43 protein-coding genes and 5 pseudogenes are annotated in these 57353 nt (G+C 69.7%); 31 read left to right on the top strand and 17 right to left on the bottom strand.

Translation table 11 applies throughout. The annotated features are described in order from the left end of the window. Window positions 1-227, bottom strand: a pseudogene (locus tag ABT063_RS43010) (hypothetical protein); the annotation flags it as partial. Between the two features lie 402 nt (window positions 228-629). Further along, window positions 630-1322, bottom strand: coding sequence for a GntR family transcriptional regulator (locus ABT063_RS43005; protein WP_351066405.1), 693 nt, complete (start codon window positions 1320-1322; stop codon window positions 630-632). A 138-nt stretch (window positions 1323-1460) separates the two neighbouring features. Here ABT063_RS43005 and ABT063_RS43000 point away from each other — a divergent pair, with 138 nt between their 5' ends. The 6 genes and pseudogenes from ABT063_RS43000 to ABT063_RS42975 all read left to right on the top strand — a co-directional run. Then, a complete protein-coding gene (locus tag ABT063_RS43000) occupies window positions 1461-2381 on the top strand; it encodes an ornithine cyclodeaminase family protein (protein WP_351066404.1) in 921 nt (306 codons plus the stop codon). Window positions 2382-2805: 424 nt separating this feature from the next. Further along, window positions 2806-3048, top strand: coding sequence for a hypothetical protein (locus ABT063_RS42995; protein ID WP_351066403.1), 243 nt, complete (start codon window positions 2806-2808; stop codon window positions 3046-3048). A gap of 2 nt (window positions 3049-3050) precedes the next feature. Beyond that, window positions 3051-3731, top strand: coding sequence for a response regulator (locus ABT063_RS42990; protein ID WP_351066402.1), 681 nt, complete (start codon window positions 3051-3053; stop codon window positions 3729-3731). A 146-nt stretch (window positions 3732-3877) separates the two neighbouring features. Further along, entirely contained in the window at window positions 3878-4576 is a 699-nt protein-coding gene (locus tag ABT063_RS42985) for a class I SAM-dependent methyltransferase (RefSeq protein WP_351066401.1), read from the top strand. 187 nt (window positions 4577-4763) lie between these two features. After that, on the top strand, window positions 4764-5927 hold the full coding sequence (locus tag ABT063_RS42980) for an alpha/beta hydrolase (RefSeq protein ID WP_351066406.1): 1164 nt from the start codon (window positions 4764-4766) through the stop codon (window positions 5925-5927). A gap of 115 nt (window positions 5928-6042) precedes the next feature. Further along, window positions 6043-6402 (top strand): annotated as a pseudogene (locus ABT063_RS42975) (acyltransferase family protein); the annotation flags it as partial. A gap of 39 nt (window positions 6403-6441) precedes the next feature. Here the strand turns inward: ABT063_RS42975 and ABT063_RS42970 are convergent. Together ABT063_RS42970 and ABT063_RS42965 are read right to left on the bottom strand one after the other, a co-directional pair. Beyond that, on the bottom strand, window positions 6442-7869 hold the full coding sequence (locus tag ABT063_RS42970) for a sensor histidine kinase (protein ID WP_351066400.1): 1428 nt from the start codon (window positions 7867-7869) through the stop codon (window positions 6442-6444). Continuing rightward, window positions 7866-8567, bottom strand: a complete 702-nt coding sequence (locus tag ABT063_RS42965) for a response regulator transcription factor (RefSeq protein ID WP_351066399.1) — start codon at window positions 8565-8567, stop codon at window positions 7866-7868. Before ABT063_RS42965 ends, ABT063_RS42970 begins: the two co-directional genes overlap by 4 nt. A 201-nt stretch (window positions 8568-8768) precedes the next feature. Here ABT063_RS42965 and ABT063_RS42960 point away from each other — a divergent pair, with 201 nt between their 5' ends. From ABT063_RS42960 to ABT063_RS42930, 7 genes and pseudogenes are all read left to right on the top strand, one after another. Continuing rightward, on the top strand, window positions 8769-9935 hold the full coding sequence (locus tag ABT063_RS42960; protein WP_351066398.1) for a DUF3500 domain-containing protein: 1167 nt from the start codon (window positions 8769-8771) through the stop codon (window positions 9933-9935). 19 nt (window positions 9936-9954) lie between these two features. Further along, window positions 9955-11289: a HupE/UreJ family protein gene (locus tag ABT063_RS42955; RefSeq protein ID WP_351066397.1), complete on the top strand. Its 1335-nt coding sequence runs from the start codon at window positions 9955-9957 to the stop codon at window positions 11287-11289. 84 nt (window positions 11290-11373) lie between these two features. After that, window positions 11374-12756, top strand: a complete 1383-nt coding sequence (locus tag ABT063_RS42950) for an alpha/beta hydrolase-fold protein (protein WP_351066396.1) — start codon at window positions 11374-11376, stop codon at window positions 12754-12756. A 341-nt stretch (window positions 12757-13097) separates the two neighbouring features. Further along, the gene (locus ABT063_RS42945) at window positions 13098-14531 is read left to right on the top strand and encodes a glycoside hydrolase family 43 protein (protein WP_351066395.1); all 1434 of its coding nucleotides are present in this window, start codon (window positions 13098-13100) and stop codon (window positions 14529-14531) included. A gap of 169 nt (window positions 14532-14700) precedes the next feature. Beyond that, window positions 14701-15933, top strand: coding sequence for a sensor histidine kinase (locus ABT063_RS42940; RefSeq protein ID WP_351066394.1), 1233 nt, complete (start codon window positions 14701-14703; stop codon window positions 15931-15933). Window positions 15934-16308: 375 nt separating this feature from the next. Further along, window positions 16309-17712 carry a glycosyltransferase family 39 protein gene (locus ABT063_RS42935; protein WP_502991002.1) on the top strand — a complete coding sequence of 468 codons (1404 nt, stop codon included), beginning with the start codon at window positions 16309-16311 and terminating at the stop codon, window positions 17710-17712. Between the two features lie 170 nt (window positions 17713-17882). Further along, a pseudogene (locus tag ABT063_RS42930) lies at window positions 17883-18154 on the top strand (IS701 family transposase); the annotation flags it as partial. Window positions 18155-18389: 235 nt separating this feature from the next. Here ABT063_RS42930 and ABT063_RS42925 read toward each other — a convergent pair. After that, on the bottom strand, window positions 18390-19178 hold the full coding sequence (locus tag ABT063_RS42925) for a tetratricopeptide repeat protein (protein WP_351066392.1): 789 nt from the start codon (window positions 19176-19178) through the stop codon (window positions 18390-18392). Window positions 19179-19235: 57 nt separating this feature from the next. Next, window positions 19236-20249 (bottom strand): carboxylesterase family protein, encoded by a 1014-nt coding sequence (locus tag ABT063_RS42920; protein ID WP_351066391.1) that lies wholly within the window; start codon window positions 20247-20249, stop codon window positions 19236-19238. An 834-nt stretch (window positions 20250-21083) separates the two neighbouring features. On the opposite strand from ABT063_RS42920, the pseudogene ABT063_RS52450 reads away from it, so the two are divergent. Beyond that, window positions 21084-21451, top strand: a pseudogene (locus ABT063_RS52450) (hypothetical protein); the annotation flags it as partial. Window positions 21452-21602: 151 nt separating this feature from the next. Further along, window positions 21603-24578, top strand: coding sequence for a GH59 galactosidase (locus ABT063_RS42910; protein WP_351066390.1), 2976 nt, complete (start codon window positions 21603-21605; stop codon window positions 24576-24578). Between the two features lie 364 nt (window positions 24579-24942). Here the strand turns inward: ABT063_RS42910 and ABT063_RS42905 are convergent. Continuing rightward, window positions 24943-26204 (bottom strand): annotated as a pseudogene (locus tag ABT063_RS42905) (IS1380 family transposase); the annotation flags it as partial. A 368-nt stretch (window positions 26205-26572) separates the two neighbouring features. On the opposite strand from ABT063_RS42905, the gene ABT063_RS42900 reads away from it, so the two are divergent. The 4 genes from ABT063_RS42900 to ABT063_RS42885 all read left to right on the top strand — a co-directional run bounded on the left by ABT063_RS42900 (window position 26573) and on the right by ABT063_RS42885 (window position 30713). Then, complete coding sequence (locus ABT063_RS42900; RefSeq protein ID WP_351066389.1) at window positions 26573-26950, top strand: hypothetical protein; 378 nt, start codon at window positions 26573-26575, stop codon at window positions 26948-26950. A 69-nt stretch (window positions 26951-27019) separates the two neighbouring features. After that, complete coding sequence (locus tag ABT063_RS42895) at window positions 27020-27988, top strand: ATP-binding cassette domain-containing protein (protein WP_351066388.1); 969 nt, start codon at window positions 27020-27022, stop codon at window positions 27986-27988. Further along, the gene (locus ABT063_RS42890; protein WP_351066387.1) at window positions 27985-28773 is read left to right on the top strand and encodes an ABC transporter permease; all 789 of its coding nucleotides are present in this window, start codon (window positions 27985-27987) and stop codon (window positions 28771-28773) included. Before ABT063_RS42895 ends, ABT063_RS42890 begins: the two co-directional genes overlap by 4 nt. A gap of 440 nt (window positions 28774-29213) precedes the next feature. Further along, complete coding sequence (locus tag ABT063_RS42885; protein ID WP_351066386.1) at window positions 29214-30713, top strand: alginate lyase family protein; 1500 nt, start codon at window positions 29214-29216, stop codon at window positions 30711-30713. A 591-nt stretch (window positions 30714-31304) separates the two neighbouring features. On the opposite strand, the gene ABT063_RS42880 is transcribed toward ABT063_RS42885, so the two are convergent. The 7 genes from ABT063_RS42880 to ABT063_RS42850 all read right to left on the bottom strand — a co-directional run bounded on the left by ABT063_RS42880 (window position 31305) and on the right by ABT063_RS42850 (window position 38778). After that, on the bottom strand, window positions 31305-31952 hold the full coding sequence (locus tag ABT063_RS42880; protein ID WP_351066385.1) for an MBL fold metallo-hydrolase: 648 nt from the start codon (window positions 31950-31952) through the stop codon (window positions 31305-31307). After that, window positions 31949-33037: an S-(hydroxymethyl)mycothiol dehydrogenase gene (locus ABT063_RS42875; protein ID WP_351066384.1), complete on the bottom strand. Its 1089-nt coding sequence runs from the start codon at window positions 33035-33037 to the stop codon at window positions 31949-31951. The genes ABT063_RS42880 and ABT063_RS42875 overlap by 4 nt, the downstream gene beginning before the upstream one ends. A gap of 55 nt (window positions 33038-33092) precedes the next feature. Beyond that, window positions 33093-34334, bottom strand: coding sequence for a potassium channel family protein (locus ABT063_RS42870; protein WP_351066383.1), 1242 nt, complete (start codon window positions 34332-34334; stop codon window positions 33093-33095). 274 nt (window positions 34335-34608) lie between these two features. Continuing rightward, window positions 34609-35292, bottom strand: coding sequence for a GntR family transcriptional regulator (locus ABT063_RS42865; protein ID WP_351066382.1), 684 nt, complete (start codon window positions 35290-35292; stop codon window positions 34609-34611). Beyond that, entirely contained in the window at window positions 35289-36410 is a 1122-nt protein-coding gene (locus ABT063_RS42860; RefSeq protein WP_351066381.1) for an FAD-dependent oxidoreductase, read from the bottom strand. The genes ABT063_RS42865 and ABT063_RS42860 overlap by 4 nt, the downstream gene beginning before the upstream one ends. 1 nt (window position 36411) lies before the next feature. Next, on the bottom strand, window positions 36412-37323 hold the full coding sequence (locus ABT063_RS42855) for a proline dehydrogenase family protein (protein ID WP_351066380.1): 912 nt from the start codon (window positions 37321-37323) through the stop codon (window positions 36412-36414). A 762-nt stretch (window positions 37324-38085) separates the two neighbouring features. Next, window positions 38086-38778, bottom strand: a complete 693-nt coding sequence (locus ABT063_RS42850) for a GntR family transcriptional regulator (protein ID WP_351066379.1) — start codon at window positions 38776-38778, stop codon at window positions 38086-38088. Between the two features lie 126 nt (window positions 38779-38904). Here ABT063_RS42850 and pruA point away from each other — a divergent pair, with 126 nt between their 5' ends. The 4 genes from pruA to ABT063_RS42830 all read left to right on the top strand — a co-directional run bounded on the left by pruA (window position 38905) and on the right by ABT063_RS42830 (window position 43282). Continuing rightward, complete coding sequence (gene pruA / locus ABT063_RS42845) at window positions 38905-40539, top strand: L-glutamate gamma-semialdehyde dehydrogenase (protein WP_502991001.1); 1635 nt, start codon at window positions 38905-38907, stop codon at window positions 40537-40539. Between the two features lie 13 nt (window positions 40540-40552). Continuing rightward, the gene (locus tag ABT063_RS42840; protein WP_351066377.1) at window positions 40553-41914 is read left to right on the top strand and encodes an MFS transporter; all 1362 of its coding nucleotides are present in this window, start codon (window positions 40553-40555) and stop codon (window positions 41912-41914) included. A 292-nt stretch (window positions 41915-42206) separates the two neighbouring features. Further along, on the top strand, window positions 42207-42929 hold the full coding sequence (locus ABT063_RS42835; RefSeq protein ID WP_351066376.1) for a hypothetical protein: 723 nt from the start codon (window positions 42207-42209) through the stop codon (window positions 42927-42929). After that, a complete protein-coding gene (locus tag ABT063_RS42830; protein WP_351066375.1) occupies window positions 42887-43282 on the top strand; it encodes a hypothetical protein in 396 nt (131 codons plus the stop codon). The genes ABT063_RS42835 and ABT063_RS42830 overlap by 43 nt, the downstream gene beginning before the upstream one ends. Before the next feature lie 608 nt (window positions 43283-43890). On the opposite strand, the gene ABT063_RS42825 is transcribed toward ABT063_RS42830, so the two are convergent. The 3 genes from ABT063_RS42825 to ABT063_RS42815 all read right to left on the bottom strand — a co-directional run bounded on the left by ABT063_RS42825 (window position 43891) and on the right by ABT063_RS42815 (window position 48058). Further along, on the bottom strand, window positions 43891-45450 hold the full coding sequence (locus ABT063_RS42825) for a sigma-70 family RNA polymerase sigma factor (RefSeq protein WP_351066374.1): 1560 nt from the start codon (window positions 45448-45450) through the stop codon (window positions 43891-43893). 391 nt (window positions 45451-45841) lie between these two features. Then, entirely contained in the window at window positions 45842-46879 is a 1038-nt protein-coding gene (locus tag ABT063_RS42820) for a LacI family DNA-binding transcriptional regulator (RefSeq protein WP_351066373.1), read from the bottom strand. 159 nt (window positions 46880-47038) lie between these two features. Next, a complete protein-coding gene (locus ABT063_RS42815; protein WP_351066372.1) occupies window positions 47039-48058 on the bottom strand; it encodes a LacI family DNA-binding transcriptional regulator in 1020 nt (339 codons plus the stop codon). 368 nt (window positions 48059-48426) lie between these two features. Between ABT063_RS42815 and ABT063_RS42810 the strand changes: the two genes are divergently transcribed. The 8 genes from ABT063_RS42810 to ABT063_RS42775 all read left to right on the top strand — a co-directional run bounded on the left by ABT063_RS42810 (window position 48427) and on the right by ABT063_RS42775 (window position 57190). Further along, a complete protein-coding gene (locus ABT063_RS42810) occupies window positions 48427-49623 on the top strand; it encodes an extracellular solute-binding protein (RefSeq protein ID WP_351066371.1) in 1197 nt (398 codons plus the stop codon). Further along, window positions 49620-50729, top strand: coding sequence for an ABC transporter ATP-binding protein (locus ABT063_RS42805; RefSeq protein ID WP_351066370.1), 1110 nt, complete (start codon window positions 49620-49622; stop codon window positions 50727-50729). The genes ABT063_RS42810 and ABT063_RS42805 overlap by 4 nt, the downstream gene beginning before the upstream one ends. Then, window positions 50726-51649 (top strand): ABC transporter permease, encoded by a 924-nt coding sequence (locus ABT063_RS42800; RefSeq protein ID WP_351066369.1) that lies wholly within the window; start codon window positions 50726-50728, stop codon window positions 51647-51649. The genes ABT063_RS42805 and ABT063_RS42800 overlap by 4 nt, the downstream gene beginning before the upstream one ends. Continuing rightward, window positions 51646-52482 carry an ABC transporter permease gene (locus ABT063_RS42795; RefSeq protein WP_351066368.1) on the top strand — a complete coding sequence of 279 codons (837 nt, stop codon included), beginning with the start codon at window positions 51646-51648 and terminating at the stop codon, window positions 52480-52482. Before ABT063_RS42800 ends, ABT063_RS42795 begins: the two co-directional genes overlap by 4 nt. A gap of 12 nt (window positions 52483-52494) precedes the next feature. After that, window positions 52495-53622 (top strand): Gfo/Idh/MocA family protein, encoded by a 1128-nt coding sequence (locus ABT063_RS42790; protein ID WP_351066367.1) that lies wholly within the window; start codon window positions 52495-52497, stop codon window positions 53620-53622. After that, window positions 53619-54554: a DUF6807 domain-containing protein gene (locus ABT063_RS42785; RefSeq protein ID WP_351066366.1), complete on the top strand. Its 936-nt coding sequence runs from the start codon at window positions 53619-53621 to the stop codon at window positions 54552-54554. The genes ABT063_RS42790 and ABT063_RS42785 overlap by 4 nt, the downstream gene beginning before the upstream one ends. Then, on the top strand, window positions 54548-55252 hold the full coding sequence (locus tag ABT063_RS42780; RefSeq protein WP_351066365.1) for a cupin domain-containing protein: 705 nt from the start codon (window positions 54548-54550) through the stop codon (window positions 55250-55252). Before ABT063_RS42785 ends, ABT063_RS42780 begins: the two co-directional genes overlap by 7 nt. Window positions 55253-55429: 177 nt before the next feature. Beyond that, entirely contained in the window at window positions 55430-57190 is a 1761-nt protein-coding gene (locus ABT063_RS42775) for a hypothetical protein (protein WP_351066364.1), read from the top strand. The last annotated feature ends 163 nt before the right edge of the window (window positions 57191-57353 follow it).

Below are 57353 nucleotides of genomic sequence, written 5' to 3'. Positions count from 1 at the left end.
GACCCGAGCAGCGACTCCGCCATCAGCAGCGGGACCGCCCAGACCAGGTTGGCGAGCACAACGGCGATGATGAACACACCGCCACCACCCGCTCCGACGTCGCGGGGGAATCGCCAAATGTTGCCGGTACCCACCGCCATCCCGATGGCGGCGGCCACGAACGCGAAGCGGCTGGAAAACACCTCTCGCTTCGCGCCGAATGTCTGACGCGCCATGATCAGGTTCACTCCGTTCAGCCGGTGGTTGGGGACGACCGCGCCCTGGCAGGACTGCGCCGCACCTCGCCGTCACCCTCCCCCGCGACGCCGGGAACAGGTCGTGTTCCTTAACGCGTGGCAGGTAATGTATTACACCTCACCCGCTGCGGCGCAAGGGGCGTGCCGGGAACTTCTCCGGCTGCCGGAGCCCGTCCCGGTTCACGTCGGAGTGGGGCCGGGAGGCCGCCCGTCCCCGGACGGCACGGCGGGTTCCCCACGTAAGTGTCCTGTCCACCGCCGCCCCCGCGGCGCGCGGCGACTCCCCGTCACCGGCCACTTCACCGAGGAGGCCGCAGCCCCCTGGGCCACCACAGCAAGGGTCCGCATCCGGTTGGCCGACGCGTGGGATGCCACGGCCGATTCCCGGCGGTGTCAGGCGTTGCCTTCCGTCCGGCCGGCCCAGATGCCGCGGCTGTGGGTGAGGTGCTTTCGCATGAGTTCCGCGGTCAGCTCCGCGTCGCCCGAGGCGATGGCGTCCACGATGGCGAGGTGCTCCTCGCCGGACTGGGTCAGCTCACCCTGGTCCGCCAGCTTCTGCAGGCCCTCCATGCGCGCCTGGTCGCGCAGCTGGCCGACCATCGCCACGAGACGGCGGTTGCCCAGCAGTTCCAGCAGGCCGAGATGGAACTGCCGGTCCAGGTCCAGGAAAGGGACGAGATCCCCCTGGCGTGCGGTGTCGGTGAGCTGCTCGGCGAGTTGCCGGAACCCGGCCACGGGCTCCCGGTCCGCGCGCTCGGCGAGCTCGACCATGGCCGGGACCTCCAGCATCGTGCGCAGCCGGAAGATCTCCTCGAGATCGTGGTCGGTGAGTACCGGAACCCGGAAACCCCGGTTGCGGATGATCTCTACCATGCCGAGATTGGCCAGATCCATGACGGCCTCGCGGACCGGCGTGATGGAGACTCCCAGCTCCGAGGCCACGTTGATGACGCTCTCCACCTGGCCGGGCTCGATCTGCCCCAGGACGATCCGGGTGCGCAGCGCCTCCCGCGCCTGCTGCCGGAGGCTGACCGACTGGAGCTGCGTGCCGCGCGCGAGCGCCGCCACCGGCCGAGAAGTAGTCATGCCCTATGCATAACACGGAACACCCGAGCCATACGACCGTCACCTCCTTGTCGTGAGACGTAAGGTGTAATACCTTACTGAGACTTTCCTTCCCTACGAGGCGGTGGAGGAAAACGCCCAACGAGGAACTGGGGTGCCATGAAGGCGATAACCGTCGGTGAGCGCGAGCTCCGTGAGGCCGTGACGATGAAGGAGGCGATCGATGCCGTACGGCGGGGCTTCGTGGATCTCGCCGGCGGGGAGTTCGAGATGCCCACCCGCACCGCGTTGCGGGACGGGCAGTTCCTGGTGATGTCGGCTCATCACCGCTCGACCGCGTCCGCCATGTTCAAGACGCTGAGCGTGAACTTCGAGCGCAAGCCCGCCATCACGGGCACCGTGGTCTGGAGCGAGACCGGCCGCCTCGACCACCTGGTCGCCGATGCCGGAGCGGTGACGGCCCTGCGCACCGGTGCGGTCGTCGGTGTCGCCACCGACCTCCTCGCCCCGCCCGATGCCGGGCGACTCACCCTGATCGGCGCCGGCGGACAGGCCCCCGACCAGGTCCGCGCCGTCCACGCGGTCCGGCCTCTGCGTCAGCTGACCGTGGTGGACGCCGACCGGAGCCGCGCACAGGCCCTCATCGGGGCACTGGAACCCGAACTGCCGGGGGTGGAACTCCTCACGGCCACCGACGCGGTGTCTGCGGTACGGCGGGCCGAGATCGTCTGCTGCGCAACCAACGCGACCAGCCCGCTCTTCCCCGAGTCGGCGCTGCCCGCCCAGGTGCACGTCAACGCCATCGGCGCGTACCGCCCCACCATGCGGGAACTGCCCGACGAACTGCTCGCCTCCAGCACCGTCGTCGTCGACGAACTGGATGCGGTCCTGGAGGAGTCCGGCGAGATCATCCACGCCCTCGAAGCCGGCGCCATCACCAAAGACGCCCTCACGGAGCTCGGCACCGCACTGACCGCCCCCACCGCCGAGTACGGCAAGCGGACCGTGTTCAAGTCCGTCGGCGTCGCCGTACAGGACTGGGCCATCGCCCGCCTCCTGGCCGACAAGTTCCTCGCCTGACCCGGCACGACCCGGTCCGCGATCCGCGATCCGCGGGAAGGACAACCTGCTGGTCGCGAGCGGGCACAGCATGCTCGGGGTCACCCTGGCGCCGGTGACCGCGGACATCATCTCCGCGGAGGTCACCGGAGGCCGGCAACGAGCCGACACGGCCCGCACGGCTCTCCCCTTCTCTCCGCAGCGCTTCGTCTCACGGCGTGGCCGGACTACGCCAGACGTTCCCTGAGCCGGTCGGCCGCGCACCGCTGAGTCCCGTTCCGCAACGCCCCCTTCTCCGCCGTTCGGCCGAGGCAGCGCCGGACCGGCCGCGCAGTCATGGCCGTTCGGCCGAGGCGGCTCTTCCTGTCGCGAGCGAAGACTGAGGCCCGACCTCCGTGAAGGTACGCGGAGTGACGGACCGAGCGAGACGGTGAGGGAGTCGGGCATGGCGAGTGTGGCGGACGCCGGGAGCCGGAGCGGTGCGGGCACGTGCGGACCGCCGCTGCGCGGCGCACGGACGAACGTACATCTGGCGTGGGTCACCGTCGTGGCCGTGGCCGTCCTGATCGCGACGCAGTGTGTCGCCTGCCAGGCGACGGCCGCTTCCGAGAGCCACGGAACGGCCCACACGGTCAGCGGCGCAGATCGCCTCACCGACGGGTCCCGCCACACCGAACGGGAGAAGTGAACGTGACCATCCGGGTGGTCGTCGTGGACGACCAGGACATGGTGCGCTCGGGGTTCGCCGCGCTGCTGTCCGCACAGAGTGACATCGACGTCGTGGGGGACGCACCCAACGGCAGGCTCGGCGTCGAGGTCGGCCGCAGCACGCACCCCGACGTGGTGCTGATGGACGTACGGATGCCCGAGATGGACGGGCTGGAGGCGACGCGGCGGCTGCTCGATCCGCCGCCCGGTGTGACACACCGGCCCAAGGTGCTGATGCTGACCACCTTCGACATCGACGACTACGTCTACGAGGCCCTGCACGCCGGAGCGAGCGGCTTCCTGCTCAAGGACGCGCCCGTCGCCGAACTCGTGCAGGCGGTCCGCGTGATCGCCGCTGGCGACGCCCTGCTCGCCCCCTCGGTCACACGCCGCCTCATCGAGGACGTGGCCCGGCGCCGCCCCGTTCCGCGCCGGGACGCCCGCCTGCGGCTGAACGGGCTCACCCCACGGGAGACGGAGGTCCTGCTGCTGGTCGCACGGGGCCTGTCGAACACCGAGATCGCCGCTCGGCTGGTGGTAGCCGAGCAGACCGTCAAAACCCACATGACCCGCCTGCTCGCCAAGCTCGGCGCCCGCGACCGCGCCCAACTCGTCGTCCACGCCTACGAGTCGGGAATCGTCGTACCCGGAACGCCCGCCTGATCGGCCGAACGGTGCGGCCCTCGCCCCGGCGCCGTCATACCCAGGTGTGACACCCGAGTTGGCACCCGGGTGTGATGTGCGGCCCCCTACCCACGCCCCAGCATCACCGGGCCCGACCACGGACCGGTACCGCAGGAGCGTGACACATGCACCAGCCCATCGACCTCGACCACATCCGCCACCTCTACCGCACCTACACCGACGACCTCGACCGGGCCCGCGAGCAGCAGCGCGCGCTCCTCGCGCCGCCCACCTCGATGAAGGCCCAACTCGACGACATCGAGGCGGAGATCACCTATCTGCTGCTGCGCGAGGCCCGCCCGCAGACGGTGGTGGAGATCGGCACCTTCCACGGCTGGTCCACCACCTGGATCCTGCGCGCCCTGCGCGACAACAAGACCGGGCACCTGTACTCGTACGACATCGTCGACCACGTCGTCCGGGAGGTTCCGGGCGAACTCTCCGAGGGCCGCTGGACCTTCACACAGGGGGACGCGCGGGAGAACCTGGAGAAGATCCCCGACACCGCGGACTTCCTCTTCATCGACGCGGCGCACTCCGCCGGCTTCGCCCGCTGGTACATCCGCGACCTGTTCCCGCGCATGCGGCCGGGCATCCCGGTGTGCGTCCACGACGTCTTCCACGGCCGCAGGCCGCTGCCGTTCACCGAGGGCGCGGTCGTCCTGCGCTGGCTGGCCGAGCGGGAGAACGCCTGGTTCACCGCTTCCCCGGCCCGTGCTCCCGAGATCCACGACCGGCTGGCGCACATCAAGCGGTCCCTCGCCCTGGGCCACCCCCTCCGGGACAGCCGCGACAACCCGATGCTCTTCTTCACGCTGCGGTGACGCCCCTCCACCACCCCCTACCAGGGTCGTACGCGGAGGTTGGCTCCCTCGTGTGATGCCGGGCAGCGCCCCCTCTCCCTAGCTTCCGCCCACCAGGCCGCCACGGAAGCGGCCGCCGGACGCAACGGAAGCGGGGAGACACACCGTGGGGCGCTTCAAACGCATTCTGACCGCCTGCGCGCTCGTGATGACGATGGCCGTGGGGACGGTGGGCTGGGCGTGGGGCGAGGTGCAGACCGCCGTCACCGGCCCGCCTCCGGGTACGGCGACGTGGACGGCCGACCGGGTGCTCGGCAGACAACTGCCCGACCCGGCGTCGGCGGCCCCGGCGCACGTCGCCCGCTTCTTCGCCGGGCTGACGGCGGATCGGCGCGCGCTGCTGGTCACCCGTCATCCACTCGTCGTGGGCAACCTCGACGGCGCCCCGCCCGAGCTGCGCTACGCCGCCAACACCCGGGCGCTCGCCGCCGAACGCGACCGTGCGCGGGCCCGCGCCGCCGACCCGGAGCTGTCCGCGGGCACCCGGCGCGAGGCCCGTGCGCAGGCGGCGACGTACGGCGGGCTCCTCGCGCCGGGCCGCCGCGTCCTCGCCTTCGACCCGAGGGGCCGCGGACAGGTCGCCGAGGTGTACGGGGACCTGCGGGCCGCCCGCCGGGTGGCGGTCGTCGTACCGGGGTCCGACACGGATCTGGGCTCGTACGACGCCACCGCCCGCATGGCTCGGAACCTGCGCGCCGAAATGGCCAGGCTCTCGCCCGGTGACCGCCCCGCGGTCATCGCCTGGGCCGGCTACACCACGCCGGTCGGCGTCGGCTACGACGCCGCCACCGGACGCCTCGCGGAGCTGGGGGCGCCCCGGCTCGTACGGTTCCTCGACGGCCTGGCCGCCACGACCCGTCCCGTGGCCCCGCCCGCCGTGTTCTGCCACAGCTACGGCTCGGTCCTGTGCGGCACCGCCGCCCACCGGCTGACCGGGCGGCAACTCTCCGACCTCGTGGTCGCGGCCTCACCCGGCATGCGCCTCGACCAGGCCGACCAGGTGCCCGTCGGCACGCGGCTGTGGGCGACGGCCCGGGACGCGACCGACTGGGTCCGGCGCGTCCCCGCCGTCGAACTCTTCGGCCTCGGCCACGGCACCGACCCGGCCGACCCCGGCTTCGGCGCCCGCATCGTCTCCTCAGCCCGCGCCGAGGGCCACACCGGCTACTTCGCGCCCGGCACCGCGTCCCTGCACAACTTCGCCGACATCGCGCTCGGCCACTACCGGGCCGTCACCTGCGCCCACGCCGCCTCGGACCCCGCAAAGGACTGCCGCCATGACCTTGTCCGACCTCCCCGCCCGATCCGCTGACGCGCGCGTCCCGCTGCCGCCGGCCGCGCACGCACCGCGGGCCACGACCCGTGAGCGGCTGCGGCGCGCGACGGCCGGGGCGGCCGCCCGTATCGAGGCCCGTACCCCCGCGCACCGCGACCGCGCCGTCGACGCACTGCTACGGCGGCGGCAGGCGCTGTGGGCGGCGGTCGTGACCGTCAACCTCTCCGCGATGACGATCTTCTGCTGGCACCAGACTGCCCTGCTCGCGCTGGCGGTGCCCGGCTCCCTCCTCGGCATCCCCGTCCCCGGGCTCACCACGACCCCGGACACCGCCGTCTGGCTCCTCGCCCGGATCGCCTGGCTGCCGCTCATCGCCGCCACCCTGCTCGGCATCGGCCGCCTCACCCACCGCTTCGAAGCGCCCTGGACCGGCATCGGGAGAGCCGGCCGCGCGACGGCCGCCGTGCTGGCCGCGGGCTTCGCGTGCTTCGCGCTGACATGCGTCGTGTGACCGGTCGGGGTGACGCGGCTGCTCACGTCGAGCACCGCTTCACAGGCGCTCGTCCAGCGGCTCTGCGGAGTCCGGTGCACCGCCCGGCAGCAGCCGGGAACTGCTCACGGTGAACCCGACCGCGGCCCCGCCGCCGGGTCGGGTTCCCGCGAAGACGGTGCCGCCGTGGGTCTCGGCGACATCGCGGACGATGGCCAGGCCGAGTCCGGACCCGGGCAGACCGCGAGCGGTGTCGGCACGGTAGAAACGGTCGAACACACGGGCCGCGTCGGCGGCGGCGATGCCCGGTCCGCGGTCGGAGACGGTGATCGTGCCTTTGCGGATGTGCACCGTGATGGGCTCCGCCGCGTCGCTGTCGAACTTGGCGGCGTTCCCCAGCAGGTTGCCCACGGCGCGTTCGAGGCCGTGCCGGCGGCCGTGGACGACCGAGTCATCGGCGTCGATGTGCACCAGCCGGCCGGCGCGCCGGTACACGCGGCGTGCGGCGCGGTGCGCCACCGAGGCCAGCTCGACGGACTCTTCGGCTTCGTCGCGGTCGCGGGAGAGGGCGAGTTCGACGAGCTCGTCGACCAGGTGGCTCAGCTCGCGTGTCTCGCCCTCGACGTCGTCGAGGAGCCGTTCGCGAGCGTGCGGGGAGAGTTCGCCGACGCGGCGCAGCACGCCCGCGTTGGTGCTCAGGCTGGTCAGCGGGGTCCGCAGCTCGTGGGCGGCGTCCTGCACCAGCCTCTCCTGTGCCTCGCGGGCGGCGGCGAGCCGACCGATCATCCTGTTGAACGACGCCGCGAGCCGGCCGACTTCGTCGCGTCCGTCCACCGAGACTTCCCAGGCGACGTGGCAGTCACCGCTGACTTCTTCGGCAGCCGCGGCCAGCCGTACGAGGCGCCGTGTGATGCATCGTGCGAGCAGCCAGCCCGCAATGGCCGCGGCGAGCACGACCGCGAGTGCACCCCCTGCGATCTGCTTGGCCATGCTGTTCAGCCCGTCGCGTGTCGGGCCGATCGGGATGGCCGCCTGCAGGGCCCCGCGGTCCCTGCCCAGCGCGACGATCCGCTGACAGTAGACGTCGCCGTCCACGACGATCTCGGTGGTCTCCTCCCCCTGCCCGGGCACACCGGAGGCGGCGAGGGCGCGTACGGAGTCGGACACCGGCAGCGCCACGTCCGGGCCGCCGAGATGGGTGACCGTGCCGTCACGGGCCACGACCTGCACGATCGCCTGCTCCGCCTCGCCGACCGTGCCGAGCCGGTCAGGAGCCGGGGCGAGGGCCTGGCCCCGCGTGTCCGCGTCGCTGAGGGCCTGGTGCGTGCTCTGCTCGTGCGCCATGGCCGTCGTCACCAGCCACAGCGTCCGATTGGCCTGCGCGACGACATGCTCGGAGGCGGCCCGGTAGTTGAGCACACCGACGAAAGCCGCCACCAGGACGCCGGCCACGGTGAAGGAGAGCGTGAACCGCGAGCGCAGACTCATGGCCGCCGCACCGCGTAGCCGACACCACGCACTGTGTGGATCAGTTCGGGCGCGCCGGCGGCGGCGAGTTTGCGCCGAAGATAGCTGACGTAGCACGCCAGGTTGTTCGTGTGCGGCCCGCAGTCGTAGCCCCATATGCGGTCGTAGATCGTCGAGTGGTCCAGCACGATCCCCTCGTTGCGCACCATCAGCTCCAGCAGGTCGAACTCGGTCTTCGACAGCGCCAGTTCCTCGTCGGCCCACCAGGCGCGCCGGGCGTACGGCTCGATGCGCAGCGACGCGATCCACAGAACGGCACCGGTCGGCTCGGCCCGCTGGTCCGTCGGTGACAGCGCGGCCCGTCGCTGCAACGCCCGCAGGCGAGCGATCAGTTCGGGGACCAGGAAAGGCTTGGGCAGATAGTCGTCGGCGCCCGCGTCCAGGCCGGCGACCCGATCCGGAGTCTCGGCCCGGGCGGTGAGCAGCAATACGGGGGTCCGGTCACCGTCGGCGCGCAGCACGCGGCACACGGCCATGCCGTCGACATGGGGCATCACGACATCGACCACCAGTGCGCTGAAGGTGCCCCGACGGGCTCGGCTCAGCGCCTCCACCCCGTCGACGGCGGTGACGACGTCGTAACCCTCCAGCTCCAGTGCCCGCGCCAGTGATTCGCGGATCGCACGGTCGTCGTCGGCTATGAGGACAGAGTTGGGCACGCCCACATGATGGCCCAGCACTCACACCGATCCCACACGAACTTGCGAGTAACGATTATCGGTTCGGCTTTCCGACCTGCACCTCTCGGCTCCCACCGACACACAGGCCCGGACTTTGCCGAACTTCCATGGTTCTCCGATGGACGTCACAGGCGCTTCGCCCACGATGAGGGCTCCCACCTGAACCGTTCCAGGAGATCCATGTCCACCGTCCCCCTTTCCCTGGCCGCTTCCACCACCCGCGTATCGCCGGCAGGCCGAGAGGGCAGGAAGCGGACCCACGTGCGCCGGGCCATCGCCCTGGTCACGTGCCTCGGCCTCGGCCTCGCCGGCTGCGCTTCCGGCGACTCCGGGTCCTCCTCGTCGGAGACCACGGCCGCCGGCCAGAGCACGCCCACGAGCACCGGCGCCGGAAAGGCGAACACCGCCGAGGTCGTGGCCGCCGGCAACGCGTTCCTCAAGACGCTCTCCGACGACGAGAAGGACACCGCGCTCTACGACTTCGACGACGACGCCAAGACGACGGGCTGGTCGAACTTCCCGACGACGGGCGTCAAGCGCAACGGCATCGAGTTCGCCGACCTCGACGACGACCAGAAGGCCGCCGCGCTGAAGGTCATGGAGGCCGCCCTCAGCGAGCAGGGCTACAAGGAGCTTCAGGACATCCGCGCCGCGGACGACTACCTCGCCGAGGCTCAGGCGTCCGGCGGCGGGCGCGGGCCCGGCGGCGGCGACGAGTACAGCGCGGACAAGTACTACCTGGCGTTCTTCGGCGAGCCCAGCGAGACCGAGCAGTTCATGGTCGAGTTCGGCGGTCACCACGCGGCGTACAACATCACCTACTACAAGGACGACGTCAGCCTCTCGCCCACGCTGACCGCCATCGAGCCGCAGACGTTCGATCTGAACGGCACGTCGTACGCCCCGCTCAAGGACAAGCGGGACACCACGATGGCGGCCATCGGCTCGCTCGGCGACAGCGAGCTGGAGAAGGCCGAGATCAGCGGCAGCTTCGACGACCTGCTGCTCGGTCCCGGCAACGACGGCCCCTTCCCGGACCCCAAGGGCGTCGTCGTCGGCGACCTCAGCCAGGAGCAGCAGGACAAGGTCACGGCGATGATCCGCACCTGGGTGGACGACCTGGACGAGGAGGCCTCCGAAGCGCTCCTCGCCCGGTACGTCTCCGCGTACGACGAGACGTACCTCGGCTGGAGCGGTGCGACGGACATCGACGACGACCAGACGTACGTCCGGGTCGACGGCCCGGCCGTCTGGATCGAGTTCTCCAACCAGGGCGGCATCGTGCTCGACGGCGTCCACCAGCACACCATCTTCCGCGACCAGACCGCCGACTACGGCTGGAACTGACAGGGCGGGAACTGCTCCAGTGCGCCGTCTCCTGCTCGCCCTCCTTTTCGCGGTACTCGTTGTGGCCGGCGGTCCTGTGCCGCAGGCCGGCGCCCACCCGATGAGTACCTCGGCCGTTCTCCTCGACCTCCGCGACGACCGGGTCGAGGGGGAGGTACAGCTGCCCGTAGACCGTCTCGCCGTCGCCGTGCACCGCGACCTCACCCGTGACAGCGTCCTGGGCACCGACCGTACATTTCTCAGGCGCTACACGGCCCGGCACATCGGCGCGGTGGGCAAGGACGAACGCTCCTGGCAGGTCACGCTCGGCACGGGGACGGTCCGGACGATCGACGGGACGGCGCACCTCGTCTACCCGCTCACGATGCGACCGCCCGACGGGAACGTCACCGACTTCGTCCTGCGCTACGACGTCATCGTCGAGGAACTCCTCACCCATAAGGTCATCGCCACCGTCCGGTACGACTTCGACCGCGGCATCCTCAGGACCGACGACGCCGAGACCCTCGGGGTCTTCGACTTCTCGGCGAAGAGCCTTGAGGTGCCCGCGGGTGAGGGCTCATGGCTGCGGGGCTTCGCCACCACCGCGGGCCTCGGTGTCGGGCACGTCGGTGAGGGCGCCGACCACCTGCTGTTCCTGCTCATGCTGCTCATCCCGGCCCCGCTGGTGGCGGTCGGCGGCCGATGGCGCGCCGCCCCGTCGGCACGCCGCAGCGTCGTCCGCGTCGTGCACGTCGTCACGGCGTTCGCCGCCGGCCACTCGCTCACGCTCGCACTCGCGGCAGCCGGAGTGATCAACCTGCCGACAAGGCCGGTCGAAACACTGATCGCCCTCTCGATCGCGGTTTCCGCCGTCCACGCCATCCGGCCGCTGGTGGCCCGCGGCGAGGTGCTCATCGCCGCCGGGTTCGGACTCGTCCACGGGCTGGCGTTCGCCTCACTCATCGGCGAACTCGGCCTCGACCGGGGGGCGCTGGTGTCCACGCTGCTGGGCTTCAACCTGGGCATCGAGCTGACACAGCTGCTCGTCGTCGCGCTGATGATGCCGTCGCTGGTCGCGCTGGCCCGAACGGCCGTCTATCCCGCGTTCCGCATCGGCGTGGCGCTCGTCGGGCTGGTGTTCTCGGTGTCCTGGATGCTCGAACGCGCCACGCTCACGTCCCTCGACCCCTTCGAGGGCATCCAGATCTGGCTGGTGGGGCATCCGCTGCTCGTCGCCGCCACGGTCGCCGCGCTGGCCGTCGTCGCCCACCGGGTCACACCACTGACACCGCAGGCCGAGCGCACAGCCGGCGACCGGGTGCAGGGCACGGGCGGTCCCCCAGGCGCGGGTGCGGGTCAAGGCGTCGCCTGACAAAGCGTCACCCAAGAAGCTCGCAGCCGATTTTCCTCGGCTGTGTACCGAAAATCACTGATCGACTCAGGAGGTCGAAGGACAATGGACAGGCGGGCATTCATAGCGAGTTCGGCAGGGGCCGCGCTGGCCGTCGTCGGAGGCGTGGCGGCGTACGGGTCCGCTTCGGCGTCGGAGGAGTCGGCGGACAGCGGGCACATCAAGAGTGCCACCGCGATCACCGAGGTCTTCGGCGACGGCCTGAAGCTCACCGCCGTCGCGCTGGAGTACGACGCGCCCATCAAGAACGCGAAGCTGTCCAAGACGACGTTCTCGGTCGCCGACCGCACCATCACCAAGGTGTACGCCACCACCGCACCCACCCCGGCGAGGAAGGGCTGCAACGGCCGGTACGTCATCGTCGAGATGTCCCCCGACGACGAGGCCGCCTCCCTGCTGGAGAGCAGCGGCCCCAGCGGCGGCGGGACCCCGCCCAGCGGCGCCCCGAGCGGCGCGCCCAGCGGGGCTCCGAGCGGCGGCCCCGGCGGTGGCGGGCAGCAGGGCTCGAAGGTCAAGGAGGCGGTGGCGACCGTAGTGCAGGCGGCCGACATCGTCACCGCCCGCGGCACGGTCTATCCGGCGAGCTCCACCGGCGTCACCACAACCGCCGTGAAGAACCTGATCGTCGACGACTTCAAGCAGCTGTCCTTCACGGACCCCGCGACCGGCAACACGCTGACGTACAACCTCTACATCCCCAAGGGCTACGACAAGAAGAAGTCGTACCCGCTGGTGCTGTTCATGCACGACGCCGCCGTGCTCAGCACCGAGACCACCACCACCCTCGTCCAGGGCAACGGCGCCATCTGCTGGGCCAGCCCCGAAGACCAGGCCAAGCGCCCGGCCTTCGTCCTCGCACCCCAGTACTCCACCGCCGTCGTCGACGACCACGGCGGCTACACCGTCACCAGCTGGCTCGAGACCACCGTCAACCTGCTCAACAACATCACCGACACCTACAGCATCGACAAAAAGCGCCTCTACACCACCGGCCAGTCCATGGGCGCCATCATGTCGATCGTCATGGACATCGAGTACCCCGACCTGTTCGCCGCCTCCTACATCGTCGCCGGCCAGTGGGACACCAGCCAGGTCTCCCCCATGGCCAACGACAAACTGTGGATCACCGTGTCCCAGGGCGACGAAAGCGCCTACCCCGGCCAGAACGCCATCACCGCCGCCCTGGAAGAAAAGGGAGCCACGGTCACCCGCGCAGTATGGGACGGCACCTCCACCCCCAAGGAGTTCGCCACCGACGTCAAGAAGATGGTCGCCCAGAAGACCTCCATCAACTACGTCGCCTTCCAGAAGGGCACCGTCGTGCCCAGCGGCGTCACGGACAACGCCCTCAACAACCACCTCTACACCTGGAAGATCGCCTACAACATCGAAGGCATCCGCGAGTGGATCTTCCGCCAGCACCAGTGAGCACGATGGGCAGCCGATCAGGGGCCTGAGGCAAGTCGACGCCTCTGTCAGGTGCCCAGAGGTCCGCGCGACCCCGGGAGGGCTCTCGCGGACCTCCGTCACGTCACGTAGTCCGGGACTACTGGCCCTGCGTTCGGGATTGACGGCCGGTCACCGGATTCCTGAGCCCGGGTATCGGCCGACTCATTGACGTACCCATCATCTCCACCTACCTTCTGGCCGAAGTTGCGCACAATGTTCGACATTCCGAACCCTATGGCCGTACGAAACAGCGCCCCTGCGCTTCCCCCTCGCTCCCACACCCGCCAGGTCGTGGCACCCGCCAAAGACAGGAGATGTACGTGTCCGCGCTTCTCTCACGGCTGGCGGCGATATTGGTCGCCGCCTGCCTGCTGCTCACAGCCCAAACCCTGACCACACCTCAGCGCGCCGCCGCCGCCGACCCGGGCTACCTGATGACGCACTTCATCGGGGAGGGGTCCACCGGTCAGCAGATCTACTTCTCGCACAGCTCGGACGGCCTGCACTGGACCGACCTCAACGGTGGAGGGGCAGCTCTGCGCTCAACGGTGGGCACGCGCGGGGTGCGCGACCCCTCCCTGGTCCGCTCTCCGGGCGGCGACCGGTACTGGATCATCGCGACCGACCTGTGCATCGGCTGCGGGCAGTCATGGGGGGACGCCATGTCCAACGGCAGCCGCAACCTCGTGGTGTGGGAGTCGACGGACCTGGTCAACTGGTCGGCGCCGCGGCTGCTCAACGTCGCCGGCGCCATCCCCGACGGGCGCAACGCGTGGGCGCCAGAGGCGATCTGGAACCCCGAGACCAACGACTACGTCCTCTACTGGGCGACGAACGCGACGCTGGGCGGCGTGCTGAAGCACCGCATCTACTACGCCCGCACCAAGGACTTCCGCACCATCACCACCCCGCAGCTCTACATCGACCGCGCCGGCACACAGGGCATCATCGACACCCAGATCGTCGAGCTGCCGGCAGGCGTCGGCAACTACCGTTACGTACGGGCCTCCGGTGACGGCCAGATCACGCTCGAAGGCAGCAACTCGATCCTCGGAACGTGGACCAACCTCGGAAACCTCTCCGGCATCGGCCTCACCGGCTCACAGGTCGAAGGCCCGATGTGGATGAAGTTCAGAGACCGGGGCGAGTGGGCCCTGTACCTCGACCAGTACGCCTCGGGACGCGGCTACATGCCGGTCACGACGACCAACCCGTCCGCCTCCGGCACCTACCAGCTTCCGGCGTCGGGAAGCTACAACATGGGCGGCACCAAGAAGCGCCACGGCTCGATCCTGAACCTGACGGCCGCCGAGGAGAGCCGCGTGCTCGCACGCTGGCCCAACACCGCGATCAACCGGCTCCAGTCGTACAACTTCCAGGACCGGTACGTGCGGCACACCGGCTTCGACGTGCGCATCGACCCGAACGTCAGCCCCGCCCAGGACGCCCAGTTCCGGCTGAGGACCGGCCTGGCAGGCTCCGGGACCGTCTCCTTCGAGTCGGTGAACTTCCCCGGCTACTTCCTGCGGCACGTCAACTTCGACTTCCAGCTGGCCTACAACGACGGCACCAACCAGTTCGCCGAGGACGCCACCTTCCGCCAGGCCGCTGGGCTCGCCGACTCGGGACAGTCGTCGTTCCAGTCGTACAACCACCCTGACCGGTACATCCGCCACTACGGGTTCCAACTGCGGCTCGACCCGATCACCACCGCGACGGGGCGCAGCGACGCCACGTTCCGTGTGACGAGCTGAATCCGACAGAGATGCCGGCTCCCTCACGGCCACGTCCCACCGGCCCCGCCCTCCAGCGGGGAGGGTGCCCGGCGTCCCACAGGAAGGTGCCGGCATCCCTTCCGTCGCCCGCCGCGGAACTGTCCTTTCGGCCGATCCGGCCCTTCCGTCCCCTTCCTAGACTGACGCCGTGCACCCCGCCCACGTGATCGACGAACCGTCCGCACCACCGCCCAACCGCAGGCCAGGCTGCCTGCGGTTGCTCGGCATCGCCCTGCTGCTCCTGGCGGCCGTCCCGGACGTGCTGGTGTCGGGCATGGACGGCAATCCGCCCTGGCTCCAAGCCGTCGTGGTACTGCCGGCCGGCCTGGCGGCGCTCCTCTGGCCCGCCGGGGCGGGGACCCCTCCGCTGTCCTCGAGGCAGCGGGGGGAGCCCGCGTGGCTCGGAACGACCGTGCGCGCCACTGTGCCCGCGGTTCTTTCCCTGGCTCTGACGGTGGCCGGTGCCCTGTCCGGCTGGACGGTCACCTACGTTGTCGGCGAGACCGTCATCCTGCTGTGCCTGCTGCTGGTCGCCGTGCGCACCTGCCCCGCACCGTGGGCAGCGGTGTGCGGCACGCTGAACGGCCTGGCGGTCCTCGCCCTGCCCACCCGAGACAGCGACGAGGGCTACTACTTGACGTTCGCCGTGCTGGTCGGTGCCGCCGCCGGCCTCGGCGGCCATCTGCGCTCCCTGGACCACCGCCGTACCGTCGCGGTCACCGAGACCCGCCGCGCCGAACGCCTCGCCATGGCCGCCGACCTGCACGACTTCGTCGCTCACCACGTCACCGGGATCCTGGTGCAGGCCCAGCTCGCCGGAATGCTGGCCACCACCGAGCCGGACCGCCTGGCCCCGATCATGAAGGACATCGAACGAGCCTCCACCGAGGCCCTCGCCTCCATGCGCCGCACCGTCGGCCTCCTGCGCGAAACCCCGAACGACGACACCGCCGGACCGGCACCCGCCGAACGCCGGCCGAGCGGTGATCTGTCGGCGCTCGCCGCACTGGTGGAGGGCTTCGGCGGACCCGCCGGGCCCAAGGCCGTCCTGCGCCGCGAGCCCTCCGCACCCGACGACCTGCCACATGAGGTGCAGGCCGCCGCATACCGCGTGGTCCAGGAGGCCCTCACCAACGTCCGCCGTCATGCTGCCGACGCCACCGAGGTGACCGTCGACCTGACGTACGAGGACCGCGCCCTGCGGGTGACCGTGCGCGACGACGGGCGCGGCGGCACCCGGATCCCCCACGCCGCCCGGGGCGGCGGCTTCGGCCTCGTCGGCCTCACCGAACGCGTCACCGCACTCGGCGGCGAACTGCGCACCGGTCCCCGTCCCGGTCAGGGCTGGGAGGTCACAGCGGTGCTGCCGACCGTGGCGTGACGCGTCCTCACGACACGCCCAGCGACGGTCGCGGGTGCCCGTCCGGCGCCAGGTGCCCACGGATCCTGCTCGGAACGGATCCTGCTCGGAAATGGCCGATCGGACGATGCGGACGCGTCCCGGGCCGGGGAGAAGTGGCCATTCGTCCGAGGCGGTCGTCACCTCTCGGGCGAGAGGGTCAGGGACGGTGACCGGCCCAAAGGCCGGCCGCCGTCCCCGAGTCCGGCCGGCCAGCAGTACGCCGGCTCTTCCCTCCCGGAGGCCGCGATCACCACCACACAGTCGCAGGTGCGCCGACGCCTGCAGTCCGCCCGTCCTTCGTCCGCACTCCGCCGGTCCGCCTTCCGCCCAGCGCTGACGGCCGTCCTGCCGCCGATGGCGCTGACGCTGGCCCTGGGCCTGTGGGGCATACGCCGGCAGAACAGCATGTGGGGCGACGAGGCCGTCACTTACGAACTCGCGCAGCGCAGCGTGCTGCACATCTGGCGCACCGCGCAGCACATAGACCTGGTGCACGCCCTCTACTACACCCTCATGCACGGGCTCTTCGGCCTCTTCGGCGAAGGACTGCTCACCCTGCGGCTGCCGTCCGTGCTCGCGATGTCCGTCGCGGCGGCGGGCGTCGCTGTGCTGGGGCTCCGCCTGGCCGGCCTCCGGGCGGGCCTACTGGCCGGGACGGTCTTCCCGCTGATACCCCAGGTGCAGCAGTACACCCAGGAGGGGCGCTCCTACGCCATGGTCTGCGCCCTGGCCACCTGGTCCACGCTCCTGCTGCTCGCGGCCGCCTCCGGCCGTTCCCGGCGGTGGTGGGCCGGTTATGCCGTGGTGATGCTGACCGCCTGTCTGCTCCATGAGTTCGCTGTCCTGCTCCTGCCGGCCCACGGTGTCACCCTGGTCGTGTCCCGCGTCGAGCGCCGCGTGCTGCGGGGGTGGACCAAGGCCGCCGGCTGCGTGCTGGGCGGGACGCTGCCGCTGGTGGCGCACAGCGCCCGGCAGTCGGGGCAGGTGGCCTGGATCGGCTTTCCCGACCCGGTGCAGCTGCTCGGCCTGGCCGCCATGGCCCTGGTGGGCGTGTGGTGCGCCCGGCACCTTCTCCAGGGCGGACGCGGAACGGTCCCGCTGCCCACCCTCGCGCTGCCGATCCTGCTCCTGCCCGGCCTGCTGCTGCTCCTGCTCTCGCCGGTCAAGCCGCTGTTCGTCGACCGGTACGTCCTGTACAGCACAGTCGGGTTCGCCTTGCTGCTGGGCGCCGGGCTCGACCGGGCCTGGGGCCCGAGGACACCCACCTGGCCCAGGTGGCCCGCGTGGCTCGCGGTGACGGCGGTGGTGGCCGCACTGGTTCCGGTGAGCGTCCACCTGCGCACGCCCGAGAGCCGCCGTGACGACGTCATCGCCATCGGCCGCGCGGTACGGCAGGCGGCCGAGCCCGGCGACGGACTGCTGTACCTCCCCGGGCGCCGCCGGGTGTGGACCCAGGCCCGCCCCCGGGACACCCGGAACCTGACCGACCTCGCGCTGGCGCAGGACCCCGTCGCCTCCGACACCCTGTCGGGCACCGAACTCCCCGCCCGTGACATCACCGCCCGGATGCGTGCCTTCGCGCGGATCGTCGTGGTGCACGACCGCGAGGGCGAGCCGCTGGACATGAGCCCCGAGGGACGCGCGAAACGCCGGACGCTCGACCGCTACTTCCACGAGTGCGGCACCACCACCGTCGAGGGCGCGCGCATCACCGTCCATGCGCGCGGCAGGACCCCTTGCTCCCCGTTCACCGGCTAGTACTCCCGCAGCGGCCGCTATCTGGCCTGGTCAGAGCCGTCGCCAGGAGTGGAACTGACTGATGGCGTATCAGGGGCGGTCTTGGCCGACCACCCCTCCAACGAGTGGCCCGAGAACTGTCTGGGCTGCCATCCGGGCAGCCTCCCGGCGTGATCGACGACCTTGCGGACGTGACCTGGGATCGTGAACTCGACGAATCTTCCTCCGCATCGGCCACTGCTTCGGCCGCGCCGACCTGCGCCGCCGGATGCGTGACCATGTCCGCGCCCTGCTCGGCCCGGTCGGCCGCAAGAAGGGCCGGCAGCTGGCCGAATACGCCGGCCACCGCACCCCCGACGGCCCGCAGCGACTGCTGAACGGGGCAACCTGGAATGCCGACGACGTCCGCGACGACCTGCAGGCATACGTCGCCGAGAAGCTCGGCAAGGACGATGGGGCGTTGGGCAGTTGCGTGGGGGCCGTCTCGGAGGGCAAGAGCCTTGTCCTTTCGTCGGCTTCGCCGCCACCGCCGCCGTTCGGGACGAACTCGCGTCCCTGGGCTTCGGTGACCTGCGCATGTCCCACGGCTACGTGTTCCAGCGCCTCATCGACGCCCAGCCACCATCAGCGACCTCGCGGAAAAGCTCGCCATGACCCAGCAGAGCGCCTCCAAGGCTCCTCTGTCATGGGAGCGGCCATCACTGTTCCGCCGCGAGGACCCGGTCGAGGTCGGCCTGGGCACTGGTGTCTCCGGCGGCAATGGCCTTGCGGTACCACTCTTCGGCGGTGGCGAGGTTCTTGGTGACGCCGAGGCCCTTCTCGTACATGCGGGCGATGGCCGTCATCGCGGGCGCTCCGACGTGGTCGGCGCGCTGCGCGGCCTGCTTGTACAGAGCGAGGGCCTTGGCGTAGTCCTGGGTGACGCCGGAGCCGGCCACGTAGAGATCCCCCAGGGCGACCATGCTGCTGATGTCGCCGCGGTCCACGCCGGTCTGGTAGTACTCGGCGCCCTTGGCCGCGTCCTTCGACACGCCCAGGCCCTCGGTGTAGATCTGCCCGAGGTAGCGGGGTGCCTTCATGTCACCGGCGGAGGTGGCCTTCGTCAGAAGGGCCAGCGCCTGGGCGTAGCCCTTGCCGGTGCACTGTCCGTCAAGGTAGAGGATGCCGAGAATCCTCTGACCGTGGGAATCACCGCCGTCCGCGGCCACCTTGGCCCACACCAGGGCGGTGGCGAAGTCGCCACTGCCCCAGGCCCCCTCGGCACGCATGCCCGCGTCGGCGGCGGAGGCGCCGCTGGTGTCCACGGCCGCAGCGGTGCTGCACGTCGTGGGGCTCGCCGACGGTGACGTGCTCGCACTCGCCGAGGCGGCGGCCGTCCCGCCGGTGGCCGTGCTCGCTGTGGTGGATGTCGACGCGCAGCCGCTCAGACCGAGGGTGAGGCACAGCACGGTGCTCACCAGGCCGGCTCGCATGAGCTTTCTTCTCATCAGTGTTCTCCTTCGGGCCGAGGACCTGGGCACGCCGGCTGCGGTCTCTGCGGGGTGTCAGGCACTCTGCTGGAACAGCCAGTCGCGCAGTGCGGTGATCTTGTATGCCGGCTCGAAGGAGGCCATGTGCTCGCCGCCCACCGGGGCGGACGACGCCGAGGACGTCTTCAGCACGGTTCCCGTCTTGAACGTGGCGAAGTTGACGCTGTCGCCGGCGGCGAACAGCTTCTTCGCGGCGGCCGAGAACTGCGCCTCGGACCAGGTCGCGTCCCAGGTAGCGGCCTGGTAGGAGACGCCCGCGCTCTTGAGCATCTTCTCCACCTCGGTCTGCCCGGCCGACGCCTTCTCGTCACCGCCGGCGGCAATGTAGAAGAAATTCTCCTTCGCCAGGTTGCCGAGCTCGCTGATGTCCCACTGCCCGGAGACGAACAGCTCGGCGGCGAACAGGCCGGGGTGCTTGGCGGCCAGGTACATGACCGTCATGCACCCCATCGACTGCCCGGTGCCGTAGATCCGCTTGGCGTTCACGCTGTACTTGCCGGTGACCGAGCTGAGCAGGCGGGGCGTCATCTCGACGTAGTCGGTCGTGGTGTAGCTGCCGTGGTCGTCGATGATCACCGACGGGTACTCCGGAACCAGGACGATGCTCTCGTGCTTGGCCTGCTCGCTTGCGCCGGCCCAGATCAACGCGCCGTACTGCGACAGCGGCGCCGTCACGTCCTGGCCGACGAGGCTGGAGTCGGCGATGTAGAGAACCAAGGGGTAGGACTTGGAGGCGTCGTAGTCAGCGGGGACGTACAGGTTGTAGGGCAGGGACTGGCCGGTCTTCGCGTCCTTGTAGGTGTACTGCTTGAACTTGCCCTTCACCTCCGACGTGAGGCTTTCGAGGCTGGGCGTCTGCTCGCTGCCGCTCGCGGCGGCGGCCGCAGTGCTGGTGGACGCGGCGGAGCCGGTCGAGGCGTTCGACGTGTTCGACGTGTTCGACGAGCTTCCGCAGGCGGTGGCGCCGAACAGGGCGAGGCCGAGCGTCCCGGCGAGGAAGCCGCGGCGGGGAAGAGGTGAGTTCTGCATGCCCAGGACGGTATGGGCGCGACCTCTCCGCCCGCTGTGATCAACCTGTGCGCCTCCTGTAAGGCTGGCGCTGCACACCTGGGCTCCACCGCCGCGGATACGTTCGACGAGCAGTGGCCTGCCGGTGGCGGCTGTCCGGCGCACCCCCGGACGTCTTGGGCCGGAGCCCTTCGGGTCGGCGATCACCGTGCGCCGCATGGGCATGGACCATGTGCCGCCGGTGTACCCGATGGGTGTTCACGATCTTTCGCACCGTGCTGAGCGACCATCCTGGCGACGACATCGTGCTGATGCCGGATCGCACAGCTTCGACGCCGGAAAGGTACCTGGCAGCTGCCGCGGGACCAACCGCAACAGTGGCAAGGCTCTCAACGTGTACAACCTCGACACCGGCGACGGCGCGCACCACCCAGTGGTCGCGCAACAACCAGGCCCAGCAGCAGTGGCAGTGGGCACATTCGAACCTGAAGTCGCCGGTCGCGGGCCTGGCATGAGCGGCGGGTGGGGTGCCCGGTCGGCACCCCGATCGTTTTGAGGTGATCTGCCGCCAGGCCGCCCGCGGGTCGCCGGAACCGGTGACGCGCCGGGTAGTCATTCCCCTACGAGCCGAAAGGGCGGCTGGACACCGGGCCGGGAAAGGGAATTGGAGGGTGCCTGATGTGCTGGTGCGGACAATAGGGCGCCGGGTGGTTCTGGAGGAGCGGGCCGCGGAGCTGTGCCGAGGAACTCACCGGTGACCAGTGACTTCTCCGGAAACACGGGCCAAATGGCGGTGCGGCGTACAGCGGCGGACTCCTTGCCAGCGCCCTTGATCCGGCACGGGTTGCGGCTGATCAGGTCGTCATCGGTGCCGACACCCGGCTGGTCGTCGGGGTCGGCCGCCATTACCCGGCAACCTAAACGACTCCAAGGCGTGGGAGCGGTCCGGGGCGAAGGCCGCCGTCGGCCGCACGACGGTGATCGCCGACGGCGGCTACCGGGGTACCGGCCTGGTCATCCCGCACCGCCGCGAACGCGGAGAGGCCGAATCCGCGGCCGGGCCGACTCCCGTGCGTAGTGACGAAGTGCGAGGAGTACCGAGGGCTCTGCCCGGCTGGACCTTGTGCCCCTTGTGCGATTCAGGTGTTTCCGTCCCGCTCCCTCCGAGTGCGGCAGTGTCCCGCGACGGCCGCCTCGGCGTCCAGGCGTTTTCCAGCCGGTGAGGACGCCAAGGGGACCTCAATTGGCATGACGTGCACGGGGATTGACGTAGAAATCGCTTACCACCTACGGTCCTTCCGGAATCGCGGACACCTTTCGGAATCTCGAACGTCTGGCGTCGTACGCCCTACGAGAACAAGGAGTCGAAGCGGAATGGGCACACAGCGAAGACTCGGCTGGATGTCGCTTGCCGCGGCAACCACCATGGCACTCGCGGCCGGAGTGATCACCGCCCCCGCCGCCCACACCGCGGACGATCCCGTGGAGGTCGTGGTCGACGGGGACGACGTTCGCGCCGACAACGTGAACGGTTTGACCTACAAGGGCCTCGGCGTGCTCAGCTGCAACAGCACCAGCAACCTGCTGATGGACTACAAGGCGGAGCACCCCGGCCGGTACTGGGAGCTCATCCGCGTGCTGTTCGGTGGGAAGAACCCCCTGATCAACCATGTCAAGGTCGAGATGGGTTCGGACACGAACACGTCGACCGGTTCCGACCCGGCGACCATGCGCACAGCGGACGAACTCGCCGACGCGTCGCGCTCCCCGGGTTTCCAACTGGCAGCGGACGCCAAGACGGTCAACCCGAAGCTCAAGGTCTCGATTCTCCGTTGGGTCATGCCCCGATGGGTTCAGAACGAATGGAACAAGGGCACCGGCTCCGACGAGATGTACAAGTGGTACAAGGAGACGATCCTCGACGCCTATGAGAAATACGGGTACATGGTCGACTACGTCGACCCGGACACGAACGAGACGCGGGATCCGGACGAGGCCTTCATCAAGTGGTACAAGAAGGCGATTCTGTCCGACACGGACTTCGCTGACCCCCGCTACGGCATCCCGGCGAAAAAGCGGGAGAAGGCCGAGAAGGCCTACCACAGCATCAAGATCATCGCCGCCGACGAGAACACCACTCTCAATATCGGGCCGTCGATGCTCAGCGACGCGGAACTCTTCGGCATGGTCGACGCGGTCGGCTACCACTACACCACCGAGGACCGGCACGACGGGCCCGCCGGCAGCGACACCAATCTGCCGTACACCAGGCTGGCGACCGGTGAGAACAAGTACAACGAGGACAAGGAAGTCTGGTACAGCGAGGGAGTCGCCTCCTTCGGCTACACCGACTACCGCGTCAACAACACCGAGGGCCCGAACGGGACGAGCACCGGCATCGGCGGCGTCCAAAGCGCACTCGACCTCGCGAACCGCTCTGTGAAGAGCTATGCCAACTCCAAGCGGACGCACTACATCTTCCAGCCGGCGATCGGCTCCTTCTACGAAGGCGCCCAGTACAGCCACAAGGAACTCGTCAGCGCCCGCGACCCGTGGTCGGGCTACCTCCACTACGACGCGGCCATCTACGTGATGCAGCACCTCACCCAGTTCGCGAAGACCGGCTGGGAGAACGACACGAACACGGCGGGCATCTGGCGCACCGTGCCGGAGGCCAGTTACAGCGGGGTGAGCGGCACCGTCGACCTCGACGGCTCCAACGGGGCCCCCAGCTATATGACGCTCGCGGATCCCCGTAAGAAGGACTTCTCCACGATCGTCGTCAACGACAGCGCCCAGCCCAAGACCTACCGGATCAAAGCCGAGAACATGCGACTCGGATCCGACCCGACCATGGAGATCTGGGAAACCCGCGGACCGGACGCGGGCCGGCCCTACGACGCGAACTTCAAGCACCTCGTCGACGAGATCCGGCCCGGCAGCGATGGGTACTACACCCACACGGTCAAGCCGAGGTCGATCGTGACCCTGACGACGCTCGACAAGAGCCACGACAAGGCGACGAAGCAACGCCTGCCCGAGTCCCGGGACCGCACAGTGCTGGACACCGACGCGACCGGCAAGAAGCACAACACCCGCGACAACGCCCTGTACGCCGACGACTTCGGGTACGAGGAGGAGGGCAGGGTCCAGGTCGGCACCGGCAACGGCGCGGACAAGACGTCCCAGCCCTACCTGAGGTCGCGCGGCAATCAGCCTCGCTACATGGTCGACCAGACCGGCGCCTGGGAGGTCGGTGAGGACGCGAGCGGCAACAACGTTCTGTACCAGTACATGGACCAGTCCATGAAGGACACCGGCGCCTGGAACCGCCACACCCCGAACACGACGGTCGGCGACTTCCGCTGGGAGAACTACCGGGCCACCGTCGACGTCTCGTTCCCTGACCCGGACGGCGGACTCGCCGCCCTGGGCGTCCGTCAGCAGAAGGGCATGGCGATCAGCGACGCCGCCTACAACGTGCGCATCGGGCCGACCGGCGCCTGGACGTTCTACGAATACGGCACGGCCGTCAAGTCGGGAACGGTCGCGGCATCCGACGGCTACCGCCTCGCCATCGAGGCGAAGGGCGCGACGATCACGACGTACATCGACGGCAAAGCCGTCTCCACGTACCAGGACCCGACTCCGCAGACCGAAGGCCGCGTCAAGCTCGGATCCGACTTCCACAAGACGGCGTTCGACAACCTGAAGGTCGAGAAGATCGACGGGTACACGCCCTACGCCCGCGCACAGCTCGACAACATGGACAGCTCGGTCACCTACGACGGCACGTGGAGCAGGAAAGCCTCCTTCGGCGACGCGATGGACTGGTACCGGTCGACGTCGACCGGCACGACCGCCGGCTCGTCGTTCACCGTCCCGTTCACCGGCACGGGCATCGACGTCATCGGCGGCAACGACGGCACCGCCGTCCTCGACGTCTACGTCGACGGAAAGCTGATCGCACGGGACGCGAAGACGGCCGCGACCGACAAGCGCCTCGCGACGTACGCGCTCCGCGGTCTGCCCGACGGCGCGCACACGGCGAGGTTCGTCCTCAAGTCCGGAAAGATCGTTCTCGACGCGTTCAACGCCATCTCCGGGGACGTGGACAGCACTGTGGACACGACACCGATCCGGGGCGCCCTGGAGAAGATCGGACGTCCGGCGCAGGCGGACTACACGGCCGACTCCTGGGCCCTGTTCGCCTCCGCGTCGTCCGCGGCGAAGGCCGCCGTGGCGGGACGGCAGAAGGGCCTTGACGCCATCGGCGTCGAGCAGATCACGGACAGGCTCGAAGAGGCTCACGACCGGCTGGTGCGCAAGGACGGCACCGCCGCCCAGTAGGTGCCCCGGGCCTGCGGGCCCCGCGCGTTCGCCGTAAACGATCAAGGGGCCGTATCGGATTCCTCCGATACGGCCCCTTGTACGGGGGCGAGCCGCCGTCCGCAGGGCTCGGCGAGCCGCGCGCCCGCACATTCGACACTGCCGAAAATGGCGTTCCACTCAAAGGCTGCGTATACCGGCTGAAACGGGTGGATCCCCTCTAACCTCGATCTTGCATGACGGTCCGTCGGTTTCTCCGGCGGGCCGTTTCGCTGTTGCGGGCTGGTTGTGGGAATGGTGGTGGCCCGGCTGTCGCGTCGGGTGGGCGCCGGGTTCCACTGCTCCGGTGGGGTGATGTTGTTCCGCAGGGACTCGAAGGTGCTGGTCAGCCGGGGTCCGGCAGGGCTTGGAGCTGATCGGCCGCTGCGGTGATCACGTCGGTCCAGGGCCAGTGCGCCGCGAGGCAGAGGTAGCGGCGGCGGCCGGTGGTGACGAGTTGCGCGGCGGCTGAGAACAGGCGGAAGCGAAGCTTGGGTTCCCAGCGGCGGATCTTGCCGGTCAGGGCGAGCATCGGCATCCAGGCCAGCAGGTCCAGGGTGAGCTGGACTATCTCCAGCCAGATCTGGTTCTGGGCGAGGCCGTGGAAGGGAAGATTGCGCAGGCCGGTGGAGCGGGCGTCTCGGATGCGATCCTCGCGGCGGGCGCGCTGGCGGTGGCGCAGTTCGAACCCGGCGATGGCCTCGCCGGGAGTGTTGGTGGCGAAGCAGGTCAGGCGCATGCCGTCGGCGTCGGTGAAGCGAAGTTGGGCTCCGGGGTGCGGCGCTCCTTGCGGACGATCAGCCGCATCCCCTTCGGCCACCCCTTCAGGCGGTCCCCGCCGATCTCGACCACCCAGGCGCCGTCGCGGTCCTCCCCGCCGGGCTCGACGGCCGGGGTCCAGGCCGAAGCCGGGACCTTCATCACGGTCTGGTGAATGGTGTCGGTGATGGTCATGCCGACCGAGTACGACAGCCACCGGCCCCGTGCCTCGAGCCAGTTGACGAACTCGTGGGTGTCGCCGCCGGAGTCGGTGCGGATCAGAGTGCGGCGCCCGCGCCGGAACCTCTTCGGGAGCTGGACCAGGGCCAGTTGGGTGGCGGTGGTGTGGTCGGCGGCCGTGTTGCTCCCCGCGTTCCCCGCTCTGAGCAGGTCCGCCACCGGCTCACCAGCGCCGCCCGCCCCGTGGCCGACGAACCCCGTGATCGGATGGTGGCCGAACGTCCGCTTCCAGGTCGCTGCGGTGTCCTGCTTGTCCGAGTGCGCGATCACCAGCATCCCGTCCAGGTCCACGATCACCTGTCCGCCCTGGTCGGGGGCGGCTTCCCCGGCCAACGCCCAGACATGTTCGCGGACCTGGGCGCGGGCCCGGCGGATCGCGGCCAGCGCGCGCTTCCCGCTGCCGGCAAGCCTGTCGATCAGGCGGGAGTTGGTCGGGTCGGAGGCCACTGGCCCGAACACCGCCGGCTCGGCCCGCAGCATGGCGACATGGGACAGACAGTCCCCGCCCAGCGCCACCGCGAGCGCCACGTCCAGCAGGATCTTGCCCGGATCGTGCACCGCCCGCTGCTTGCGCCATGGCGCCAACGCCGCTGATATCGCGCTGTCCACAAGTCCCATCGCCCCAGGTCAGATACACTCCTCGCTTATTTGATCAAGCGCCGGACATTCGCAGTCGCGAAAGCGCGGGGCTAGCACGAGATACGCATCGCCGAAGGTCGTGAGCCCAAACCGTCGGCCGGGATCATCGACTCGCAAAGCGTCAAGGCCGCCGACAGCATCGGCACAGAGACTTTCGCGGCTGCGACCTCGGCAAGAAAACGGGCTGTCCGCGATCTTGTGGGTGAACCCGGGGCGGGTCGGCCGAAAGGATGACCCGGACGTCGCGGCCTACGGGGACCGTGGCCTTTTGGTCGAGGCGGTGGAGGGGTGCAGGCGGCGAGAGTTGTGCCCGTTCCCATCCCGGCCTGGAGGTCAGCATGAAAGCAAAGGCAATTGTCGCCGTCGCGGTACCGGTGGCCCTCGTCGGCGCTGTCGCGGCAGGCACGTTCGCCCTCACGGGCATGAATGTGCAGAAAAACACCGCCGATCCCGCCAGCGGCGGGTACGCGGAGGTGCAGGACCAGCCGGGCCTCAGTGGCGATCTCGTGGCGACGCACATCGAGACCTGGTATCACCCCCTGCCGTGGATCGGAAAGGAGATCGACGGCGTGTCGTGCCCGGACCTCGCGGCGGTGCAGAACGCGAAGATCACCTGCACGGCGAAGTCCGGCAGCACCCAGGTCTCTGTGCCGGTGAGCGTGGTCGAGGTCGCCGGAGACGCGGCTCCACGCGTCACCTGGAAGTTCGAGCGCTGACATGCACGCGCTTCTGACCGGGCCCGACACGGCCCGAACCGACGACAGCACGACGGCAGGAGAGAGAGCATGATCGAAGCCACGGGCCTGCACAAGCGCTACGGCGCCACGGTCGCCGTTCATGACCTCTCGTTCGAGGTCCGCCCGGGCCGGGTGACGGGGTTCCTCGGCCCGAACGGGGCCGGCAAGTCGACCACGATCCGGCTCATGCTCGGCCTGGACGCCGGAAGTGGGCGGACGTTGTTCAGCGGCAAGCCGTATCGGGAGCTTCGCCACCCGATGCGCGAGGTGGGCACCCTGCTGGACGCGAAGGCCTTCCACCCGACCCGCAAGGCGCGCAGCCACCTCCGGATGCTCGCCGCGGCCGCGGGCGTGCCGGACGCGCGGGTCGACGAGGTACTCCACATGGTCGGGCTGGAGCCGGTGGCGAAGAAGCAGCCGAAGGGTTTCTCCCTCGGCATGGGCCAACGGCTGGGGCTGGCGGCCGCGTTGCTCGGCGACCCTCACACGCTGATCCTCGACGAGCCGGCCAACGGGCTCGACCCACAGGGCATCAACTGGCTACGCGGCTTCCTCAAGTCCTTCGCCGCATCCGGCCGGTCCGTTTTCGTCAGCAGTCACCTGCTCGCCGAGATGGCCCTGATGGCCGACCACCTGGTGGTGATCGGCAAGGGCCGGACGATCGCGAACGAATCGGTCGCCGACTTCGTGACGAAGAGCTCTCGCAGTCTCGTCGTGGTCCAGAGCCCGCACACCGACCAGCTGGCCGAACTGCTCCTGGCCGAAGGCGCCGGGATCGAACGTATGGACAGCACCTCGATCGCGGTCAGCGGCGCCGACCGGGCGAGTATCGGGGAGCTCGCGTACGCCAACCAGATCATGCTGCATGAGCTCACGGACCGGGCGGCCACGCTGGAGGAGGCGTTCCTGGAGGCGACCGCCGACGCCGAGCAGTTCGTCGCTTCCTCCGTGGCACCTCGATCGATGAGGGTGGCCGCTGCGGCGAGCAACCCAGACACCCCGGAGGGAACGCGATGACCAGCGCGCTGCGCTACGAATGGGTTCGGCTCACCACCGTGCGGTCCACGTGGTGGCTGATCGGGCTGTCCGCTGTCGCCCAGGGGCTGTTGGCGCTCGTGCTCACCCTTGACGGCAAGAGCCACGGCGGGCCGATCGCCGGCGACTCGGCCGCGCTGGCGCTCAGCGGCGGTACCGGCATGATCCCGCTGATCTTTGTCTTCATGGGGTTGATCGGCGTTTTCGCCACGGGGCACGAGTACCGGTACGGGACGATCCGCGCCTCGCTGACGGCGTTCCCGCGCCGCATGCACCTGTGGGCCGCCAAGGCCCTGGTCGTTGCCGCGGTGGTCGCCGTGGTCGGGGTGCTCCTGGCCGCCGAGAGCCTGGGGATCGGCCTGCTGGTGGGCGGACCGAGCGCCGAGGAGGTGTTCACCGCGCCCCCGATGGGCCGGGTGGCCGCCGGTTACGTGGTGTTCCTCGTGGTCTGCGCGCTGTTCGGGCTCACGCTCGCCGGCATCGCCCGCAACGTCCCGGCGGCCGTCGTACTGCTCATCACCGTGCCCGTGATCATTGAAGGCCTGATCTCGCTGATCCTCGGGATGGACGCCTTCGGGTCGGCCCAATCCCTGTCCGCCTACCTGCCGTTCACAGCGGGCGAGCGGATGATGGCCGTGACCTCGCAGACGCCCCTCGACGGCGGCCCGGCGCCGCTCCGGCCCCTCGCGGGCGGTCTGGTCTTCACCGCCTACGGCGCCGCCCTGCTCGCCCTGTGGGGGACCCTGTTCATCAAGCGGGACGCCTGAGCCGGCCGACGTCGGCAGCGGCACACACGAGTTCGAAGGCCATCGCGGAGCGACGCCGAAGGCAGCCCTTGACCGGCTGGGACGGCCCGCACATTCCACCAGCGACACCGCCCCGTCCTGGGAGACCACGACCGGCCGCCGCCCTCAACGCGGACATGCGGGTACGACCCGATACGCTTCTTCACCTGAGAAGTGCTTCTTTCCACGGAACGATCTGGACTCTCGACAAGTCCTATCGTTGCAAGTCAGAGGCACTTCTCGGGTTTGTGATCAAGGCTTGGGCAGCCCACGGTGTGAAAGTCCGAGGCTAAGGGCTTGCAGGACCTCGGGCCGGCAGCCGCAGCTGGAAGCGCACCGGGCCGCGGACTGTTTTTTGTTATACGCCGGTGCGGCGCGCGTCTCCTTGGTACAGGACCGGAGAAGAACCAGGAGACAGTTCGATGGAGCAGGCCACCACAGACCGTTCGCTCAGCCGTCGCGGAATGCTGAAGCTCGCCGGCGCGGCCGGTGCCGGCGCCGGTGCGATCGGGGCGGCCACGGGGACCGCGTCAGCCGTGCCGACGGCCCCGAAGGGCGGGTTCGCCCACCCGGCGCTGCTGCACACGCAGGCCGACTTCGACCGGATGGCCGAGAAGGTCAAGGCGGGTGCGCAGCCCTGGACGGACGGCTGGAAGCGGCTGCTGAGCAGCCGGGACTCGGCGACCGACTACCGGCCGCGGCCCGTCGCGACCGTCATCCGCGGTGGCGAGGGCGCGAACGTCCACCTGCTCTTCCGGGACACCGCCGCGGCCTACCAGAACGCCCTGCGCTGGAAGATCACCGGGGACGCCGGGCACGGGGACAAGGCGCGGGACATCCTCAACGCCTGGTCGGCCACCCTCAAGGAGCTCGGCGGGAACGCCGACCGGTACCTGCTGGCGGGCATCCAGGGGTATCAGCTGGCCAACGCCGGCGAGATCATGCGCGACTACGACGGATTCGACCTCGGCCGGTTCCAGTCCATGCTGGTCGACATCTTCTACCCGATGAACGACTACTTCCTGGCCAACCACAACGACGCCGTCCCCAGCAACTACCGGGCCAACTGGGAACTGTGCACCCTGGCGTCCATCATCGCCATCGGCGGGCTCACCGAGGACCAGGCCAAGATCGACCGGGCGGTGGAGTACTTCAAGGACGGCGACGGCAACGGCTGTGTCAAACGGGCCATCCCCGTCCTGCACGAGGAGGCGGACGGCGTCGTCCTCGGGCAGTGGGAGGAGAGCGGCCGGGACCAGGAGCACACCATGGCCGGTGTCGGCTGGATGGGCGCGCTCTGCGAGATGGCCTGGAACCTGGGCGAGGATCTGTACGGGTACGACGACAACCGGTTCATGAAGGGCGCTGAGTACGTCGCCCGCTACAACCTCGGCAAGGACGTTCCGTACACCTCGTACTCGCGCCGCATGGGCCGGCGTCGGCCGGGCCAGCTCGGAGTCCTGCACACCGAACCGGAGATCAGCGAGCAGGGCCGGGGCAGCACCCGTCCCATCTGGGCCCTGATCCACAACCACTACGCGGTGCGCCGGGGGCTGGACGTACCGAACATCACGGCCTACAAGGACAAGCTCATGCCCGAGGACGGCGGCGGGCTCCGCGGCGGGGCCGGCTGGAGCTACGACCACCTCGGCTACGGCACGCTGACCTACACCCGGGACCCGGAGGACGTCGGCGCGTCCGCGCCGGGCGCCGCACGCGAAACCAGGACGGCGGACGACGCCTCGGGCAGCGCGGCAGGCGGCGGGACGCGCCCGCAGGGCGGCACCCCCCACGATCTGGCCGCCACCGGGGCGGACGGCGTCCTGGCCTGGTCCGCCGCCGGGGCCTCGGCCCTCCTCGGGGGTCTGCTCCTGCTCCGCCGTCGCGGGCGCGGAGCGAACACGCCCGGATCCTACGCGTGATCCGCGGCGCCTGAGCCAGGCTGGGCGGACGGCCTCGGCGGCCTCGCCCACGCCTACGGAGTCGACGTCGAATGACAGCGGGAGGCCGGCGCACGCACGCATCCGCAATCACGCATCTCCGGCGATGCGCGAGGCACATGGATGCGGACACCTCCGAAGGTCCGTCGGCTACTCCCCGACCGCTTACTCCGACGTCGTGCCCCCACAGCGTGCCCGTAAGGGCGGTCAACCACGGTCAACAGCGGTGCGATCCAACCCGCGCAACTCGTTCGGAAGCAAGGCACCTGCGCACGTCAGAGCCACATCGGGCGCACAAGCGCCGTCGCTGCCCAAGCTGAGAGAGCGAGTTGGATTCTCGTCCCGCTGCATGACGAAGAACCAGGTCAGAGACCATGTCACCTCGCAAGCGCTGTCGCTTCCCAAGCTGGAGCCGAAAAAGGTATCGGCCTGGGTGCAGCGGTTTGCAAAGGTTGCGGCGCCGCCGAGCTCACTCCTCAGGATGCCGGTGAAGGCCCGACGGGCGGCAGCTGCTGTGAGGTGAGGTCGTCGCGCAAGTAGCCCTGGGCGGGGGTGACTTCTTGGTCCAGCAGGTCAGTGACCTCGATCGATCCATTTCTGCAGATCGTTGGCCTCGGCTCCGATGGTGGTGGAGGTGCCGTGGCCGGGGTGGACGACGGTGTCCGGGGGAAGCGTGAGCAGTTGGTCGCGGATGGAGCGGATGATGGTGGGGAAGTCCGAGAACGAGCGGCCGGTGGCGCCGGGGCCTCCTTGGAAGAGGGTGTCGCCGGTGAAGACGGTGCCCAGTTCGGGGGCGTGCAGGCTGATCGCTCCGGGGGCGTGTCCGGGAGTGTGAAGGACGGTGAGTTCCGTGCCGGCCACGGTGAGGCGGCGGTCGTGGGACAGGTAGCCGTCCGGGGCCCGGTCCGGGTGGGTCTGCCGCCACAGCAGGCGGTCGTCGAGGTGGAGCAGTACGGGGGCTCCGGTCCGGTCGGCCAGGGCGGGGGCGGCGTTGATGTGGTCGTTGTGGGCGTGGGTGCACACGATGGCGACGACTCTGCGGTTACCGATGGCGTCGGCGATTTTCGCGTCATCGTGTGCGGGGTCGATCACGATGACTTCGTCGGCGTCGCCGACGAGCCAGACGTTGTTGTCGACGTCCCATGTGCCGCCGTCCAGGGAGAAGGTTCCGGAGGTGACGACGCGTTCGATGCCTTCGTGTCGGTGCGGCTCGGAGGTCACAGGACCACCACCGAGCGCAGAACGTCTCCGCGGTGCATCTTCTCGAAGGCCGTTTCGACACTGCCGATGCCGATCTCCTCGGTGACGAACTTCTCCAGGGGGAGGCGTCCTTGCAGGTGCAGGTCGACCAGGGTGGGGAAGTCTCGGGAGGGCAGGCAGTCGCCGTACCAGGACGACTTGAGTGCGCCGCCGCGGCCGAAGTATTCGAGAAGGGGTATCTCGGGGGCGGTCATGTCCGGGGTCGGTACTCCGACCAGGACGACGGTGCCCGCGAGGTCTCGGGAGAAGAACGCCTGCTCCCAGGTTTCGGGGCGCCCGACGGCGTCGATCACGAGGTCGGCGCCGAAGCCGTCGGTGACGTCGCGGATGGCCTCCACCGGGTTGGCCCGTCGGGCGTCGACGACGTGGGTGGCGCCGAACTCCCGGGCCTTGTCGAGTTTCCGCGCGTCGCGGTCCACCGCGATGATGGTCGCCGCTCCGGCGAGTCGTGCGCCGGCGATGGCGGCATCGCCGACGCCGCCGCAGCCGATGACCGCGACCGAGTCCCCGCGGCTCACCTGGCCGGTGTTGATCGCGGCGCCGATCCCGGCCATCACGCCGCAGCCGAGCAGACCGGCCACTTGGGGCGCGATGGCGGGGTTGACCTTGGTGCACTGTCCGGCGGCGACGAGGGTCTTCTCGGCGAACGCGCCGATGCCCAGGGCCGGAGTGAGTTCCCGCCCCGAGAGGAGCGTCATCTTCTGCGTCGCGTTGTGGGTGTTGAAGCAGTACTGGGGCTTGCCCTTGCGGCAGGCGCGGCACTGTCCGCAGACGGCGCGCCAGTTCAGGATGACGAAGTCGCCCGGCGTGACCTCGGTGACTCCGTCGCCGACGGACTCGACGATGCCTGCTGCTTCATGCCCGAGGAGGAAGGGGAAGTCGTCGTTGATTCCGCCTTCGCGGTAGTGCAGGTCGGTGTGACAGACCCCGCAGGCTTGTATGCGGACCACGGCCTCGCCAGGGCCGGGGTCCGGCACCAGGACGGTCTCGACGGTGACGGGTTCCTTGGCGGCGTGCGCGACGACAGCGCGTACTTCCTGCGGCATGCGCGGGTTCTCCTTGATGCGTTGAGGTGCGAGCGGTTGAGGTGCGAGCTGCTGGTCAGTCGGTCAGGGCGACGTCCACGTGGGAGCATCCCTGGCGCGCCGCGAGCGGCCAGGGCGCGAACGTGTCTGCGGGCAGTTCCACGAACATGTGGTGCCGGTGTGCGATGACACCGGTGGCCGGGGTGTCCAGCAGCCGGGCCAGCACGTAGGCCGCGGAGAGGCTGGTGACGTCGCGGATGGTGCCCAGGGGCAGCAGGGAACGGGTTTCGGCCATCGCCTCGTGTTCCCCTGCCCGCAGCACGATGCGGGTTCTGGGAGAGACTCCGTGCGCGGCGATGGCCACGGCGATGTTGTCGAGGTCGTCGGAGCCGACGGCGGCCAGCGCCCGGGCCTGATGGAGGTGCAGTTTCTCCAGGACGGCCCGGTCTCCGCCGTGGCCGGTCAGGACGGGGATGCCCAGGGTCCGGGCCAGGCGCACGCCTGGCGCCTCGGGGTCTCGTTCCACACCGACGACGGGGATGCCCAGGCGCCGCAGTTCGCCGCACAGGCGCAGGCCGACCTGGCCGATGCCCACGACGATCACGTGACCGGAGCGGGGAAGTGTGCGGGGTCCGATCAGCCCGACCAGTCGGGGGCTGAGCATGCGTTCGATGATGCCGGCGGTGAACATGGCACTGAAGACGATCGTGCTGAGCATGGCCACGCTGGCCAGCACCAGGTACGCGGTGGAGTGGGTGGGGGCAGTTGCCGGGCCGACGGTGGCGACGACGCGCGCGGCGTCGAAGAGTGCCTGGGCGGGGTGGTGGCCGTGAGCGAGCAGCCAGGTCAGGTCACCGAGGAGGGCGGCGAGCATGCCCAGCAGGCCCGTGAGCATGATCCTTGTTCCTGCGTCGTGCGGACGCAGCTGTCCCGCCAGCCGGCCGAACCGCGAACGCCAGTGAGGCCGCTCCGGTTTCCACAGCTGGGCGATCGGAGACTCCCCGTCGACGACCCGGATGGCGTGCGTGCGCCCGTCCTTTCGCCGCATCGCCACGATGGCGGCGTCGGCGCACGGCCCGGCCAGGGCCGGAGCCGCCAGATCGGCCGGGGACGTCACATGACACTGCGGCAGGAGTCGCAACAGCTCGTCGGCCACCGTCCGGTCGAAGATCGTCACAGTGATCGGGACGTGGGCGGACATGTGGGCGACGGCCAGCGCGTAGCGCAGCGCGGCTACGTCGTCGTGCAGCAGGACTGCTACGGCATCAGGTGAGGGTGTCATCGCCGCGCGCAGTTCGTCGTCGCGGGGCTCGGTCAAGTGCTGGACGGTGTGCGCACCCTCTCTCAGGGATGCGCACACGCGGCGGGCCAGGTTGGTTTCGCCTATGACGACGAACGAGCGGTCACCGGACGGGGCAGGGGCGTGGGTCATGGCGTTGGTTCAGTCCCGGTACTACCGCAGTCGTCGGAGCGATACGGGTCGCACCTGAGACACCGCGGGTCGCCGCAGGTGATGCAGCGGGCCAGTTCCTGTCCGCAGTGACACGTCGGGGCCGTCGTTTGTCCGGGGGCTGGTTCGTGCGACGGTGCGGTCATGGCGTTTCGGCTTCGTCGTGGAACATGGTCTGGATCCGGGAGCGGGCGCTGAGCAGTGACTGTCGGGTGAGATCGGTCGCCGCGTCGGGATCGCGCCGGCGGGCGGCTTCGACCAGCAACGGCTGGTAGGACCACAGGGACGAGTCGGGTCCGTGGTCGGCTGCGATGGCTCCCAGGACCTTGTAGGCGCGACACTGCTGCCACAGCGACCGGATCGTGTCCTTCAGGACCGGATTGCCGCTCGCGGTGTACAGCGTGGTGAGGAGGGCCTCGTCGTGGTCGAGTGCGTCGAGGATGCGGCCTTCCGTGGCAGCGGTGCGCATGGCTGTGCATTCCTCGGCCATCTTCTCGACCAGCGCTTCGGACAGCCGTTGGACGCCTTGCCGGGCTGCTTCGGCCTCCAGCAGGAGGCGTACGTCGTATACATGGATGAGTTCCTGTGGGGTGAACCCTTTGAGCACAGCGCCTTTGTGGGGCTCGCGGACGGCCAGTCCGATCCCTTCCAGACGGCGGATGGCCTCGCGTTCGGGCGTCACACTGGTGCCCATCTGGGCGGCGACGTCAGGCACACGCAGCCGGGTTCCCGTTGGCGTGGCGTCGTTGATGATCGACTGGTGCAGTACGGCGTAGAGCTGGTCGGCCGGCAGGGACGGCTGCACGGACGGGGCCGGCCCGCTCACCGGTCTACCCTCGACAGGTCGCGGCTGAGTGCGAAGCGCGGATGCGTATCGGCCCGTCCGAGGGCGAGGTCGCTGATCATCTCGCCCAGCAGCGGGGCGAACTTCGCGCCGTGGCCAGAACAGGGGGACGCGACAACGACGGGGCCCCGGCGGTCGAGGACGAAGTCCTCGTCATCGGTCATCGTGTACAGGCACGTGCCCTCGGCCACCGGTTCCGGGTCGAGCCCGGGGAGCCATTGACCGACGTAGTCCGTAATGAGCCGGCGGCCGTCCGGGTCGATGGTGCCGCTTCGGGTGCCGGCCGTGGTGGGTGTGCCCCCGTCGTGCTGAGCGACCTTCATCGCGGGCTCGGGGCCGCCGTCGGCTCCGGAGGGAAGCCCGAAGATCTGGTGGCGGTCCTTGTGCACCAGGACGGGGAACACCGCCTGCGGGTCGCGCTGGCGGAAGTGGAATACCTGCTTCTGCGTGACCTGGAGACGCGGCAGCGGGATGTCGAGGTCGCAGACCGCGACGAGTTCCGGTAGCCACCCGCCGGCGGCCAGGACGACACGGCGCGCCCGTACGGTCTGACCGGCGTGCACCACGACGTGGTCGTCGAGGACCTCGATCGCCTCCACCGGGGTGTGCTGTACGAGGCGTGCCCCCTTACGCCGTGCCACCTCCAGGAAGGCGCTGATGCTCGCGTCCGCGTTGACGACCCCTGCGTCGGGCTGGAAGAGCACCGGACCGTCGAAGACCATGCCCGGCCAGCGCTGTTCGGCTTCGGGCGCCGACAGCAGTTCATGTGCGAGGTTGTGCTCGGCAGCGACGGCGGCAAGGGCCTGGGGATCGCGGCTTCGGCCATGGTCGATGCCGCCTCGCACTTGGAGCAGGGTCGTACCGCTCTCCGATTCCAGTTCCCGCCAGCCCTCTTGTGCGCGGCCGGTCATCCCGACGTAAAGGGCGTCCGGGTAGATACGGCGGAAGATTCGGGAGGTTCCGTGTGAACTGCCCTTGTCATGTCCGAAGCCGTGGGCGTCGAACACGGCGACCGAGTGGCCCGCGCGGCTCAGGGCCCAGGCGGTGGCCGCGCCGGTCAGCCCGGCTCCCACAACGGCAACGTCGAGTTCCGGTGCCATGTCAGCGGCCCACCACGGAACGGAGGAAGAACAGGAGGTTGGCCGGGCGCTCGGCCATGCGCCGCATCAGGTACGGGTACCACTGGGTGCCGAAGGGCACGTAGACCCGGACGCGGTAGCCCTCACGCACCAGCTGCCGCTGCACATCGCGCCTGACCCCGTAGAGCATCTGGAACTCGAAATCGCGCTTGCCGACCCCGGCGGCTGCCGCGGCCTTCTTGGCGTGCTCGATGCACACGTCGTCGTGTGTGCCGAAAGCCGGATCCGGACAGTGGGCCAGGACCCAGTCCGCCAGGAACAGGTACTGAGCGGTGATCTCCTTGCGGTCACGCAGCGCCCTGCTCAGCGGCTCGTCATAGGCGCCCTTGACCAGCCTCAGCCGGGGCTTGATGTCGGTGAAGGACTCCAGGTCCTCCGGGGTGCGGCGCATGGCGGCCTGGATGGCCACGCGGGTGTTCGGGTGGCGGGGCAGGGCCTCGCGGAAGGTCTCCAGCGTGGGCCGACCCACGGAGCTGTGCTCCATGTCGACCTCCACCAGGACACCGACCTCCTCGGCGGCCTCCAGGAGACGGTCGAGGTTCTTGGCACACGCCTGCGGATCCACGGCGATGCCCAGCTGGGACAGTTTCACGGACACCGTCGACCCGGGGGCCTGCTCAGCGATCGCGTGCACCGTCTCGATGTACTGGTCGGTCGCGACGGACGACTCGGCGAGATCCTCGACCTGTTCCCCCAGCAGGTCGAGACTCACATCGATGCCCTCGCTCTTCATCTGCCGCGCCACACGGATTGCTTCCTCGCAGCTCACGCCGGCGACGTAGCGGCTCACCAAGCCCCGGGTCAGCGGGTGCCCGCTGACGAGGTTTTCCAGCTTCTTGTTCTGAGCTGCGCGCAGCAGCAGGTGACTGATCACATCGATCCCCTGATCACGGAGGGCCGGCGGAAAGGGTGGGGTTGCGGGGAACAGCAGTTGTTCGAGGGAGTCCAGCCGCGCGGATGGCGGGGGGAGGAACCGTTGAGGGCCACGGTCGGCGGGCACCTGGAGGCGAGCCCGAGCGCACAGTCGGCGTGGGCGTTGAATCAGGACCCTATGATGTGATCACAGATCACACAACCCTTCGTGTCACGTAATCCGAAATTTTCAATCGCAATCTCGGCCTGCACATGGCACGCTCCGCGCGAACCCCGCCCCGGCGTGCGGAGGTGGATCCGGCAAGCTGCAGCAGTTGATTCCGTCTCGCAGGATAACTATTCTGAAATTTTAGTTCAATGCTTCAAGCGCTCGGGAGAAGCCGTGAAGCCGACAGACCCCCTCACCGAAAGCCCTCTCCGGGAGGATGCGGCAGTCGAACTGCTGGCCGCTGCACTGTTCTGCACGGCAGTGCGCCCGGAGCACCGACCCACGTCTGACGTCGTGCGCCGCAGTGTGTGCCGACGCCTGGGGCCTGGCCGTACGGAGGCCAGAGCGTGTCTTGCTGTGGCGGCCGGGGCGACGGCCCGCCCCGGCCCGGCCGACTCCCGGATGGCCTGGTGCCGACGCGTCGTGGCCGATGCGTTCCCCGCCGGCCTGGTCATTCCCGCGCCCCGCGCGAAAATGGACTGACCACCACCCTGACACACACGCAAAAAAGGCGGGCGGGCCCGCGGCCCGTCCGCCTCCATCACCGGCCGCGCACTACAGCAGCGATCGCACCTCCGCGGAGAATCCGAGCAAGTGGCTCTGCGCGGCCTTTCTCGCGGCCTCGGGCTTGCGTGCGCAGATCGCGGCGACGACCTCATCCTGGGCGCAGGAGCGCGGCGTGCGCGGACGCATCCGCTGGATGCCGTAGTGCCAGATGCGCAGCGCGAGGTTGGCGTACTGGTTCAAGCTGCTTTCCAAGTACGGGTTGTGGGACGCGGCGTAGATGGCCCGGTGGATCTCGGCATCGACGGAGATGTAGTCCAGGGACAGATCCGAAGCGTCTTCGAGCGTGCCCGCGAGCCGGCTCAGCGCGGCGCACTCCTCGTCGGTGGCGCGCTCCGCGGCGAGCGCCGCAGCCAGGCCCTCGAGTTCGATCCGCACCTCGGTCAGCCAGCGCTCGTCGCTGATGTTGATGTCCGTGACGAACGTGCCCCGACGCGGGTAGATGACCGCGAGCCGCTCCAACGTGAGGCGCTTGAGCGCGTCCCGCACGGGCGTCAGGCCCAGCTCGAGCCGCTGGCTCAGGACCTTCTCGTCCAGGGGGTCGCCCGGCTGCAGTTGCACCGTGACGATCTCGTCCCGGATTCGCAGGTACGCCTGATCGGCCAGGCGCAGCCCGCCGTTCGTCCCCTGCCTGGCCACGGCGGCTCCGCCGGCAGTCTCGTTCAGCTCAGTCGCTTGACGCATGTGTTCAGTGTAAGTACCGTCGCTCTGAAATTTCAGTACAACTTTTATCCAGCCGTCCTGTAGGTCGGATCAGCGACCCGCCTCCCAGATCGATTGAGGTAAGCAATGGCAAATTCGAACGCCAGCATCGCGGGCAGCGTCCGCGTGCCGACGCCCGCGAACGAGCCCGTGCGTGATTTCGCGCCCGGTTCTCCGGAAGCGGTCCGGCTGCGGGCCGAGATCGACCGGATCGGCGGGCAGGTCCGCGAGCTGCCCCACGTGATCAACGGCGAGCGCTTGTTCGCCGGGCAGCAGGAGGCGGTGGTCTCGCCGCACGAGCACGCGCATGTGCTGGGCCACATCACGCCTGCGGAGGAGAAGCAGGTGCAGGCGGCCATCGACGCCTCTCTCGCCGCGCGCCGCGACTGGTCGATGACCCCTTGGTGGGAGCGGGCGGCGATCTTCCTGCGGGCCGCCGACCTGGTGACCGGGAAGTACCGCGACGAGCTGCTGGCCACCACCATGCTCGGTCAGTCCAAGACCTACCACCAGGCCGAGATCGACGCGGCGTGCGAGCTCGCGGACTTCTTCCGTTACAACGCCCATTCCGCGGCCGCGATCTACGACCAGCAGCCCGCCTCGGACCCGGGCCAGTGGAACATCATGGACCACCGGGGCCTTGAGGGGTTCGTCCTGGCGATCACGCCGTTCAACTTCACAGCCATCGCCGGCAACCTGCCCTCAACACCCGCCCTCATGGGCAACACGGTGGTCTGGAAGCCCTCCGAGAAGTCGGCCCTGAGCAGCGACGTCGTCATGCGGGTCTTCGAGGAGGCCGGCCTGCCGCCCGGCGTCATCAACCTCGTCCACGGCAACGGGCAGTCCATCGCCTCCCAGGCCCTGGCCAGCGAACACCTCGCCGGCGTCAGCTTCACCGGCTCCACCTCCGTCTTCCGCAGCCTGTGGAAGGCCACGGCGCAGCACCTGGACACCTACCGCAGCTACCCCCGCCTGGTCGGCGAGACCGGCGGAAAGAACGCGGTCATCGCCCACCATTCGGCCGACCCCGAGGCCCTCCTGGTCGCCCTGGTCCGCAGCGCCTTCGAGTACCAGGGCCAGAAGTGCTCCGCCGCCTCCCGCGCCTACATCCCCCGCAGCCTGTGGCGGAAGCTGGAGGGCCCCCTCGCGGACACCGTCGCGAGCCTGCGCGTCGGAGACGTCACCGAGCACGAGACGTTCGTCGGCGCGGTGATCGACGCAGCGTCCTGCACCCGCCTGGAGCAGGCCATCGACCGGGCCAAGAGCCTCGACAGCCACCGCCTGCTGGCCGGCGGGAACGTCCGCCGCGAGACCGGCTGGTTCGTCGACCCCACGGTGTTCGTCACCGACGACCCCACGGCCTTCACCATGACACAGGAGTTCTTCGGCCCGCTCCTGACCGTCCACGTCTACGACGACGCCGACTGGACGAACATCCTCACCCTCGCCGACACCACCAGCCCCTACGCCCTGACCTGCTCCGTCTGGGCCACCGAGCGGACGGCGATCTCCCAGGCCCTCAGCGTCCTGCGCGACGCGGCCGGGATGACGTACGTCAACGACAAGCCCACCGGGGCACTCATGGGCAAGCAGTCCTTCGGCGGCGGCCGGGCGTCGGGCACCAACGACAAGACCGGCTCCCCCCTCGCCCTCCAGCGCTGGGTCAGCGGCCGCTACATCAAGGAGAACATGAACCCCGACCTGGACTGGACCTACCCGTACATGGGTCAGACCGGACGCTGACCTGGAGGACGAGATGAGCCCCCACGCACTCGACGACGCGCCCCTGTCGCGCTTCCACAAGAAGCTGGCCCTGTACTCCTCCGGGGGCCCGTTCCTCGACGGGTACGTCCTGAGCATTATCGGCGTCGCCATGACGCAGATCTCCCCGCAGATGGAGCTGTCCGACTCGGCCGAGGGCCTGATCGGCGCGTCCGCGCTGATCGGGATCTTCCTCGGCGCGTTCGTGGGCGGCTGGCTGACCGACAGGTTCGGCCGGCAGCTCCTGTACACCATCGATCTGATCGCCATCATCGTCTGCTCCGTCGCACAGTTCTGGGCCACGGACCCGGTGTGGCTGTTCATTCTGCGGCTGCTGATCGGCATGGCGGTGGGCGCGGACTACCCGATCGCCACCTCGCTGCTGGCCGAGTTCACCCCCCGCCGCTACCGGGGGCCGTTGCTGGGCGGCCTGGTCGTCATGTGGTTCGTGGGCGCCGCGACGGCGTACATCGTCGGCGAGATCATGCTGTCGTCGCTCGGGGATGACGCATGGCGGTGGATGCTCGCCAGCGCCACGCTGCCCGCCACGGTCATCGTGCTGCTGCGCCATGGCACGCCCGAGTCCCCGCGCTGGCTGGCGAACAAGGGCCGCACCGAAGAGGCCGAGGCCGTCCTCAAACAGGTCTACGGCCCCGACGTGACGATCGCCGACCTGCCGGATGAGGCCGAGGAGCGCGAGAACGTCGACCTCAAGGCGATCATGCGCTCCGGCTACGGCGGACGGATGCTCTACATCACCGTCTTCTGGACCTGCTCCATCGTCCCGCTCTTCGCCATCTACGCCTTCGGCCCGAAGATCCTGGACGCGCTCCAGCTCGACGGCGGCCTCGCCAACATCGGCGAGGCCATGATCACCGTCATGTTCCTCATCGGCTGTGCGACCGCCCTGCTGTGTGTGAACCGCATGGGCCGGCGTCCCCTGGTCATCCACAGCTTCGTCTGGTCGGGCCTGGCCCTGCTGCTGCTCGGCATCTTCCCCGACGCCCCGTCGGGCGTGATCATGACCCTGTTCGCCCTGTACGCGGTCATCATCGGCGGCACCCAGATCCTGCAGTGGGTCTACCCCAACGAACTGTTCCCGACCGAGGTCCGCGGCTCCGCCGTCGGCCTGGCCTCCTCCGCCAGCCGGATCGGCGCCGCCGTCGGCACCTACCTCGTCCCCATGGCCCTGACCGGCTGGGGCGTCGGCGGCACCATGCTCGCAGCCGCCGCCATCAGCCTCCTCGGCGCCGTCGTCTCCGTCGTGTGGGCCCCCGAAACACGCGGCATGGCACTACACGAAGCCGCCGCACTAACACCCTCCAAGTCCGACACGGCCCGCACTGTCGAAGTGTGACGCACCCCCTGGCCGCCCCTCTGCCCCATCGCGGCCAAGCCCCACTCGGCAGTACATCTCGCAGGCTCCCGCCCGGTTCACGCGCCGTTGCCCGGGCGGGACCGGCCTTTGGGAGACGCCCAGACACCCCTTGAGCGGCGTGTCCCGAAGGCCGGATCACTCATGGGAGCGCTGCACCGCCGTGCGACACATCGGCCTGATGGCCAGGATGGCCCGAATCGAATGTCGTCAATCGCCGCGGCCGTCCTCCCCCCTGGAGCGGCAACACTGAAAGAGCTCGTGACTCATCGTGATGTCGCTGTCGAGCCGCGCGCTGCTGCTGCCCTCGTCGCCCCCTCCCCTGGGCGTCGGCCAACAGGCCAACCCGCGCCGCACCCGCATGATCCGCCTCGCCCTGTTCCTCGCGGCCCTGGGCTACATCCTGCTGACCACGATCGAACATGGTCTGAGCGGCCGTCGGCTGGTGATGCTTCTGCTGCTGTTCTACGCCGCGTACTGGATGTTCGGCCCCTGGGTGGTGGACCGGCTCGGCCGTGTGGCGGGTCGGCTCGCCAGGCGCCCCGCGACCCTGCTGGCCGCGCGCCGGCTCAGCGACGACCCGCGCGGCGCCTGGCGCACCGTCAGCGGACTGGTGCCGGCCGGATTCGTCGCCGGGTTCTTCTCCGTCAACGCGCTGGCCCTCGAAGGCCCGGACTGCAACGACCAGGTCGCGATCGCCACGATGAGCACCGCCGACGCCCGGCACACCGCCGGCCAGGCCCGCACGCTCTTGCGACAGGCGGGCGTCACGGCGACCGTCACCACCACGCGCGAGGACGACCACGACAACCTGCTGTACGGCGAGCCGGGCGTGATCGCCCATGTGCCGGGCGGCACCGACCAGTTGGACGCTGCCGTCACCGCCCTCACGCCCGCCGCACCGGGTACGTTCCCCTCACCCAGGACTACACCTCCGCCGGAGACCGTATGTTCATGGACCGTCTCACCGCGGTCAGTACCACCACTCTGGGCCTGAGTTTCCTCGTCGCGGCGGCTTCCGCCGGGCTGACCGCCGCCGCGAACGTCCCCGACCGGCGCCGGGTCTACGGCCTGCTGCGGCTGGTCGGCACACCGCTGAAGGTCCTGGACCGCGCCAGGACGCGCGAGACGGCCCTCCCGCTGTTGGTCCTGGCCGGCGGCACCATCGCCGCGGGCGTCTACGGTGCCTACCAGCTCAACCAGCTGGCAGACGTCTCCTTCAACACCTCCGGCGCCATCCAACTCGCCGCCTGCGTGACCGGCGGTGCGCTCGCCATGTTCGCCGCGATCGGCGGCAGCCGACCACCGCTGCGAAAGGTGACGGCCGCCCCCGAACAGACCGCGGACTGACGCCGGCGCTGCCGCGCCGGGCTACCCGCTCCTCGCGGCGCCCGGCCTGGCATCATCCCAACTCCTTTGCTGTTCGGCCGAGGTAGCTCTGTACGCCACATCGGTTCCGGCCGGTCGGCGCGAGAGCCGCGAACTGTCCGGGCACACCGCACCCGCCGTTGGTCGACCGGGGGCGCGTTCACCACCACTGGGAGCGGATGTCCTCCCGTCTCCTGTCCGGCAGCGACGTCTTTCTGGACACCGTCACGCGACCACGGCACAAGCGAGGCGCGCCTGCGCCGCCGCATCCGCCCGGCGCCGACGGTGTAGACGTCGGCCGCGCCTGCGGAGTGGAAGCGAACGACCCTGCACGTGACCGACTGGTGAGTGGAGTACTGGTCGGGCGTCGGTCACTACCCGCACGAGGAACAACCCGAGCGCGCAGTGCGGCTGATCCGGGAGTGGGCGGACACCGCCTGAAGGCACCCAGGCGGATTGAGCTGCACCGGTTTTCGTGGTGCGGCCGCTACGAAACTCTGGACAACGCGACGGGACCGGTGGGCCAAGTCCCTGAACCGGCCGCCGGAGTGGGTGACCGTCGTCCGGTGACTTCCCGCCTGCTGTGCGTGTCAGGCCTGGGGGCCGACTACGAGGAAGGAGCGGCTGGCTCGGTATGCGGCGGTGTTCTTGGCGGGGTCGAGCCAGAGTTGGAGGTTGTCCCGGTGGCGGAGGTAGCGGCCGGGGTAGTTGTACGACTCCAGGGAAAGCGACCCGGTGGCGGAGCCGGAGCGGGGGCAGAAGGTGGCGTCCTTCTGGAAGAGGGCGGATCCGTCGTTGGTGTCCAGCCGGATGCGGAAGGCGTAGTGCCGCAGGTACCGGCCCGTGGCGTCCCTGAGTGAGTAGCAGTCGGGGTCGGCGAGACCAGGGACGAACGTGAACGTGGCAGCCTGTCGGGTGACTGCGGAGCTGGCGGCGTCGACTGGATTCAGGACGCCGAGGCCGGCGGACTGGCTCATGTAGTGACCGGGGACGTCAACCGATCGCAGGGCATGGCGCCCTGAGAACCGCGCCGCGGCCGTCGGGGTCGGGGTTGGCGAGACCGACGCCGTCGGTGCCGGTGTCGGTGAGGCGGACACGCTTGGGGTCGGCGATGCCGACGGGGCAGCAGGGGACAGCGGGGCCGCTGCGGCGGGTCGCGGGGCCGGCTCGTGTGATCGCGTGCCGGCATACCAGGCCACTCCGGCGGCTGTGAGAACCACCGCACCCGCGGTCGCCGCAGCCACCGGCTTGGCAGCCAGCCTGCCGAGGATGCGCGTCACCCGCCCCGCGCCGCTCGCCGCATGCGCGCCCGCGCCAGCCGTCGCCCCGGTCGAGCCTCCCTCCAGTGCCATGCCCAACACCATCCCGGCCAGGCCGATCGGCACGGGCACCAGCGCGAAGCCGCCCAGCAGCCCCTCCGCCGGTATCAGGTCGGAGCCGCTGAACAGGCACTGCGGGCAGTCGCGGACGTGGCGTGCAAGCCGCTTGCGCCACAGTGCGGACGGCCGTCCGTCCCACGAGGTGAGCACGGCGGCCAGTTCCGTGCAGCGTGGCGAGGTGGCCACGGCGCGTACCACGGCGCGGGCGGTCTCCAGCCGCTCCTTGACCCGCTGGACGCGCACCGCGGCATGCTGGGGTGTGAGGCCGCAGGCCGCCGCCAGTTCGCTGCGGGTCAGTTCACCGGCGGCCTCCATCCACCACAGCGCGAGCACCTCGCGTTCCTCGTCCTCCAGCCAGCGGGTCGCCTCCACCGCTTCGCGTCGCTGGCCCGCCAGCGCTAGCCGCAGAATCGCCAGATCGGCGAAGTCGGCCTGCGGATCCGCCTCATGGACGGTCTCCTCCAGTGGCGCCGCGGTCGGCCGGGTCTGTCGGCTGCGCCACCGGTCGCGGACCTGCCGTACGGCGATGGCGACCAGCCACGAGCGGAACCGATCCGGCTGCTCCAGCCCGGGCAGCCCGTCCAGGACGCGCAGCATCGTCTCTTGGACCACGTCGTCGACGTCACTGTGCCCTTCCAGCGCTCGCCCGACGATGTTGTAGACGAGCGGCAGACAGTCCCGTATCAGCTGTTCCGACGCCTGCCGGTCCCCGGCCCGCGCCGCCAAGACGACGGCGACGTCCGGCCGTTCCTGCACGTCCTGCGAGCGCACCGCCCCACCTATCCCGTTACCGCGTCGATGTGTCGAGGGGCGACAGTGTGCCAGGAGCGAAGCCGGAGGACTCACGTGGATCGAGGCACGCGGTTGATTTCAGTTCCGCGCGTTCCGTTAAACGCGGTCCGCCCCCTACGACTCCTGTACGTACGACCCGATCGAACACAAGCCAACCATTGTCAGTGAGCATCACGGATTACTGCCCGGCAAGCCGGGCTGGGGCTTCCGATAGGGCGTCCCCGACCGTGACTTCCGGGGCCGCGACGCGCTGGCCGCCGCCAAGGGGGAGCCGCGGTGGAGCGCTGGTTTGCCGGAAGGCGAACATTGTCTGAGTGTGCTGCCGTGATCGCTGGTCGAACCGTTGCTGGTCTGACCAGTGGACGGGTACCTACGTGGACGGTTCGGTCGGCGGACGGGCGGACGGCGCGCGAGGGGTGCTCTCCCGGACGTGCACGGTCGTCGGGATGCGCATCGGGGGGGCCTCGTCGTCGGACAGCGCGAGCCGCACCGCTTCGATCCCGGCTTCTCTGAGTGGCACCGCGACGGTGGTCAGCGCGGGTACGACGTCGATCGCCGAGCTGATGTCGTCGAAACCGGCCACCGCGACGTCACGGCCTGGCTCCAGGCCCGCGTCGCGCAGCGCGGTCATCACGCCGATCGCCATGGTGTCGCTGACCGCGAAGATCAACTCGATGTCGCCCAGGCCGCGTTCGACCAGTTCGCGAGCCGCGTCGTAGCCTCCGCTACGGGTGAACTGGGTGCGGATGAGCACTTGGTCGTCGGACTCGATCCCGGATGCGCGCAGGCCCGTGGTGAACCCCCTCCACCGGTCGAGCGAGGTCTTGATCCGGTCGGGGCCACAGATGATCGCGTACCGCCGATAGCCGGCCTGCGCCATGGTCCGGGCCAGCGTTTCGGCGCCGTGCGTGTTGTCGACGGTGACGGTGGGGAAGGGCAGGCCCGGCTGGCTGATCAGCACCACGCGGCCTCCGGTGTCCCGGTACTGCGCGAGTTCGTCGATGAGCTCCTGCTCGGTCTCGCTGTCGTCGATCCGGCTGCCGGCGAGGACGATGATCTGCGGGCGGTGACCCCGCAGTCCTCTGACGAGTTCCAGTTCGCGACGGGGAGAGCGGTCGGCGACGGTCATGGTGACGACGAGCCCGTTCGCCTCCGCCGCGTCGGTGATCCCGGCGGCGATGGCGGAGTAGTAGGGGTCGGCCACGTCGCTGACCACCAGTGCCACGGTCTGGGTCGATCCCTTGGCGGTGGCCTGCGCCGAGGCGTTGGGCACATAGCCGAGCCTGGCCGCGGCGGCGCGCACGCGCGCGAGGTTCTCCGACCGGACGCCACGACTGCCGCCGTTGAGGGCTCGGGACGCCGTGGCGAGGGAGACCCGCGCTTCCGCGGCGACGTCCTGCAGGGTCACCGAGGCGGGTTCCGGGCCGGCCGCCCGCGTGCGACGTGGCGTTGCGCCGGATTCGGACCTGCTGTCCAGTGCGGGCATCGTGCGCGTTTCACCGCCAGTAACTGTCGACATCTAGGATGGCAATCGTTTTCCAAAGTGTGGCCGCAGGGTGGCGCACAGTCAAGGTCGCGGCGCTCGCGTGCCCCTCGGCATGGTGCTGTCACGGACGACCAGGTGACCCTGGACCGTCAGGGTCGTCGGTTCGTGACGGTCGGCCAACGCCATCCGGATGGCGGTCGCCCCCATATCGGTCAGCGGCAGCGCGACCGTGGTCAATTGAGGCGTCACGTCGACCGCGAGCTGGATGTCGTCGATTCCCGTCACCGACACATCGTGGGGCACCCTGACGCCGGCGGCGCGGAGTGCGGACATCGCGCCGATGGCGACCGCGTCGTTCACGGCGAGGACGGCGTCAATCGCCGTCAGCCCCTGGTCGGCCAGCCCGCGGGCGGCCTCGAAGCCGCCCTGGCGGTCGCCCGTGCAGCTCACCGTGCGGATGGCCGCAGTGGGGACTCCGGCGCTGGTCAGCCCGTCGACGAAGCCGGAGACGCGCGCCGAGAGGTTGGCCGTGCCCGCTTCGGACCCGAGGATCACCACGTTGCGGTGACCGGACTGGGCGATGTAGTCGCCCACGCAGTACCCGGCGCCGTGGTTGTCCAGGTCGATCGAGTCGAACGCCTCCACCGCGGCACCGACGATGACGACCCGGCCACCCTCGCGCTCGTATGCCCGCAGCTCCCTGAGCAGTCGCTCTTCGAGTCGGTTGCCCCGCAGTCGACCGGAGGTGAGAACCAGCGCCTTCGGCCGCAGCCCGCGCAGCAGTCGGACGGTCTGCAGTTGCCTGTCCGGGGTCGCACGTGTTGAGGACACGGTGACGAACGCGCCCGACTTCCGGGCCTGCCGCTCCATCGCCGCGACCACCATGCCCATGGAAGGTGTGGTCAGGTCGTCCGCGATGAGCGCGACCGCCTCGCTGGTGCGTCGCATGGCCCGTGCGGACGCGTTGAGCGTGTAGCGCAGGTCCGCGGCGGCCGTGCGCACGCGTTCGGCGGTCGCGTGCGACACCGAGTGGGTGCTGCCTCCCAGGACGCGGGACGCGGTCGTGATCGAGACGCCTGCCGCGGCAGCGACGTCACGCAACGTGACAGGGGATCTGGCTACTTCGGACATCGGGTTGCCTCCTCCGGTGTCGGACGACCGACCGCGCAACTGCACGCAACGGGACGATACTTGATCGATAACTCCGGTGGGCGTCGCGCCGATGATCCTCCATCCTCTGACGGCAAGGCGACAGTGATCGCGTTTGACCAGTTCACAGGCTGTAGAGCGCGGTGGCTGATCCGCTCCGATGATGTCACGGCCGGACGGACGGGCACGTTCCGATCACGTGGCGAGACAGTATCGACGTGTGCATTGACACACATTCGGGGCTGGCCCTACCGTCCGGAAAGCGATTTCCTTCGCCGCCGCCGGGCACCGAGGCCCGGTGATTGAGGAAGGCCTGTCTCATGAAGATCAGATCAGCCGTACGTGTTGCTGGTTTGCTGGCCGCAGCCCTGGTCGCTTCGGCTTGTTCGACGCCCGACACACAGTCTCTGCCCGAAGCACCGACTTCGGCTCCCGCGCTGCCCGATTCCCCGGTCAAGCTGAACATCCTGGACGTGTCGGGCGACCTGGCCCACATGCAGCCGGTGATCGAGAACTACAAGAAGGCGCACCCCAAGCTCGTCTCCGGCATCACCTACGAGACGGGCGCACCCGCCGACGTGGCCGGAAAGCTCGCCGCCCAGCAGGCCGCCGGCCGGGTCTCGATCGACGTCGTGCTGACGGGCATCGAGGGCTTGTCCAACATGCGTGCGCAGAAGACGCTGGTGCAGCTCATGCCGGCCTACAAGTCGGCCCTGCCCGAGCTGTCCTCGCAGCTCACCGAGGCGGGTGCGGTGATGCAGAAGGCAGGTGACGGGTTCGGCATCACCGACTCCGCCGACCCCAACGGCCCGCTGCTCACCTACTCCGCGTCCCGGGTCGGCACCCCGCCCGCCACGCCGCAGGCGTTGCTGGCATGGGCCAAGAAGCACCCCGGTCGGTTCAGCTACGCCAACCCGACCGGCGGTTCCGGCCCGGCCAACCAGTTCATCGACGCGCTGCCGCACATGCTCGGCGACACCAACCCGGACGACCCCAAAACCTGGGACAAGACCTGGGCGTACCTGGCCGAGCTCAACAAGTACACCGGGACCTACTACGCCAAGACCTCCGAGTCCTTCGACGCGGTGACCAAGGGCGCCATCGACATGACGCTCACCTCCGGCGGCTGGGACCAGCAGCAGCACGCCAACGGCACCTTGGGCAAGGACATCCAGGTCGCCGCCTTCGACGATCCCCAGCTCGTCATCGAGGGTCGGTACGTCACCGTGCCGCGCGGTATCGAGCCGGAGAAGCTGGCCGTGGTCCTCGACCTGGCCAAGTGGATGCTCAAGCCGGACCAGCAGGCACTCACCTACGCCCTGCACGGCAGCGGTTTCCCGGTCAAGGGCGTCGAGCCCGGCCTGGCGCCGCCGGACATCGCGGCGGTGTTCAAGAAGTTCGGCAGGCCCGAGCTGGTCGAGAAGCTGCAGCAGGGGACGCCCATCGCCCCGATGGCGGGTGCGAACGTGCAGGCCAAGTTCTCGGAGTGGAACGAGAAGATCGGATCGAAGAAGTGAGTCGCGCGGCAACGTTCGGCGAGTTGCGGATCGACGGGCTGGGCCGCCGGTTCCCCAACGGTTTCACCGCTTTGGACGGGCTCGACCTCACCGTGAAGGGGGGCGAGTTCATCGCCCTCCTCGGCCCGTCGGGCTGCGGCAAGTCCACCGCGCTGAACCTGCTGGCCGGGCTGCTGGAGCCGACCAGCGGGTCGATCTGGATCGACGAGCACCGGGTGGACACGCTGCCGTCGGAGAAGCGCAACTTCGGCATGGTCTTCCAGAACTACGCGCTGTTCCCGCACCTGACCGTCGCCGAGAACGTCGCGTTCGGACTCCGGATGCGCAAGGTGGGCAAGGCCGAGCGGACCGCGCGGGTCCGCAAGGCACTCGACCTCGTGCAGCTGGGCGAGCAGGCGGGCAAGCATCCCGGGCAGCTCTCCGGTGGGCAGCAGCAGCGGGTCGCCATCGCCCGCGCGATCGTGGTCGAGCCCCGACTCGTGCTCATGGACGAGCCGTTGTCCAACCTGGACGCCAAGTTGCGGCTGGACATGCGCACGGAGATCCGGCTGCTGCACCAGGAACTCGGCCTCACCACCGTGTACGTCACCCACGACCAGGCCGAGGCGCTGTCTCTGGCCGACAGGCTGGTGGTCATGCGCAGTGGCGTGGTGCAGCAGATCGGTACCCCGTCGGAGGTGTACGAGAGCCCGGCCAACGCGTTCGTCGCCGCGTTCGTCGGCTACCGCAACGCGTTGCCGGCCCGCATGGCAGGAGGAACCGTCGAAGTCGCCGGCCTCGGCTGGGCGTTCCCCAGTGAGCGCGCGCAGGGGGCCGACGGCGACGCGGTGGCCATGATCCGCCCGGACGACCTGCTCATCGGTGGTCCGGAAACCAGCAGGCCGATCCCGCTCACGGTGCGGGTGTGCGAGTACCAAGGGCGGACGTTCGCGGTCGAGGGGCGCACCGCCGACGGCACGGTGGTGCACGCGTACTCGCTGGAGCCTCTCGCGCCGGGCAGCACCGTCGACGCCAACGTGAAGCCGGAGCGGATCCAGGTCTTCCCTTCCGACGCGGAACTCGGCGCGCAGGAACTCGCCCTGGTCGCGAGTGGGGAACAGTCGTGAGCGCGGTCGTCGCGGACGCGCGGAGCGCCCGCAGCCGGGAGGGTGCCCGCGCCTGGGCCCGGGCGCGGGGGATCACACCGGTGCTGTGGCTGGTCGTCCCCGGCGTGCTGTTCATGCTGGTGTTCTTCGTCTACCCGCTGTTCTACGGGGTCGGACTGTCGTTCCAGGGCAAGGACGGCCCGCTCTCCGCCTACCAGGCGTTCTTCGACAACCGGCTGCTCAACAACCAGGGCAGCCGCGAGTCCATCCTCATCACGCTGCAACTCGCGCTGCTGGCCTCGCTGATCAACGTCGGGGCGGCGCTGCCCATCGCGTACCGGATGCGGGGTCCGGTGCGGGGCAAACGGGTCATCACCGCCGTGGTGCTCATCCCCATGACGCTCGGGACGGTGTTCGTCGCCTCGGCGATGAACAACTTCCTCGGCCCGGCGGGCTGGTTCAACAAGGCTTTGCTGAGCCTCGGGCTGGTCGACGCGCCGCTCGCGCTGACCGGCAACTTCCTCGGCGTGCTGCTGTCGCTGGTGATCAGCGGCTTCCCGTTCGCGTTCCTGCTGATGCTCGGGTACGCCTCGGGCATCGACCCGAGCCTGGAGCAGGCCGCCGCCGTACTCGGCGCGGACGCCCGGGCCAGGTTCCGGCTGATCGCGCTGCCGCTCCTGCTGCCGGGTCTGACGATCACGTTCTGTCTGTCGTTCGTGCTCGCGTTCGGGGTGTTCCCCTCGGCGACCCTGGTCGGCAACGACGCCGGGCCCACCCGGGTGTTGTCCAAGATCGCCTACACCGAGTACACCAACGCCCAGTACGCCACCGCGTCGGCCACCGCGGTCATCATGGCGGTCATCCAACTTGCGGTGATCGGCCTGGTGTTCGGGCTGCGCAGCAAGCTCTACCGCGGCTCGACCGCAGGGGGTAAAGGATGAGCGCCGAGATCACCGCACGCCGCCGTTTCACCGTCACCGGCGCGGTCACCTGGACGGGTCTGTGGACGTTCATCGGCGGTCTGCTGGTCGCCGTGCTGGTGGTCGTCCTGGCGTCGTTCACCCAGCAGCTCAGCAGCGGGTGGCTGCCGGGAGAACTCACCACCAGGTGGTACTCCGGCGCCTGGTCCTACTTCGACCTCCCGAGTCTGCTGACCACGACGCTGATCGTCGCGGTCGCGGTGGTGGTGCTGTCGCTCCTGGTGGCGATCCCGACGGCTTTCGCACTGTCCCGCCTGGACTTCCCCGGCAAGCGCCTGGTGCTGATGCTGTTCCTGGTGCCGCAGGTCATCCCGACCATGAGCTACGCGGTGCCGCTGGCCACCCTGGTGTACCAGCTGCGGCTCAACGACACCATCGCCGGGCTCGTGCTGGTGAACCTGGTGCCGGCGCTCCCCTTCGCCGTCCTGGTCCTCATCCCGTTCGTGGACCAGATCGACCCCCGCGTCGAGGACGCCGCCCGCGTGTTCGGCGCGGGAATGCGCCAGGTGTTCCTGCGGGTGCTGGCCCCGCTGATGGTCCCCGGCCTGCTGGCCGCCGGTGTGCTGGTCCTGGTCCGCGTGGTCGGCCAGTTCGAGCTGACGTTCCTGGTCGCCGGACCCCACAGCCAGACCATCGTCGTGGCCTTGTTCGGGGCGTCGCTGCAGGCGGGCCAACTGCCCTCGCAGCAGATCGACGCGATGGCCGTCGTATACATGCTCACCACGCTCGTCCTGCTCATGATCGCGCTGCGGTTCGTCGACCCGACGTCCGTCGCCGCACGCAACCGCCGTTGAGGAAGTAGCTCCATGACGAACAAGCCCGTGCGGGTCGCCCTCGTGGGCGCCGGCAGCATAGCGGGGGGCGCCCACCTGCCCGCCCTGGCCGCCCAGGGTGACCGCGTACAGGTCGTCGCCGCGTGCGACGTCGACCCCGACCGTGTCAAGTCGTTCTGCGACGCCCACGGCATCCCCGGCTCCTACACCGATCTGGGGGAGATGCTCGAACACGCCCGGCCGGACCTGGTGCACCTGTGCACACCGCCGAGCCTGCACACCGAGCAGGCCCGGCAGTGCCTGCTGGCGGGCGCCTGGGTGTGGCTGGAGAAGCCGCCCTGTCTGTCCCTGGCCGAGTACGACCTGATCACCGAGGCCGAGCAACTGGGCGGCGCCTACGCGAGCGTGGTGTTCCAGCACCGCTTCGGCGCGGCGGGCCGGCACGCGGCCGGTCTGATCGCCTCCGGTGGGCTCGGCCACCCGCTGGTCGCGCACTGCAGCACCACCTGGTACCGCCCGCACGCCTACTACGAGGTGCCGTGGCGCGGTACCTGGGACAGCGAGGGCGGCGGTCCGACCATGGGCCACGGCATCCATCAGATGGACCTGATGCTGGCGCTGCTCGGGGACTGGAGCGAGGTGACCGCCGCGGTGGGCCGGCTGGACCGCGACGTGGAGACCGAGGACGTCTCGATGGCGATGGTGCGGTTCGACAGCGGTGCCATGGCGACCGTGGTCAACAGCGTGCTGTCCCCGCGCGAGGAGAGCTACATCCGCGTGGACCTCACGGACGCCACCGTCGAGGTCAAGCACCTTTACGGCTACGGCAACGACGACTGGACCTACACCCCGGCCCCGCACGTGGACGACCAGGAGCGCGTCGCCCACTGGTCGGCTCCCTCCGGCGACGAACCCAGTTCCCACACGGCCCAGCTGACCGCCCTGCTCGACGCCTACGACCGGAGCGAGCGGCCCCCGGTGAGCGGCGAGGACGGGCGGCGCACGCTGGAGCTGGTGACCGCCATCTACCGCTCGGCGTTCACGCGCGGCACCGTCACGCGAGCGGACCTGACCCCGGCGGACCCCTTCTACCACCGGCTGCACGGCGACACCGACGGCTGGGCCCCCCGCTCCTCCCCCTCCTCCACCGAAAGCGAGTGATCTTGTCCTCCTCCCTGGACTCCTTGGACTCCTTGACGCTGAGCCGCGACGAGGCCTCGTTCAGCCTGACCGCACACGGGGTGGAACTGCTGCGCTACACCTTCCGCTCCGACACGATCCCCTCGGAGTGTCCGGCGCCGTACCTGCACCCACTGCGCACACTGGGCGGCCAGGTCGTCACGGCGAACCGGCCGCACGACCACCGGTGGCACAAAGGGCTGGCCATGACCCTGTCGCACGTCTCGGGACAGAACTTCTGGGGCGGTCCGACCTTCGACGCCTCCGCGCCCGGCCACGGGTACGTCCAGCTCGACAACGTCGGGCACCTTCTGCACGAGGGCTTCGACGAACTCGAATGCGACGGGAAGGAGTTGCGGCTGACCGAACGGGTGACGTGGGTGACCGCGCGGGGCGAGGAGTGGTTCACCGAGGTGCGCACGCTGCGTGTCCATGACGTGGACGCGACCACACGGTCGTGGGCGCTGCACTTCGGCACGGCCCTGACCAACGTGAGCGGCCGCGACCTGGAGATCGGCAGCCCCACCACGGCGGGCAGGCCCGAGGCCGGCTACACGGGGCTGTTCTGGCGCGGTCCGCGGGACATGACCCACGGCACCGTGCTCGCCGCCGGGGATCTCGAAGGCGGCGAGGTCATGGGCCGCACCGCGGCATGGCTCGCGTACTCCTCCCCGCACGACGAGGTCGACGCCGCCTCCACCCTCGTCTTCGACCAGGACCCCGACGCCGAAGTGCCGACCCACTGGTTCGTGCGCAGCGAGCCGTTCCCCGCCGTCGCTCCGTCCCCGGCCTTCCACGAGGAACTGGTCCTGTCCGACGGGGACGCCCTGCGACAACGCCACCGGATCGTCGTCGCCGACGGCCGGTGGGACCGCGCCACCGTCACCGGATACCTCAAGGAGCACCCGTGGTGACCTTTCCCGGCGGCACCGGGGTTTCGGTGCTCGAGGTCTACCCCTGGGGAGCGGCCGACGGCTGCCACGGCGGGTCGCCCCACCTGCACACCGCCTGCACCGAGGGCTATGTCGTCGTGGCGGGGAACGGTGAGCTGCAGACCCTCACTCCCTCGGGGTACGCCTCGATACCCCTGCGGGCGGGCACCGTCGCCTGGTTCAGCCCGGGCACGGTGCACCGCGCGGTCAACTACGGCGGCCTGCGGGTGGTCGTGGTGATGCAGAACGCCGGTCTGCCCGAGGCGGGCGACGCCGTCCTCACCTTCCCGCCCGACGTGCTGGCGGACGCCGACCGCTACCGCGCCGCCGCCACCCTGGACCCCGCCGACCCCGAAGGCTCCGCCCGGCGCCGACGCGATCTGGCCGTCGCCGGGTTCCAGATCCTGCGCGACCACTTGGCCGACGGCGACCCCGAGCCGCTCTTCACCCTCCACCGACAGGCCGCGGCGCTCGTTCAGCCACAGGCGGCCTCATGGCGTGACATCGTCACCGCCGGTCCAGCGGCGGCGGCCGCGGCCAGTACCCGGCACATCGACGCGCTGCTGGAAGCAGACAGCGCGCACCTGCGGGACGCGCAAGTCACCGCGGTGGACGCCCCCGCACCGGACGATCGCGCCTTCGGCATGTGCGGACGCCTGGACACGTACCGGACGGCCTGACCCCCAGCCCCTGTCTGGAGTTCCCCCGGCGTCGCGGCGCCCGGCACCCCCACCGGACGCCGCTCCTCCTCCCCCGGGGGGAACTCCAGACAGGCCTCGAACCCCTGACCTCCGTCGCGGTGACGGAGGGCGGGCTGGCACACCCTCATGCACGACAACCGAAGGGAAATCTCAACGATGAGAATCCTCAAAGTGCTCACCGTGGCCGCAGCCGCCACGGTCCTGAGCACCGTGATCGGGGTGGTGCCCGCGCAAGCGGACACGATCACGGTGACGGTCGACTACGGCTCCGACGTCGGGCCGTCCAACCAGGTCGCCAGCGGGTACCTGCACGGGATCGACGCCACCTCGCCCGCCCAGTACCTCATCGACGGCGTCAAGGTCCGGTCGATCCGCGGCGCGGACCACCACCCGAACCTGCCCAGCCTGTTCGACCGCCCCACCTATGACCGCGTCAAGGCCACCGGAGCGCGGCTGCAGGTCGGGGTCTACTACTACGTCGCCGACCCCACCCACCCCGACCGCGACTACCGGCCGGGGGACGGCGGCAACCAGGACCGCTGGCGGCGCATCGTCAACAGCGTCTACGACGAAGCCCAGGCGGGCGAATACCAGGTCGACTCCTGGATCACCTGGAACGAACCGGACCTGCAGTGGAACACCACCGCACGACCCTTCACCAGCTACCTCGCCGCGCACAACGTCGCCTACGACACCCTCAAGGCCCGTGACCCCGCGCTCAAGGTGCAGGCCCCGGAACTGTCCGGCTACAGCTTCGCCCGGCTCACCCAGTTCCTCACCTACTGCAAGCAGAACGACTGCCTGCCCCAGGTGCTCTCCTGGCACGAACTCACCGCAGGCGCACCCGACATCCCCGGGCACACCGCCCAGATCAAGCAGTGGATGATCGACAACGGCATCACTCCGATGCCCATCGCGATCACCGAGTACCAGGGCACCGGATACGGCAAGGCGGACGCGTGGGACGCGGGCGTCAACGTCCGCTACCTCGCCCAGTTCGAACGCAGCGTGCCCAACGGACTGGTCGACGGGCTCTACTCCGCCTGGGAGTGGGTCGGAGACAACCCGGACTTCGTGGCGACCCTGGGCAACGCCACGACCCGGAGCGCGAACCTGCCTCGGGGCGTGTGGTGGAACTACAACACCTACAAGGACATGACCGGACGGCTCGCGCGCACCACGTCCTCCGCCGCGACCGCGGTGGACGCCTTCACCGCCGTCGACACCACCCAGCGCCGCTCCACCGGCCTGATCGGCAACCAGACCACCGCCGCGCACACGGTCACCCTCGACCTGCGCAACATCCCCACCACCCTGCAGCGCGACGGCAAGATCCGGCTTCGCGCCACCCGCATCGACGACGTCGCGGAGCTGACCAACCCGGTCAAGGTCCTGGAAGGCGACTACACGGTCACCGGCAACACGGCAAAGGTGACCCTGCCCGCACTCCCGGCCAGCGCCTCGCTGCGCTTCGACGTCAGCCCGGTCATCGCGGGCAGCCCCAAGACGGTCTACGAGGCCGAGTCGCTGCCCGTCACGTCGACCTCAGGCGTCGTGCGCCGCGACTTCGCCGAGGAGGGAGCCAGTGCTGGCCAGGCCAGCGTGCTGGAGTCCACCGCCGTCGGCCAGTCCGTGACCTACACGGTCAACGTGCCTGCCACGGCGCGCTATGAGCTCAGCGCCTACCTCAAGAAGCTGACGAACCGGGGCTTCTTCCAGCTCTACGTCGACGGCAAGGCCTTCGGCCCGCCGCAGGACGAGTACGGCACCGCCGCGGAGTACTACCGAACCACCTTCGGGCACCTCCAACTCACCGCTGGCCAGCACACCTTGGAGTTCAAGGTCGTCGGGAAGAACGCCTCGTCCAGCAACCGCTGGATGGTGTTCGACCGCTTCGAACTGTTCCCTCTGTCCTGACCCGGATCACTTCCCGGACAACCGAACCGATCTCCTCGCGGGGCGGGGGGGGGGGGGCCCCGCCGGCCGGCCGGCCGGGCCGGCCGGCCCGGCGCGCCCCGCGACCCGGCCGCGGCGCCGCGGCGCGCGCGCCGCGCGCGCCGGGAGGACCGACACCCTCTCA

The sequence above is a fragment of the Streptomyces sp. NPDC002838 genome (assembly GCF_040295365.1).
Classification (GTDB): Bacteria; Actinomycetota; Actinomycetes; order Streptomycetales; family Streptomycetaceae; genus Streptomyces.
Note: the sequence above shows the minus strand (reverse complement) of the source record. Positions and strands in the feature narration are given on the sequence as shown.

Bases quoted from the DNA above. Each gene is read 5' to 3' on its own strand.
- ABT063_RS43005 (WP_351066405.1), bottom strand. From the start codon at position 1,322: ATGACTACTTCTCGGCCGGTGGCGGCGCTCGCGCGCGGCACGCAGCTC.
- ABT063_RS43000 (WP_351066404.1), top strand. From the start codon at position 1,461: ATGAAGGCGATAACCGTCGGTGAGCGCGAGCTCCGTGAGGCCGTGACG.
- ABT063_RS42995 (WP_351066403.1), top strand. From the start codon at position 2,806: ATGGCGAGTGTGGCGGACGCCGGGAGCCGGAGCGGTGCGGGCACGTGC.
- ABT063_RS42985 (WP_351066401.1), top strand. From the start codon at position 3,878: ATGCACCAGCCCATCGACCTCGACCACATCCGCCACCTCTACCGCACC.
- ABT063_RS42980 (WP_351066406.1), top strand. From the start codon at position 4,764: ATGACGATGGCCGTGGGGACGGTGGGCTGGGCGTGGGGCGAGGTGCAG.
- ABT063_RS42970 (WP_351066400.1), bottom strand. From the start codon at position 7,869: ATGAGTCTGCGCTCGCGGTTCACGCTCTCCTTCACCGTGGCCGGCGTC.
- ABT063_RS42960 (WP_351066398.1), top strand. From the start codon at position 8,769: ATGTCCACCGTCCCCCTTTCCCTGGCCGCTTCCACCACCCGCGTATCG.
- ABT063_RS42950 (WP_351066396.1), top strand. From the start codon at position 11,374: ATGGACAGGCGGGCATTCATAGCGAGTTCGGCAGGGGCCGCGCTGGCC.
- ABT063_RS42935 (WP_502991002.1), top strand. From the start codon at position 16,309: ATGGCGCTGACGCTGGCCCTGGGCCTGTGGGGCATACGCCGGCAGAAC.
- ABT063_RS42925 (WP_351066392.1), bottom strand. From the start codon at position 19,178: ATGAGAAGAAAGCTCATGCGAGCCGGCCTGGTGAGCACCGTGCTGTGC.
- ABT063_RS42920 (WP_351066391.1), bottom strand. From the start codon at position 20,249: ATGCAGAACTCACCTCTTCCCCGCCGCGGCTTCCTCGCCGGGACGCTC.
- ABT063_RS42910 (WP_351066390.1), top strand. From the start codon at position 21,603: ATGGGCACACAGCGAAGACTCGGCTGGATGTCGCTTGCCGCGGCAACC.
- ABT063_RS42900 (WP_351066389.1), top strand. From the start codon at position 26,573: ATGAAAGCAAAGGCAATTGTCGCCGTCGCGGTACCGGTGGCCCTCGTC.
- ABT063_RS42895 (WP_351066388.1), top strand. From the start codon at position 27,020: ATGATCGAAGCCACGGGCCTGCACAAGCGCTACGGCGCCACGGTCGCC.
- ABT063_RS42890 (WP_351066387.1), top strand. From the start codon at position 27,985: ATGACCAGCGCGCTGCGCTACGAATGGGTTCGGCTCACCACCGTGCGG.
- ABT063_RS42885 (WP_351066386.1), top strand. From the start codon at position 29,214: ATGGAGCAGGCCACCACAGACCGTTCGCTCAGCCGTCGCGGAATGCTG.
- ABT063_RS42875 (WP_351066384.1), bottom strand. From the start codon at position 33,037: ATGCCGCAGGAAGTACGCGCTGTCGTCGCGCACGCCGCCAAGGAACCC.
- ABT063_RS42860 (WP_351066381.1), bottom strand. From the start codon at position 36,410: ATGGCACCGGAACTCGACGTTGCCGTTGTGGGAGCCGGGCTGACCGGC.
- ABT063_RS42850 (WP_351066379.1), bottom strand. From the start codon at position 38,778: ATGCGTCAAGCGACTGAGCTGAACGAGACTGCCGGCGGAGCCGCCGTG.
- ABT063_RS42840 (WP_351066377.1), top strand. From the start codon at position 40,553: ATGAGCCCCCACGCACTCGACGACGCGCCCCTGTCGCGCTTCCACAAG.
- ABT063_RS42835 (WP_351066376.1), top strand. From the start codon at position 42,207: ATGTCGCTGTCGAGCCGCGCGCTGCTGCTGCCCTCGTCGCCCCCTCCC.
- ABT063_RS42830 (WP_351066375.1), top strand. From the start codon at position 42,887: ATGGACCGTCTCACCGCGGTCAGTACCACCACTCTGGGCCTGAGTTTC.
- ABT063_RS42810 (WP_351066371.1), top strand. From the start codon at position 48,427: ATGAAGATCAGATCAGCCGTACGTGTTGCTGGTTTGCTGGCCGCAGCC.
- ABT063_RS42795 (WP_351066368.1), top strand. From the start codon at position 51,646: ATGAGCGCCGAGATCACCGCACGCCGCCGTTTCACCGTCACCGGCGCG.
- ABT063_RS42790 (WP_351066367.1), top strand. From the start codon at position 52,495: ATGACGAACAAGCCCGTGCGGGTCGCCCTCGTGGGCGCCGGCAGCATA.
- ABT063_RS42775 (WP_351066364.1), top strand. From the start codon at position 55,430: ATGAGAATCCTCAAAGTGCTCACCGTGGCCGCAGCCGCCACGGTCCTG.